The sequence below is a fragment of the Macromonas bipunctata genome (assembly GCF_002837135.1).
Lineage (GTDB): Bacteria > Pseudomonadota > Gammaproteobacteria > Burkholderiales > Burkholderiaceae_C > Macromonas_A > Macromonas_A bipunctata.
The window spans coordinates 1-55,130 of sequence record NZ_NWBQ01000058.1 but is presented as its reverse complement, the minus strand read 5'-3'; the positions used below and the strand labels follow the sequence as shown (position 1 = coordinate 55,130).

Here is a 55,130-nt window from a genome sequence, read left to right as displayed (position 1 = left end):
CTTGAAGCCTCGGATATCGGCCACCGGGACGTTGGGCACATTCACATTCAACAACCACGGATGGGCGTGGCCCGGGGTGCCAGCACGCACCGCATCGGCCAATGCCAACGCCGCTGGAGCCAACGCCTGTACCAGTTCCAACGCCTTGGTGGCGGCACCGTCCAGATGCGTCCAGCCACGCTCCACCTGCGAAAACGCCAGCGCCGGAATACCAAACAGGTAGCCTTCCATCGCCGCACCCACGGTGCCGGAGTAAATGGTGTCGTCGCCCATGTTGGCGCCGTTGTTGATGCCCGACACCACCAGGTCGGGCCGGTAGTCCAGCAGGCCAGTCAGCGCAATGTGGACGCAATCGGCGGGGGTGCCGTTGACGTAGCGGAAACCGTTGTCGGCAGTATGGACGTACAGCGGCGAATGCAGCGTCAGCGCGTTGGACTTGGCGCTGTTGTTGTGCTCCGGGGCCACCACATCCACTTGGGCCACTTGGCTCAATACGTCGTACAGCGCCCGGATGCCGGGGGCCTGGTAACCATCGTCGTTGGACAAAAGGATTTTGAGCATGGTGCGTGCAAGGTTCACCAACAAAAAAGCCCGGCTCAGAGACCGGGCTTTTTTGTATTTGTCTGGGGTGGCTGATGGGACTCGAACCCACGACAACAGGAATCACAATCCTGGACTCTACCAACTGAGCTACAGCCACCGTTTGAAGTCTCGAATTATAGACCCGTTTCGGGCCATTTCGGCCTCAGGGCTGATTTTGTGCCGGTTTTTTTGCCACCACCTCGGCTTTGAACTGCTGGCGCAGGGCCTGCAGGTAGGCCTGGGACTCGACCTGGGCCCACATCTGGGCCAGTTGCGCGTTTTCCTGCTGCGCCTGCGCGGCCACGGTGGCCGGGCGCGGCACCGAGCGGCGCACCTGCAGCACAAAGTAACCGGCGGGGCCCGCGTCCACACCCGCCCAGGCCGGGCTGGTGGCGGACACGTCGGCGCTCAGGGCGGCCGCCACCACCGGCATCGGCAGGCCTTGCAAGGCGTTGCGCGACACCAGCACCGGAGCGGCCAAGCTGGCTTGTGCCGGGGTGGCTTTCCAGGCGGCCAGTTTGGCCTGGCCTTCGGCCACGGCCTCGGCGGCGGTGCGCTGTTGCAACAGACGCTCACGCACTTGCGCAGCCACCTCAGCCAGCGGGCGGGTGTGGGCGGGGTTGTGCTTCAACACACGCGCCGCCACCAGCTGGTTGGTGCCCGCTTCCACCGCCTCGGTGTTGCGGTACGGGGCGCGCAGGGCGTCAGCGGCAAACACCGCCTCCAGCAGCTTGGGCGTGCGCAGCACAGCGGGCGCATCGGCGGCGGTCGGGCCACTGCGCAGCACGCCGGTGGCGGTGTGTACAGTCAGGCCCAGCTTGTCGGCCACGGGCTGGAGGCTGTCGGCCTGCTCATAGACCAGGTTGCTGAAAGTCTCTGCGGCTTCGGCGTACTGGCGCTGGGCCTGCTGACGCTTGAGATCTTGCTCCAGCGTGGCACGCACCTGCTCGAACGGCTGCGCGGCGGGCTGGCGCACCTCGGTCAGCTGGATGATGTGCAAGCCAAACTCGCTCTCCACCACGTCGGAGATCTGATCCTGCTTCAGGCCGAACACGGCATCCTCGAACGGCTTGACCATCGCACCACGGGCAAAAAAGCCCAGGTCGCCGCCCTGGGTGGCGGAGCCGGGATCCTGCGAATGCTGCTTGGCCAGCTCGGCAAACTTGTTGGGCGACTGGCGCAGCTGGGCCAGCAGCGCGTCGGCCTGCTGCCTGACCTTGGCCTTGTCGGCGGCGGGCGCATCGGCGGCCACGGTCAGCAGGATGTGGCGCGCGCGGCGCTCTTCCTTGCTGGCCTGGCTGGCCTGGTTCTGCTCGTAATAGGCGCGCACATCGGCCTCGTTGAGACGGATGCCGCGTACGATGGCGTCCAGATCCAGCACCACGTATTCCATGTCCACCTGCTCCGGCGCCTGGAACTGGGCCGGGTTGGCGTCGTAGTACTGCTGCACGTCAGCGTCGGTGAGTTGCACGCGGCTGCGGAAATCCTGCGGCGCAAAACGCGCCACCTGGATCTCGCGCTGCTCGAAGAAAGCATTCAGGGCGCCCTGCGCCACCGACGCCGGCACAAACGCCGAGGCACTGATGCCCTGCAGCACCTGCTGGCGCGCCAAGTTGGCACGCACCGACAGCTCGAACGTCTCGGGCGTCAGGCCCTGCGTGCGCAGCAGCTCCTGGTAACGCTGCACGTCCAGCGTGCCGTCGGGCTGGCGCAGCGCGGCAATGTTGGGGTCTTGCACCAGCTCACGCGCCAGACGCTGGTCGCTGGTAATGAAGTGCATCTGATCCGCCGCCAGCGCCAGCACACGCTCGTCCATCATGCGCTCCAGCGTGGCGCGCCGGGCCACGTCGCTGTTGAGCATGGCGCGGTCCAGCTGCGGCCTGCTGGCCAGCAGGCGTTCGGTTTCGTCGCGGTGCGCGGCGTCAAGCTGCTCCTGCGTGATCTTATCGCGCCCGACCACGGCCACCGGCTCGGCGCTGTTGCGGAAATCGGTGTAGCCCTCCACGCCAAACAGCACGAACGACGGGATGATGAGCAGCATCAACAACCCCATGAAGATCTTGATGTGGTTGCGGAAGAAATCGAACATGCGTCCAAGCTTTCAGATGTGGCGTGAAAAAGGCAACAAAAAAGGACTTGGTTTGCACCGAAGTCCTTGAATTTGCTTGTATTTTTTGGTGGGTGCTGACGGGGTCGAACCGCCGACCTACGCCTTGTAAGGGCGTCGCTCTACCAACTGAGCTAAGCACCCCACTTTCAAAATACATTCAACAGTTGCTTGCTGCAGTTGTTGATTGAAGCCGTGATTGTAGCCCAGAAAATGGACGTTTCAGCGCATGCGGGCGCGGATTTCGGGCAGCGCCTTTTGCAGGTAGTACACCATCGACCACACGGTAAGCACCGCCGCCAGCCAGATCAGCACCGTGCCCCAGGCGCGGGTATCGAGCAGGCCCAGCAGCACGCCGTCGTAGAGCAGGAACGGGATCGCCACCATCTGCACCGTGGTTTTGAGCTTGCCGACCATGTGGACGGCCACGCTCTTGGTGGCGCCAATCATGGCCATCCACTCGCGCAGCGCCGAGATGGCGATCTCGCGCCCGATGATGATGAGCGCCACGAACACATCGGCGCGGTCCAGGTGTACCAGCACCAGCACGCAGGCGCAGACCAAGAACTTGTCGGCCACCGGGTCGAGGAAAGCGCCAAAAGCCGAGGTCTGGTTGAGCTTGCGCGCCAGGTAGCCGTCGGCCCAGTCGGTGGCGGCAAACAGCACGAACAGCGCCGTGGCCAGCAGGTTCTGGGTCGCCGTGTCGATGGAGGGCCAATAGAACACGCCCACGATCAGCGGGATGGCCACGATGCGGGCCCAGGTCAACAGGGTGGGCAGATTGAAAAACATGGCCCGATTATGGCCGCTGGCGGCCCGCTGCACCCAAGTTCAGGCGGGGAGCAGTTTGCGCCAGAGGGTTTGGCCTTTGCTGGCCTTGTCCAGGTCGAGCAGCAGCGCCTCGTGCGCCTGCAGTTCGTGCGCGCTGGGGCGCAGCACCGGCAGCTCGATACCGGCCAGGTCGATCCGGGGCCGGGCCTGACCGTTGGCGCTGGAGGTGCTGGTGTTGTCGGTTTCAATCACCAGCGCGTTCTGGCCGCGCGTGAGGTTGATGTAGACATCGGCCAACAACTCCGCGTCCAGCAAGGCACCGTGGAAGGTGCGGCCCGAGTTGTCCACGTCCAGCCGGTCGCACAGCGCGTCCAAACCGTTGCGCTTGCCGGGGTACATCTCCTTGGCCATCACCAAGGTGTCGATGACGCTGTCAATCAGGTCGGTAACAGCCCCCCAGCCCAAACGCGCAAATTCGGCGTTGAGGAAACCGATGTCGAACGGCGCGTTGTGGATGACGAGGTGCGCACCTTGCAAGTAGTCGCGCAGGTCCTCGGCCACTTGGGCGAACACGGGCTTGTCGGCCAGAAATTCCAGCGTGATGCCGTGGACACGCAACGCCTCTTCGTGGATGGCGCGGTCTTCGGGATGCAGGTAGAAATGGCGGTTGTTGCCCGTGAGCTTGCGGTTGACCAGCTCCACGCAACCAATTTCAATGATGCGGTCGCCATCCTGCGCCGACAGGCCGGTGGTCTCGGTGTCCAGCACGATCTGGCGCATGGCTCAATGGTTCTCGCGGGCGTGGTTGATGGTGTAGCGCGGAATTTCGACCGTCAAGTCGGTGTGCGCCAACACAGCCTGGCAGCTCAGGCGCGATTGCGGCTCCAACCCCCACGCCTTGTCCAGCAAGTCCTCTTCCTCTTCGGTCGGCTCGTTGAGCGAGTTGAGGCCCTGACGCACGATGATGTGGCAGGTGGTGCAAGCGCAGCTCATGTCGCAGGCATGCTCGATCTCGATGTCGTGGTCCAGCAGGGCCTCGCACAGCGTGGTGCCGGGCAGAGCTTGGATGTGCGCGCCTTGCGGGCACAGTTGCGGGTGCGGCAGGATGGTGATGGTTGGCATGTCAGAGATTGTCCACGTTTTGGCCGGCCAAGGCTTGGGCGATGCTGCGGTTCATGCGCAAGGCGGCAAAGGCTTCGGTGCCCTTGGCCAAGGCTTCGACCGCCGCTTCAATGGCGGTGGCATCGGTCAGGCTGCGGGCGGCTTCGGTTTGGGCCAACAGGGTGTCGATGGCGGCGCGCGCCGGTGCGTCCAGCAAGGCACCGTCGGCAGCCAGGGCGCTGCGGGTCGCGTCCAGCATGCGTTCGACTTCCACCCGGGCTTCGACCAAGGCACGGGCTTGCATGTCTTGTTGTGCTGTGGCAAAGCTGTCTTGCAGCATGGCGGCAATCTGCTCGTCGCTCAGCCCGTAGGAGGGCTTGACATCGATCTGGGCTTCTACACCGCTGAGTTGTTCTTTGGCGCTGACGGTGAGCAAGCCATCGGCATCGATGGTGAAAGTCACACGGATGCGGGCCGCACCAGCGACCATCGGGGGAATGCCTCGCAGCTCGAAACGGGCCAGGCTGCGGCAATCGGCCACCAAGTCGCGCTCGCCTTGCACCACATGCAGCGCCAGCGCGGTCTGGCCGTCCTTGAAGGTGGTGAAATCTTGTGCCAAAGCGGCCGGGATGGTGGTGTTGCGCGGCACGATGCGCTCCACCAGCCCGCCCATGGTTTCAATGCCCAGCGACAGCGGAATCACGTCCAGCAACAACAAATCGCCGTCGGGGTTGTTGCCCGCCAACTGGTTGGCCTGGATGGCCGCACCCAACGCCACCACTTCGTCGGGGTTGAGGTTGGTCAGCGGCGGCTGGCCGAAATGCGCCGCCACGGCCTGACGCACCACCGGCATCCGGGTGGAGCCACCCACCAACACCACGCCTTTGACGTCGCCGGTGTCGATCTGGGCATCGCGCAGCACGCGCTTGACCGCGCCCATGGTACGCTGGGTCAACGCGGCGGTAGCGGTGGCAAAGTCGGCGTGCGTGACGGCCTGCTGCAGCGCCTGGCCGTGCACGGTGGTGGCAAACGTCACCGCCTGGCCGTCGTCGGCGTGGGCCGACAAGGCTTCTTTGACGCGGCGGGCTTCGGCTTGCAGGTGCGCGCGCTCGCCCGCTGGCAGGTCGGCCACGTGCAGCGACGCACCGGCTTGTTGCAACACCCAGTCGGCCAAGGCGTGGTCGTAGTCGTCACCGCCCAGGGCGGAATCACCGCCGGTGGCCATGACTTCAAACACGCCACGGGTCAGGCGCAGGATGGACACATCGAAGGTGCCGCCGCCCAGGTCGTACACGGCGTACACGCCTTCGGCGCCCTGATCCAGCCCGTAGGCGATGGCGGCGGCGGTGGGTTCGTTGATCAGGCGCAGGACGTTGAGCCCCGCCATCTGGGCCGCGTCCTTGGTGGCTTGGCGCTGTGCGTCGTCAAAATAAGCCGGTACAGTGATGACAGCACCGTACAGCTCATCGTCAAAACTGTCTTCGGCGCGGAAACGCAGCGTGGCCAAAATTTCGGCACTGACTTCGACCGGCGATTTGTTCCCCGCCACCGTGCGCACCGCCACCATGCCGGGCGCCTCGACCACGGTGTAAGGCAGCTGGCCCACCTTGGCCACGTCGGCCAGCTGGCGCCCCATCAGGCGCTTGGCGGAGCTGATGGTGTTGGCGGGGTCGCTCACCTGCGCGGCCAGCGCGTCCCAACCAATTTGCCGCCCCGAGCCACTGCCCTGTGGCAGGTAGCGCACCACGCTGGGCAGGATGACGCGGCCCTGTTCGTCGGGCAGGCATTCGGCCACACTGTGGCGCAACGCCGCCACCAGCGAATGGGTGGTGCCCAAGTCAATACCAACGGCAATGCGCCGCTGGTGCGGATCCGGGGCTTGTCCGGGCTCGGAAATTTGTAACAGTGCCATGGGGGAGCAATCCTATCAGGGGTCGAGGCGTTCCAGCCGTTGGCGCACTTCGTCGGCGAAACGCTCGACGAACATCAGGGCGCGCACTTGCTGGGCTGCGGCGGGCGCGTCCTGGCGTTGGTCGATGGTGTGGGCCAGTTCGTCCAGCAGGGTCTGGCGCGTGGCACGGGTGTCGCGCAACAGGGCGTCAAGCGCGTCCTCGGTGTGGGCTTCGTCCAGCGCCTCGCGCCATTCCATCTGTTGCATCAGGAACGCGGCGGGCATGGCGGTGTTGCTGTGGGCCTGGATGGGCGCGCCGTGCAGCTCGCACCAGTAGGCGGCGCGCTTGAGCGGATCCTTGAGGCGGTTGTAGGCCTCGTTGATGCGCACCGACCATTGCATGGCCACGCGCTGCGCCGCCGTGCCCTGGCTGGCAAAGCGGTCGGGGTGGGCCTCGCGTTGCAGGCGCTTCCACTGCGCGTCCAGCGCGTCGCGGTCCAGCGCAAAGCGGCTGGGCAGCGCCAGCAGCGTGAAGTCGTCGTCTTGCAGGTTCAGCACGGCACAGCGCCCTTACACACGGAAGGATTCACCGCAGCCGCACTTGTCGCGCTCGTTGGGGTTGTGGAACTTGAAGCCCTCGTTCAAGCCCTCGCGCACAAAGTCGAGCTCGGTGCCGTCCAGGTACGCGAGGCTTTTGGGATCGAGCAGCACCTTGACGCCCTTGTCCTCGAACACCACGTCCTCGGGCGCGATCTCGTCGGCGTACTCCAGCTTGTAGGCCAAGCCAGAGCAGCCGGTGGTTTTGACCCCCAGGCGCACGCCCACGCCTTTGCCGCGGCGGCTGAGGTATTTGGTGACGTGCCTGGCAGCGGCTTCAGAGATCGTGACGGACATGGTGGGCGCAGCAGAAAAAAGGGGAAGGAACTCAGGCAGCGGTGTGCTTTTGCTTGTAGTCGTTCACGGCGGCCTTGATGGCGTCTTCGGCCAAGATGGAGCAGTGGATCTTGACCGGCGGCAGCGCCAGCTCTTCGGCAATCTGGCTGTTCTTGATCTGGGCCGCTTCGTCCAGCGTTTTGCCCTTGACCCATTCGGTCACCAGCGAGCTCGACGCGATGGCCGAGCCGCAGCCGTAGGTCTTGAAGCGTGCATCTTCGATCACGCCGGTGGCCGGGTTGACCTTGATTTGCAGCTTCATCACGTCACCACAGGCGGGTGCGCCCACCATACCGGTGCCCACACTGTCGTCGCCTTTGTCAAAAGTGCCCACGTTGCGGGGGTGTTCGTAGTGGTCAACCACTTTGTCTGAGTAAGCCATGTTGTGTGCTCCTGCAAGAATGTTGGAAAAACCGGGCGCTCAGTGCGCCGCCCACTGGATGGTGGACAGGTCGATGCCGTCCTTGTACATGTCCCACAACGGGGAGAGGTCGCGCAATTTGGCCACGTTGGCGCGGATGGTTTCGATGGCATAGTCGATGTCGGCTTCGGTAGTCCAGCGGCCAATGGTGATGCGCAAGCTGCTGTGGGCCAACTCGTCGCTGCGGCCCAAGGCGCGCAGCACGTAGCTGGGCTCCAAGCTGGCCGAGGTACAGGCCGAACCCGACGACACGGCCAAACCTTTGATACCCATGATGAGCGATTCGCCCTCGACGTAGTTGAAGCTGATGTTGAGGTTGTGCGGCACGCGCTGGGTCAGGTGACCGTTGACGAAGACCTCTTCCATGCTGGTCAGGCCCGCCACCAAACGGTCGTGCAAGGCTTGGATGCGCGGCAATTCGCTGTCCATCTCGGCCTTGGCCAAGGCGTAGGCCGCGCCCATGCCCACGCACTGGTGGGTGGGCAAGGTGCCGGAGCGCATGCCGCGCTCGTGGCCACCGCCGTGCATTTGCGCTTCCAAGCGGATGCGCGGCTTGCGGCGCACAAACAGCGCACCAATGCCCTTGGGGCCGTAACTCTTGTGGCCGGTCAGGCTCATCAGGTCGATGGGCAGCTCGGCCAAGTTGATGTGAACGCGGCCCGTGGCCTGGGCGGCATCGACGTGGAAGATCACACCACGCTCGCGGCAGATGCGGCCAATGGCGGCCACGTCCTGGATCACGCCGATTTCGTTGTTGACGAACATGACGCTGGCCAAAATGGTGTCGGGGCGGATGGCGGCCTGGAAGGCTGCCAGATCCAGCAAACCATCGGGCTGCACGTCCATGTAGGTGACTTCAAAACCTTGGCGTTCGAGTTCGCGGCAGGTGTCGAGCACGGCCTTGTGTTCGGTCTTGACCGTGATGATGTGCTTGCCCTTGCCTTTGTAGAAGTGGGCAGCGCCTTTGAGGGCCAGGTTGTTGGACTCGGTCGCACCGCTGGTCCAGACGATCTCGCGTGGGTCGGCCCCGATCAGGTCGGCCACCTGGGCACGGGCCTTCTCGACGGCGGCTTCGGCCTCCCAGCCCCAGGCGTGGCTGCGCGAGGCGGGGTTGCCAAAATGTTCGTACAGCCACGGCACCATTTGATCCACCACGCGCGGGTCGCACGGGTTGGTGGCGCTGTAGTCCATGTAGATCGGGAAATGCGGGGTGGTGCTCATGGCGGGTTGAAAAACAGGGTTGACAACAAAAGGGGCGAAGCTGGGGGCTGCGCGCCTTACTTGGCGAGCGCCGCGCCCAGCGCGAACACGGAATTGGGGGCGTTGACGCGGATGGGCTTGACCACCGGCGCTGACGAGATGGCGCGCTTGATGAGGGGCGCATCGTCCACCACCACGCCCTTGGCCAGCTGGTCGTTGACCAGCTTTTGCAGGCTGATGGAGGCCAGGAAATCGACCATCTTGGCGTTGAGCGCGGCCCACAGCTCGTGGGTCATGCAGCGGCTGCCCTCGCCCAGGCAGTTTTCCTTGCCGCCGCACTGGGTGGCGTCGATGGGCTCGTCCACCGACAGGATGATGTCGGCGATGGTGATGTCGGTGGCCTTGCGCGCCAGGGTGTAGCCGCCGCCGGGACCACGGGTCGATTCGACCAGCGTGTGGCGGCGCAGCTTGCCAAACAGCTGCTCCAGGTACGACAGCGAGATGTGCTGGCGTTGGCTGATGGCGGCCAGCGTCACCGGGCCGCTGCTCTGACGCAGCGCCAGGTCGATCATGGCGGTGACGGCAAACCGGCCTTTGGTGGTGAGTCGCATTGGACGTTCCTTGCGGTGAAGTGGCGGGGTGGAAACCAGCAAAATCTTATTCCGACTGGTTTTGTCAAGTATAACCGAAAACCGACTGTTTTACTGGGGATTAGCCCAGGTCGGCGGGGGGAATGTGGTCGCCACCGTGGGCGCCCAGCACGCGGTCTTTGAGCAGCGCGAGCTGGTCGCGCACGCGGGCGGCCTGTTCGAATTCAAGGTTGCGGGCGTGCTCCAGCATCTGCTTTTCCAGCCGCTGCAGCGTCTTGGCCAAATCCTTTTCAGCGATGGCGGCCACATCGGCCTGGTGCTGCTGCGCCTGGGTCTGCTTCCTGGCCTGCTCGCCGGCTTTTTCGCTGTACACGCCGTCGATCAAGTCCTTGATGCGCTTGACCACGCCCTTGGGGGTGATGCCGTGCGCCTGGTTGAAGGCGATTTGCCTGGCACGGCGGCGTTCGGTTTCGTCGATGGCCTTGCGCATGGAGTCGGTCACGCGGTCGGCGTACAGGATGGCCATGCCGTGGAGGTGGCGCGCGGCGCGGCCTATGGTTTGGATCAGGCTGCGTTCGCTGCGCAAAAAGCCTTCCTTGTCGGCATCCAGAATGGCGACGAGCGAGACTTCCGGGATGTCCAGCCCCTCGCGCAACAGGTTGATGCCCACCAGCACATCAAACTGCCCCAGCCGCAGGTCGCGGATGATTTCGACCCGCTCCACGGTGTCGATGTCGCTGTGCAGGTAGCGCACTTTCACGCCGTTTTCGCCCAGGTAGTCGGTGAGCTGTTCGGCCATGCGCTTGGTCAGGGTGGTGATGAGCACGCGCTCGTTGCGCGCCACGCGCAAGCGGATTTCGCCCAGCACGTCGTCCACCTGGTGGGTGGCGGGGCGCACCAGCACCTGCGGGTCGATCAGGCCGGTGGGGCGCACCACCTGCTCCACCACCTGGCCGCTGTGGCTGTGCTCGTAAGCAGCGGGGGTGGCCGAGACAAACACGCACTGGCGCAAGCGGGCCTCGAATTCCTCAAACTTCAGGGGCCGGTTGTCCAGCGCGCTGGGCAAGCGAAAGCCGTAATCGACCAGCGTTTGCTTGCGGGCACGGTCGCCGTTGTACATGCCACCCAGCTGGCCGATCATGACGTGGCTTTCGTCCAAGAACATGACGGCATCGCACGGCAGGTAGTCGATCAAGGTGGCGGGCGGCTCGCCGGGTGCGCTGCCGCTGAGGTGGCGGCTGTAGTTCTCGATGCCTTTGCAGTGCCCAACCTCGGTCAGCATTTCCAGGTCGAACCGGGTGCGCTGTTCCAGCCGCTGCGCTTCCACCAGCTTGCCAGCACCCACCAAGTCCTTGGCGCGTTGCTCCAGCTCCAGCTTGATGCCCTCCACCGCCGCCAGCACCTGCTCGCGTGGCGTGACGTAGTGGCTGCCGGGGTACACCGTGAAGCGCGCCAGCCGCTGCTGCATCCGGCCCGTCAGCGGGTCAAACAGGTGCAGCGCCTCGATTTCGTCGTCGAACAGTTCGATGCGCAGCGCCAGCTCCGAGTGTTCCGCCGGAAAAACGTCGATGATGTCGCCCCGCACGCGGAACTTGCCGCGCGTGAATTCCAGGTCGTGGCGCTGGTACTGCATCCGCACCAGTTGCGCGATGATGTCGCGCTGGTCCAGCCGGTCGCCCACGCGCAGCAGCAGGATCATCTGGTGGTAGTTCTCGGGCTGGCCTATGCCGTAGATGGCCGACACCGAGGCCACGATGACCACATCGCGCCGCTCCAGCAGGCTTTTGGTGCAGCTCAGGCGCATTTGCTCGATGTGCTCGTTGATGGCGCTGTCCTTCTCAATGAACAGGTCGCGCTGCGGCACGTAGGCTTCGGGCTGGTAGTAGTCGTAGTAGCTGACGAAGTATTCCACCGCGTTGCGCGGGAAAAACTCTCGGAATTCGGCGTACAACTGCGCCGCCAACGTCTTGTTGGGCGCAAACACCAGCGCCGGGCGGCCCAGTTGGGCGATGACGTTGGCCATCGTAAAGGTTTTGCCCGAACCGGTTACGCCCAGCAGGGTCTGGAAGGATTCGCCCTGCCGCAAGCCATCGACCAACTGGGCAATGGCGGTGGGCTGGTCACCCGCTGGCGCAAAGGGTTGGTGCAGCTCAAACGGGGAGCCGGGGAAGGTGACGAACTGACCGGTGGTACTCACAGCGTCTCCAGTTGCTCCAGGGTGCGGGTGGCTTGCTCGCGCAGGGCGTGCTGCTGTTCAGGAGCCATTTTGTCCCAGGTGCGGTACACCATGGCCAAGCGGTGGTTGCCACGCAGGTGGGCGTCGTGGCGGGCAAAGAAGTCCCAGTACAGGGCGTTGAAAGGGCAGGCGCGCTCGCCAATCTTGGCGTTCTTGTCGTAGTGGCAGCCCTTGCAGTGGTCGCCCATGCGGTGCAGGTAGGCGGCGCTGCTGACGTAGGGCTTGGTGGCCAGGCGGCCACCGTCGGCAAACTGGCCCATGCCCAGCGTGTTGGGCGCTTCCACCCACTCGAAAGCGTCGATGTAGATGCCCAAGTACCAGCGGTGCAGCGCGTGGGGTTCCAGTCCGGCCAGCAAGGCAAAGTTTCCAATTACCATCAGGCGCTGGATGTGGTGAGCGTAGGCGTGTTGCAGCGATTGGCCGATCGCTTGGGCCACGCAAGCCATGCGGGTCTGGCCGTGCCAGAACCAGCCGGGCAACGGGCGCGTGTGGCCCAGCGCGTTGGCATGGGTGTAACCCGGCATGTGCGCCCAGTAAAAACCGCGCACGTATTCGCGCCAGCCCAGTATCTGGCGGATGAAGCCTTCCACCGCTGGCAGCGGTGCCTGACCGTTGCGCCAAGCGGCCTCGGCGGCCTGCACCACTTCGCGCGGTTGCAGCAGCTTGACGTTGAGCGCGAACGACAGCAGCGAGTGGAACAAACGCCAGCTGCGGGACGACAGCGCATCCTGGTAGTCACCGAAATGGGGCAAGGCGTGGGCGATGAAGGCATCGAGCTGCGCCAGTGCCTCGGTGCGGTTGACGGGCCAGCGCAAGGCCTGCGCTTGCGGATCGCCGAAATGGTCGGCCCCGCTGGCAGCTATGGTCTGCCACAGCGCACGGTGGTCGTGGCTGGGACGCAGGTCGGGCGGTTCAGGCGGTGTGCCGGGCCAAGGTTTGCGGTTGTCGTGGTCAAAGTTCCACTGCCCGCCTTCGGGCTGGCCGTGTGCGTCCAGCAGCACGGCGTGGTGACGGCGCTGGGTGCGGTAAAAGTGTTCCAGCAGCCACTGCTTGCGGCCCTGAAAGATTTCGGCGGCCTCGGTGCGGGTGGTGTAGAAGTGTTCGGTGTCCACCATCGTCACCGGCACGGGGGCGGTGGCGGCCCAGGCGGCCAGTTGGGCATCGAGCCGCCATTCGTCCGGGGCCTGGTACTGCACCGCGCTGGCGTGGTAGTGGGCAATCAGAGCCTCCAAGTTGGCGGTCAGCCGCTGGCGGTTGGAGGGATCGTCAATGGCCACGTAGCGCACGCGGTGCCCGGCGCTTTTGAGCTGGCGCGCCAGCTCGCGCATGGCGGCAAAAATGGCCAGGATTTTTTGCGCGTGGTGGCGCACGTAGTCGGTTTCTTGGCGCAACTCCATCAGCACGTACACCACGTCGGGGCACACGCGCTGGAACCAACTGTGCTGCGGGTTGAGCTGATCGCCCAAGATCAGGCGCAGGGTCGGGCCGTGCTCGCTCATGGGGCGCTGGCCCACAGGCGGCGGTAGGCACCGTCGGGGTCGTAGTCGTGGGCCTGTTTGTCGGGGTTGAAGCGGCGGCTACCGCGCGGGTCGGTGCCGCGCCCGCTCAGGTAGAGCCAGTTGCCTTGGTTGCTGTACGGGTCGTAGTCCAGCAGTTGCGCCTCGAACCACGCGGCCCCGGCGCGCCAGTCGCAGCGCAAGTCGTGGATGAGGTAGCTGGCCACATTTTGCCGCATCCGGTTGGACAGGTAACCCGTGGCGGCAAGTTCGCGCATGGCCGCGTCGATGAAGGGCTGGCCGGTGCGGCCCGCACACCAGCGCGCAAAGGCGCCGGGCTTGTGCGGTGGCAGGGGTTGGGGCTCCAGCAGGCCGCTGGCGTGGTACAGGCGCGCGCCGTATTTGCGGTGGAGCCAGCGGAAGTGATCGCGCCACAGCAGCTCGAACCAGAGCCAGTAGGTGCTGTCGTTGGCGCCGTGTTCGTCCTCAAAGGTCTGGATGGCGGCCCAGGCCTGCCGCGCCGACAACGCGCCCGTGGCCAGCCAAGGCGACCATTTGCTGGAGTAATCGGCCCCCATCAAACCGTTGCGGGTGGTTTTGTAACTGTGCGGCAGGCGGCGTTCGCAGTAGCGTTGCAGGTGCGCCAGCGCGGCGCGCTCGCCACCGTGAAAGGCGGGTTGCTGGCACGGAAAGGCGGAGCGCACGTCGCTGGGCCAGTGGCCGGTGGGCACGGCGGCATCGGGCCGGTGGCCTGGTACGGCGCTGCGCGCCTGGGCCAGTGCCTCGGCGGGTGGCAGCGGTGGCAGTTGCCGGGGCGCGGGCAGCGGTGCGGGGGCCTGCACGCGGGCACGCTCCAGCTGCTGGCGGAATACGGTGAAGGTGTCGGGCACGTGCTCCGGACTGAACGGCAGGCTCTCGGGCGCCAGCAGGGTGGATTGCCACACGGCCTGCACCTGGACGCCCGCGCGGCGCAGGGCCTGCACGGTGGCCTGCTCTTCGGGCGCGGCGATGTCCTCGCACACCAGCGGCGGCTGGCCCAGGGCGCGCACCAGCGCGGGCAGCACGGTGGCGGGGTCGCCGTGGCATTGCAGCAGGCCACTGCCCAGGGCGCTGAGTTGTGCGGCCAGATCGTCCAGCGCGCTGTGCAGCCAGGCCTGGCGGTGCGGGCTGGTGCGGGCAAAGCCCCAGCGCGTGGGCACGTGCTGGGCGGGGTCGTGCACAAACACCGGCAGCAGCCAGCCGCCCAGCTGCCGGGCCTGCCGGAGGGCGGCTTGCAGCGCCAGCTGGTCGTGCAGGCGCAGGTCGTTGCGCAGCCACAGCACCACGCCCGGCATCACGCGGCCCCCTGGTTGTGGTGGGCTTTGCTGCCACTGCGGCGGCAGCGCTCCGAGCAGTATTTGACGTGCTCCCAGTCGCGCTCCCACTTCTTGCGCCAGGTGAAGGGCAAGCCGCAGCAGACGCAGGTCTTGGTGGGGAGATCGGATTTTTTGCGCATTTTGTCCTGGACAAATATGGTTCTAGCTTGTAATATTAGCGCAGAAAACGCTGGTTTTGTACAAATTTCTTTTCTTTGTCAACGACAAACATCCTTCTGGAAGGCCCCGACATGAACACAATTGCACTGGTGACCGGCGCGGCAGGCGGGCTGGGTCAGGCCGTCACGCACAAGCTCGCGCAGGCGGGCTGGCAGGTGGTGGTGGTCGGGCGCGATGGCGCACGGCTGCAACAGGCGTTTGGCAACGCACACCGCCAGATCGTGGCCGACTGCTCCACCACCGCCGGGGTCAAGGCGCTGTTTGCCACGCTCAAGGCCGAACAGCTGGTACCGACCGCGCTGGCGCATTGCATCGGCAACATCCGGCTGGGCGCGGCCCACCGCATGGCCGAAAAAGACTTCAACGACTGTTTGACGGCCAACCTGGTGAGCGCCTTCCACACGCTGGCAGGCTTTACCGGCCACCTGCGCGATGCGGCCAGCCCCGGCGCGGCGGTGTTCGTGTCGTCGGCGGCGGCGCGCATCGGCACACCCAACCACGAGGCCGTGGCCGCCGCCAAGGCCGGGCTCGAAGGCCTGGTGCGCGGCGCAGCGGCCACCTACGCCAGCGCGGGCATCCGCGTCAACGCGGTGGCGCCGGGCATGATGGAGACCCCGGCCACCGCCGGCATGATCAGCAGCCCCACCACGCGCGAGGCCGCCGCCCGCCAGTACCCCCTGCCCGGCATAGGCGACGCCGCCGAGCTGGCCGAGCTGATGGTGTGGCTGCTGTCGCCGCACGGTGCGCGCGTGACTGGCCAGGTCTGGTCGCTGGACGGCGGCTTCTCCACCATCCGCCCGCTGGTGCGCTAAGCGCTGCGGGCCGGTGGCGATCATGGCCGGGTGGTTCAACCACTTGCCGGGGTTCCAGAAGACCCCTTACGGCGCCGAGCGCGTGCTGCTGCGCCGCCTGCCGCGCATCACGCTGCTGGGCACGGCGCTGCTGCTGCCCTCGGTGCTGGCGCGCGGCGCCATCTGGCTGGACTGGATGCCCGAGAGCACTCGCATGCCCGGCCTGGTGGACATCTACGTCATCAGCCTGGTGGTGCTGCACTGGACGGTGGTGTTCACCGCCGCGATTGGCGCTTTCATCGTGATGGTGATGAAGGGCCCGGCCTACGTGGCCGACCCCTACCCGTTGCCCAAGGCACCGCCCGCCGACGGCACCGGCGACTGAGCCGCGCGCCACTGCGCCAGCGCGCGCACGGCGTCGTCAAAGCTGTGCAGCAGCTGCTGGCCCGGCTCCGACGTGACCAGCCCTGCCACCCCGGCCCCGCCCGCCCACAGCGCCACATGCGGGGGCAGCAACTGGCGCAGCGGCTGCAGCACCGCCCCCAGCTGGCGCCGGGGAAACGCCGCCGAGAACGACAGCGCCACGATATCGACCTGGTGCGCGTGCGCGGCGCGGCCAATCTCGGTCAGCGGCATCTGGGTGCCCAGCGGAATGCAGACCGCGCCTTCCAGCGCCAGCAAGGTCTCCACCATCAGCAGGCCCAGCGCGTGCGGCTCCTCGGGCACGGTGGTCAGCAGCACGCGCGGCCGCCCGGCGCCCGCCGGCAGCGCGGCAATGGCCTGGCGCAGCAGGCGCTGCGTCAGTTCGGTGAACAGGTGTTCCTCGAAGATCTGCAGCCGCCCGTACTCCCACGCCTCGCCCACGAGCCGGGTCAGTGGCGCCACGGTGTCCTGGACAAAACGCTGCAGCCCCTGGCGTGCCAGCCGCTGCTGCATGGCCTGCTGGTAGCCGGTGCCGTCGTGGCGCTGCACCAGCGCCAGCAGCGCGGCCAGCTCGGTGTCGTCGTCGGCGCAACCGCTGTGGGCCGGGCGCGGCTGCGGGCGGCGCGGGGCCAGTTGCGCCAGCTCGGTGTCGGAGGCGGTCATCAGCTTGCCCGGGCGGTGCCCCTGGTCCAGCAGGCGCTTGATCAGGCGCAGCCGCTCCAGCTGGGCCGCAGGGTACAGCCGTTCGCCATGGGCGTCGCGCTGCGGCACCGGAAAGCCGTAGCGGCGCTCCCACATGCGCAGCACATCTTTGGAGAGTCCGGTCTCGCGCTCCACGGCGGCGATGTTGAAACTGAGGGTGCTCATTTTTGTCCAGTACAAACCTTGCGCGAGTCGTTGACAACTCGATTTTTGAGGGCTATATTACGAACAAAGATCCAATTTGTCCAGTACAAAACAACCATCCTTTCCTACCTCCATGCAACCCAGACACCGCATCGCCGTCGTGGGCGCGGGCATCTCCGGCCTGGCCAGCGCCTGGCTGCTGGGCCGCCAGCACGACGTGACCCTGTTCGAGGCCGGCAGCTACCTGGGCGGCCACACCAACACGGTCGATGTGACGCTGGAAGGCCGCACGCACCCGGTCGATACCGGCTTCCTGGTCTTCAACGACAAGACCTACCCCAACCTGATCGCGCTGTTCCAGCACCTGGGCGTGGCCAGCGTCCAGACCGAGATGTCGTTTGCCGTCAGCCTGCAGCAGCCCGACCTGGAATGGGCGGGCAGCACCCTGGGCACGGTGTTTGGCCAGAAGCGCAACCTGCTGCGCCCGGCTTTCTGGCGCATGCTGTCCGACATCCTGCGCTTCAACCGCGAAAGCACCGCCTGGCTGGCCCGCAACCCCGACAGCGAACGCAGCCTGCAGGACTTTCTGGACGCCGGACGCTACAGCCGCGCCTTTGCCGACTGGTACCTGCTGCCCATGGCGGCGGCCATCTGGTCGTGCCCCACCGGCCAGATGCGCGCCATGCCGCTGGCCACCTTCATCCGCTTTTGCCACAACCACGGCCTGCTGCAGGTGTTTGACCGCCCGCTGTGGCGCACCGTGCAAGGCGGCGGGCGCGCCTACGTGCGCCAGATCGCGGCCCAGCTGCGCGACATCCGCCTAGCCTGCCCGGTACGCCAGGTGGAACGCAAGGTGGACGGCCTGTACGTGACGCACGCCCAGGGGCGCGAGCGTTTTGATGAGGTGGTGATGGCCTGCCACAGCGACCAGGCCCTGGCCATCCTGGGCGACAGCGCCAGCTCCGGCCAGCGCCAGGTGCTGGGCGCCATCCGCTACCAGCCCAACCGCGCCGTGCTGCACACCGACCCCGCGCTGCTGCCGCGCCGCCGCGCGCTGTGGTCGGCGTGGAACTACTTTGCCGGGGCGGGCGATGCGGGCCAGCAGCCGGTCGGCGTGTCCTACCTCATCAACAAGCTGCAACCGCTGCCGTTCCAGACCCCGGTGGTCGTCACGCTCAACCCAGCGCGCGAGCCCGACCCAGCCCATGTGCTGGCCGAATTCGATTACGCCCACCCCGTGTTTGACGAAGCGGCCATTGCCGCACAGGCGCAACTGGCCTCGGTGCAAGGCACCCACGGCATCTGGCTGGCCGGAGCGTGGGGCGGTTACGGCTTTCACGAGGACGGCCTCAAGTCGGCGCTGCGCGTGGCCAACGGCCTGGGCGTGCGCGCCCCCTGGCAAGCCCCCGTCTGAGAAGCCCACACGCCATGCACGCCACACCGCAACTGCTGCTGGGCCGGGTCATGCACCGGCGGCTGCGCCCGGTGGTCAATGCGTTTGTGTACCCGGTGTTCTACGTGCAACTGCCACTGCGCCGCCTGGCGGCGTGCCAGAACCGCGTCTTTTCGGTCGACCGCTGGAACCTGCTCAGCCTGCACCAGAAAGACCACGGCGCGCGCGACGGCAGCCCCTTGCTACCGTGGATCGAACACCTCCTGCACACCCACGGCCTGCCCGCCGATGGCGAGATCGTGCTGCAGACCTTTCCGCGCGTGGGCGGCTTCGTGTTCAACCCGGTCAGCTTCTGGTATTGCTATGACCGCAACGGCGCACTGGTCGCCGTGCTGGCCGAAGTCAACAACACCTTTGGCGGCCACCACCACTACTTGTTACACCACAACGGCGCGCCACTGCCCAACGGCGAGGAACTGCGGGCCGACAAGACCTTCCACGTCTCGCCCTTCAACGTGGTGGAAGGGGGCTACCGCTTTCGCTTCCGCCAGCACGGTGATCTGGCCGTGGCCCGCATCGACTACGACGACCACCAAGGCGAACTGCTGCTGACCGCCATCTCGGGCCGGGCACAAGCCTGGACTCCCCGTGCGCTGCTGGGCGCGCTGCTGCGCATGCCGCTGCTCACGGCGGGCGTGTTCTGGCGCATCCACTGGCAAGCCCTCAAGCTCTGGGCCAAGGGCGTGCCCTTTCACGGCACAGACCCCACTCCATCCCATCCGCCTCCCACGCCATGAACTCCACCCTGACCCTGCGTACCAGCACCGCACCCACTCGGCGCGACACCCGGCTGGTGTTTGACCTGCTTGCCGCACTGACGGGAGGTCGGCTCGAAATTCGCCTGCCCGATGGCTCCAACACCGTGTTGGGCGACGGTGAACACGGTGTGAGCCTGCATGTCCACGACGAAGCCATGTTCGGCATGGTGCTGGCGCGCGGCGACATCGGTCTGGCCGAGTCTTACCTGGACGGTCACTGGGACTGCACCGACATCACCGGCCTGCTCACACTGCTGGCGCGCAACCACGCCGCGCTCAAGCCGCTGGTGTACGGTGCTTGGCACCGGCTGCTGCTGGCGCGGGTACGGCATTGGCTGCACCGCAACAGCAAAACGGGCAGCAAACGCAACATCATGGCCCACTACGATTTGGGCAACGACTTCTACCGCCTCTGGCTCGACCCCAGCATGAGCTATTCGGCGGCCCTGTATGGCGACCACGATCCGGCCACCACACCGCTGGAGTGTGCGCAGCACGCCAAATACCGCCGCATCCTGCAACGCCTGCAAGCGCAGCCGGGCCAGCGCGTGCTGGAAATCGGCTGCGGCTGGGGCGGTTTTGCCGAACTGGCGGTGGCCGACGGCCTGCACGTCACCGGCCTGACACTGTCGCCCGCGCAACTGGCTTGGGCCCAGCAGCGCGTGCCGCAGGCCAACCTGCGCCTGCAAGACTACCGCGACAACCAAGAACGATTCGACCACGTGGTCTCCATCGAAATGTTCGAGGCCGTGGGCGAACGCTTCTGGCCCACCTACTTTCAGAGCGTGGCGGCTGCGTTGCGGTCGGGCGGCAAGGCCGTGGTGCAAAGCATCACCATCCGCGACGACCTGTTTGACAGCTACCGGCGCGGCACCGATTTCATCCAGCAATACATCTTCCCCGGCGGTATGTTGCCTTCGAGGCCAGCCTTCCGGGCCGCAGCGGCACGCCAAGGCCTGCGCGTGCAAGATGAATTCGCCTTTGGCACCGACTACGCCCACACCCTGGCCCAATGGCGGCACAACTTCGAAGCCCAATGGCCCGCCATCCACGCTTTGGGGTTTGACGACACCTTCCGCCGCCTGTGGCGGCTGTACCTGGGCTACTGCGAAGCGGGCTTTCTGGCGGGCACCATCGACGTGGTGCAATTCCAACTGGAGCACCACCGTGCGTAACCCCAAACAACTGCTGGCCGCTGCCGCCGTGGCGTTGGGCCTGAGCGCATGCAGCTCCACCGGCGTGGAACAATACCGCGCGGCCCAACCCGAACTGCAACTCCAGAGCTACCTCAACGGCACCTTGGATGCCTGGGGCATGTTCCAAGGTCGCACCGGCGACGTGCAAAAACGCTTCCGTGTCGTCATCCACGCCCACTGGACGGGCGACACCGGCGTGCTGGACGAACACTTCGAATGGTCGGACGGCACCACGTCGCGCCGGGTCTGGACACTGGTCAAGCAGCCCGACGGTACCTTCCGGGGCACCGCCGACGACGTGGTGGGCGAGGCCCTGGGCGAAGTGGCGGGCAACGCGCTGCGCTGGCGCTACGTGCTGGCCTTGCCCGTCAACGGTAAGGTGTACCACGTCGATTTCGACGATTGGATGTTCCTGATGGACAACAAGGTCATGCTCAACCGCTCCTACATGTCCAAATGGGGCATCCGGCTGGGCGAAGTCACCCTCACCTTCTTGACATCCTCCCCGCCATTAATGGCAGGGATTCCCTCTACAGGACGGCCATGCCCGACCGCATCAGCTTGCGCTGACTCATTCAGCAAAGCGCCTACCTCTCGGACTCCCATGCGGGACGGCGAATTACCGGACATTTCTGTGCTCGGTTCCAACTGCCTAATGGCAAAAGAAGAATTTGGAACTGTTGTCGCAACGCAAGGCAGTTTACCACCAAGCANNNNACCTCGGGCTGAACCCCGAGGCTTCCCGCTCAATCTGGGTCAAGCGGGATTGAGGAGCTGCGGCCGTGGCGCTCAACCCCACAATCACCGACTGGCGCGGCAAGCGCCTCTGTTTGGCGGGCGACTACGTGCCCATGCGCGCCGACACCTTCAACCTCGCCACCGCCGAACGCGTGCTGGATGCAAATTTCCACGGTGCGCTGCGGCTGCTGGCCTGCGTGCGGCACGACCTGCCGCCCGGCGGCGGCATCGCCTTCGTGGCCAGCGTAGCAGGTTACCGGGGCCTGCCCAAGGCGCTGTGCTACGGGCCGGGCAAGGCCGCGCTCATCCACCTGGCCGAAGTGCTGCACTTCGACCTCAGCCCGCGTGGCGTGGGCGTGTGGGCCATCAACCCCGGCTTTGTAGCCACACCGCTCACGGCACAGAACGACTTTGCCATGCCCGCGCTGCAAACCCCCGAACAGGCCGCGCGCGCCATTGCCAACGGCTTGGGCTCAGGCCGGTTCGAGATCCACTTTCCCCGCCGCTTCAGCGGCTGGCTCAAGTTCATGGCCCTGCTGCCCTACCGCTGGTACTTTCCCCTTGTCCGCCGCCTCACGGGTGGCTAGCACCATGCCCCACCTCGACGGCCTGATCCAGTTCTACAACAGCTTCGCCCCGGCCAGCGTCGCGCGCTTTGCCGACTTCTACAGCGCCGATGCCTACTTCAAGGACCCCTTCAACGAGGTGCAAGGCCTGGCCGCCATCCAGCGCATCTTCAGCCACATGTTCACGCAGGTCGATCGCCCCGGCTTCCGCGTCACCGAACACGTGGCCGATGCCAACGGCGCCATGCTGGTGTGGGAATTCCACTTCCAGTTCAAAGGCAAACCACAACCCCACGTGTTGCACGGCAGCTCGCACCTCAAGTTCGATGCCGATGGCAAGGTGCGCTACCACCGCGACTACTGGGACACCACCGAGGAGCTGTACATGAAGCTGCCCCTCATCGGCACCGTGGTGCGCGCGCTGTACCGGCGCTTCGCCAGCGCCTGACCCCCTCCTGCCCACCACCCTGGAGCCACCGCCGATGCCAGCCCCCACCCTCACCATCTACTACGACGGCAGCTGCCCGCTGTGCCGACGCGAGATCGCCCTCTACCGCCGCCAAGCCGCAACGGCCCCGCTGGAGTGGGTAGACGTGAGCGCCAGCACCGCCACGCTGGGCGCAGACCTGTCGTGCGAAGCCGCCATGCGCCGCTTCCACGTGCGCGACAACAGCAAAGGCCAACTGCTCAGCGGCGGCGCCGCCTTTGCGCGGCTGTGGCGCGCCCTGCCCGGCTGGCGCGTGCTGGGCTGGTGCTTTGCGTGGCCGCCCCTGTCATGGGCCTTGGAAGCCGCCTACCGCGCCGTCCTGCCGCTGCGCCCCCGGCTGCAACGCTGGGCCAGCCGCTGGTAAACGCCTCACTTTTTCAAAAACTATTCAGCCAAAGAAAAAGGCCGCTAGGAATACGTCCCTAACGGCCTTTGTCAGATGTGCTGGTGGAGCTGGGGGGATTTGAACCCCCGTCCGCAAGCCTTCTTCGCGCAGTTCTACATGTGTAGTCGTCTGGTTTGGATCTTGCCCGGTGCGTCGCGCAGCGACACGCTACGCACCCGGCCAGCAACCTTGAATCTCGTCACCCGGCAAGTTGCCCGCCTGATGACCAGCCCATGTAATTTCCCTTGCAGCCTGGACGGTCTTACGACCGCCCTTGCCCAGCCCATCGGCCAACTGTTGCAAGGCTCACCGGATTAAGCGGCGAGTGCGAAACGTTCGTCGTTTGCAGTTAGTTTTTTTCTGCGGTTTTACGAGGTGACAGAACCTCGACATGCCCTGCTGCGTGCCCGAACCCACGTCGAAACCAATGCAGCCCCTGTAACGGCATAGTTTACGCCAATTCCAGAAAATTCAAGAGCTGCAGCGGATTTTCTATCACCGCATCGGCGTTCCAGTGCGTCACGTCGCTGCTGGCGCCCAGGTAGCCGTAGCGCGCGGCCACGGTGGGCATACCCGCAGCACGCCCGGCCACAATGTCGCGCTCATCGTCGCCCACGTACAGGCACACCTCGGGCGGCAGGCCGATGCGGCGCGCAGCCTCGAACAGCGGCTCAGGGTGCGGCTTGGCGTGCGGGGTCGTGTCGCCACCCACAATGGTGGCGGCGCGCCGGAACAACGGCATCCCCGCCGTCAGCGGCAGGGCAAAGCGTTCCCACTTGTTCGTCACCACGCCCCAGGGCAAGCCACGTTGCTCCAGCGTCTGCAACAAGGCATCCACTTCGTCGAACACGGTGGTGCGCTGGGCCATGCAGGCCGCGTAGTTGTTGAGAAATTCCTCGCGCAAGGCCTCAAATTCGGGGTGATCGGGGCCATGCCCAAACGCCACCTGAATCATGCCTCGGGCACCGGCCCCAGCCATCGAGCGGTAATGCTCTAACGGCAACGATGGCAGGCCACGCGCCACCCGCATCACGTCAGCGGCAAAGCCCAAATCGGGCGCACTGTCGATGAGCGTGCCGTCCAAATCGAACAGCACCGCCTGAATGTGGGCAAAGCGGCTCATGCGGCAGCCTTTCGCGTGGCCAACGCGTAGTTGACGCTGGTATCGTTGCTGAGCCAGTAACGGCGCGTCAATGGGTTGTATTCCATGCCTTTGCTGGCCTGCACATCCAACCCCGCCTGACGGCAGTAGCCCGCCAGCTCGCTGGGTTTGATGAATTTGGCGTACTCGTGCGTGCCCTTGGGCAACAGGTTGAGCACGTACTCGGCCCCCACAATCGCAAACAGGAACGACTTGGGGTTGCGGTTGAGCGTGGAGAAAAACACCCAGCCGTCCGGTTTGACCAGCGTGGCGCACGCCCGCACGATGGAGGCCGGATCGGGCACGTGCTCCAGCATTTCCATACACGTCACCACATCAAACTGGCCCGGCTGCTCGGCGGCCAGAGCCTCGGCGCTGACCTCGCGGTACTGCACATTGGGCGTCTCGGCCTCCAGCGCGTGCAGCTGCGCCACCTTCAGCGACTTGGTGGCCAGGTCGATGCCCAGCACCTGCGCGCCCTGGCGCGCCATGGCGTCGGCCAGAATGCCGCCACCACAGCCTACGTCCAGCACGCGCCGCCCGGCCAGGGGCACTTGCTGCTGGATCCAACCCAGGCGCAGCGGGTTGATCTGGTGCAGCGGGCGGAACTCGCTTTCGGTGTCCCACCAGCGGTGGGCCAGCTCAGAGAATTTGGCCAGTTCGGCCGGATCGACGTTCTGTGGGGTGGTGTGGTCCATAGGTGTGCATTATGGCGGGGGCAACAAAAAACCGCGCCAGGCGCGGTTTTTTTGCGGTCGTCAGATGGAACGATCAGTTGGTGCGGGTGCCCACCACTTCGATTTCCACGCGGCGGTTCTTGGCACGGCCAGCGGCGGACTTGTTGTCGGCCACCGGCTGGGCTTCGCCCTTGCCCTCGGTGTAGACGCGGTTGGCTTCGATGCCGTTGGACACCAGGTAAGCCTTCACGGCTTCAGCGCGCTTGACCGACAGCTTCTGGTTGTAGGCGTCCTTGCCTACGGAGTCGGTGTGACCCACGGCCACGATGACTTCCAGGTTGATGCCCTTGACCTTGGCGATCACGTCGTCGAGCTTGGCTTTGCCTTCGGCCTTGAGCACGGCCTTGTCGAAGTCAAAGAAGGCGTCGGCAGCGTAGGTCACCTTGGAAGCGGCGACCACCGGAGCGGCCACAGGAGCCGGTGCCGGAGCGGGTGCAGCGGCCGGAGCCGGGGCCACGGCTACAGCCGGAGCTTGCGGAGCTTGGGCCACGATGGCACCGTCACAGCCTTGCACGGCGGTGGCGGGGGTCCAGTTGGCGTCGCGCCAGCACAGGTTGTCGGCGCCGGCCTTCCACACCAGCTCGCCGGTGCCATTGCGCCAGTTGTCCACGGTTTGCGCGCCAGCGGCGGTGGCCAGGGCGACGGTTGCAAACAGCATTGCAATTTTGTTCAGTTTTTTCATTGGTTTCCTCTTGGTAAAGGCGCAGCACCTGCTGCATAAAAAGAGTACGCCTGAAATGATCCACCACCTCAAGCGGTATGGCTATTCTGCCATAAGGGCATCGCAACCCCCGTCACAGGCCCGGCACAGGATACCGATTTGACCCGCCAGCCGCAAATAAGCGTTGTACCCCCACCACACATGCCCACGCGCCAGCGAATCCCCGACCCGTGGCCCGACCACGCCACGGCGGACTTAAAATGTGCGGTTATTTGTTTTGTCCAGTGTGCCCATGACCTCCTTCGCCAAAGAAACCCTGCCCATCAGCCTCGAAGAGGAAATGCGCCGCAGCTACCTGGACTACGCGATGAGCGTGATTGTGGGCCGGGCGCTGCCCGACGCGCGCGACGGCTTGAAGCCCGTACACCGGCGCGTGCTGTACGCCATGCACGAGCTCAACAACGACTGGAACCGCCCGTACAAGAAATCGGCCCGTATCGTCGGTGACGTGATCGGTAAGTACCACCCGCACGGCGATTCGGCGGTGTACGACACCATCGTGCGCATGGCGCAGGACTTCTCGCTGCGCCACATGCTGGTGGACGGCCAGGGCAACTTCGGTTCGGTCGATGGCGACAGCGCCGCCGCCATGCGTTACACCGAGATCCGGCTGAGCAAGATTGCGCACGAGACGCTGGCCGACATCGACAAGGAAACGGTGGACTTCGGCCCCAACTACGACGGCTCCGAATCCGAGCCGCTGGTACTGCCCACGCGGCTGCCCAATCTGCTGGTCAACGGCTCGGCGGGCATTGCGGTGGGCATGGCCACCAACATTCCGCCGCACAACCTCAACGAGGTGGTCAACGCCTGCCTGCACCTGCTGCACAACCCCGAAGCCTCCATCGACGAGCTGATGGAGATCATCCCGGCGCCCGACTTCCCGACCGCCGGCATCATCTACGGCATCAATGGCGTGCGCGACGGCTACCGCACGGGCCGGGGCCGCGTGGTGATGCGCGCCAAATGCCATTTCGAGGACATCGACCGGGGCCAGCGCCAAGCCATCATCGTCGATGAGATTCCCTACCAGGTCAACAAGAAGACGCTGCTGGAGCGCATTGCCGAACTGGTGCAGGAAAAGAAGATCGAGGGCATCAGCCACATCCAGGACGAGTCCGACAAGGACGGCATGCGGGTGGTGATCGAGCTCAAGCGCGGCGAAGTGCCCGAGGTGGTGCTGAACAACCTGTACAAGCAGACGCAGCTGCAAGACACCTTCGGCATCAACATGGTGGCGCTGATCGACGGCCAGCCGCGCCTGTGCAACCTGAAGGACCTGATTGACGTCTTTTTGCAGCACCGCCGCGAGGTGGTGACGCGGCGCACCGTGTTCAACCTGCGCAAGGCGCGCGACCGCGGCCATGTGCTCGAAGGCCTGGCGGTGGCGCTGGCCAATGTGGACGACTTCATCCGCATCATCCGCGAAAGCCCGACCCCGCCGGTGGCCAAGACCGAGCTGATGGCGCGCCGCTGGGACAGCACGCTGGTGCGCCAGATGCTGACCCGCACCCGCGCCGATGGCGGCGTGGTCAACGCCGACGACTACCGCCCCGAGGCGCTGGAGCGCGACTTTGGCATGCACGCCGACGGCCTGTACCGCCTGAGTGAAACCCAGGCGCAGGAAATTTTGCAGATGCGCCTGCAACGCCTGACTGGGCTGGAGCAGGACAAGATCATTGCCGAATACAAGGGTGTGGTGGCCGAGATCGACGACCTGCTCGACATTTTGGCCAAGCCACAGCGCGTGTCGGCCATCATTGGCGATGAGTTGACCGCCATTCAAACCGAATTTGGCCACACCAAGGCCGGCGCGCGCCGCAGCCTGATCGAGCACAGCGCGCAAGACCTGAGCACCGAAGACCTGATCACGCCCACCGACATGGTGGTCACGCTGAGCCACAGCGGCTACATCAAGAGCCAGCCCTTGAGCGAGTACCGGGCGCAAAAGCGCGGCGGGCGCGGCAAGCTGGCCACTGCCACCAAGGAAGACGACTGGATCGACCAGCTCTTCATTGCCAACACGCACGACTACATCCTGTGCTTCAGCAACCGGGGCCGCCTGTACTGGCTCAAGGTGTGGGAGGTGCCGTCGGGCTCGCGCGGTTCGCGGGGCCGCCCGATCGTCAACATGTTCCCGCTGCAAGAAGGCGAGAAGATCAACGTGGTGCTGGCCCTGACCGGCGAGATGCGCAGCTTCCCCGGCGACCGCTACGTGTTCATGGCCACCAGCATGGGCACGGTCAAGAAGACGGCACTGGACGAGTTCAGCAACCCGCGCAAGGCGGGCATCATTGCGGTGGACCTGGACGAAGGCGACTACCTGATTGGCGCGGCCCTGACCGACGGCCAGCACGACGTGATGCTGTTCAGCGACGGCGGCAAGGCGGTGCGCTTTGACGAGAACGACGTGCGCCCGATGGGCCGCAGTGCGCGTGGCGTGCGCGGCATGAACCTGGAAGAGGGCCAGAGCGTGATTGCGATGCTGGTGGCCGAGGACGAGACCCAGAGCGTGCTGACCGCGACCGAAAACGGTTACGGCAAGCGCACCCCCATTGGCGAGCACACCCGACACGGCCGGGGCACCAAGGGCATGATCGCCATCCAGCAATCCGAACGCAACGGCAAGGTGGTGGCCGCCACGCTGGTGCGCGCCGACGACGAGATCATGCTCATCACCGACACCGGCGTGCTGGTGCGCACCCGCGTGAGCGAGATCCGCGAGCTGGGCCGCGCCACCCAGGGCGTGACGCTGATCGCGCTGGACGCAGGTGCCCAACTCAGCGGCCTGCAACGCATCGTCGAGAACGACGCCGCTGGCGCCGACGCCATCGACAGCGCCGACGACACCCCGACCTCGGACGCAACAGCCAGCACCGCCGACGCTGCCTGACCGCACCCTCCACCCCCACAAGCCTGAGACCATGAACCGCCCCTACAACTTTTCCGCTGGCCCGGCCATCATGCCCGAGGCCGTGCTGCAACAGGCCGCCGCCGAGATGCTGGACTGGCACGGCAGCGGCATGAGCGTGATGGAGATGAGCCACCGCGGCAAGGAATTCATTGCCATTTACGAACAAGCCGAAGCTGACCTGCGCGAGCTGCTGGCGGTGCCGTCGCACTTCAAGATCCTGTTTATGCAGGGCGGTGCGCTGGCCGAGAACGCCATCATCCCCTTGAACCTGCTGGGGCGTGGCCCGCAGCAGCCCATGGATTTCGTCGTCACCGGCGGCTGGAGCCAGAAATCGGCCAAGGAAGCGCAGCGTTACGGCACCGCCCACGTGGCCGCCAGCGCCCAGGCCACGGGCTTCACCACCCTGCCCGCCCCGGCCAGCTGGCAACTGAGCGCCAATGCCAGCTACGTCCACATCTGCAGCAACGAGACCATCCACGGCGTGGAATTTCACGAGCTGCCCGATCTCAAAGCCCTGGGCTGTGACGCACCGCTGGTGGTGGATTTCTCGTCCAACGTGCTGTCGCGCCCGCTGGACTGGAGCCGCATTGGGCTGGCCTTTGGCGGCGCACAGAAGAACATTGGCCCGGCGGGTGTGACACTGGTGATCGTGCGCGAAGACCTGATCGGCCACGCACTGCCGATTTGCCCCAGCGCGTTCGACTACAAACTGGTCCACAACAACCAGTCGATGTACAACACACCGCCCACCTACGCGATCTACATCGCGGGCCTGATTTTCCAGTGGCTCAAGCAACAGCGTGAAGGCGATTTGACTGGCGTGGCCGCCATGGAAGCGCGCAACATCGCCAAGGCGCAACTGCTGTACGACTACATCGACCAGTCCCAGCTGTACGAAAACCGCGTGGCCGTGGATTGCCGCTCGCGCATGAACATTCCGTTCCTGTTGCGCGACGACAGCCGCAACGATGCTTTCTTGGCCGGGGCCAAGGCGCGCGGGCTGCTGCAGCTCAAGGGCCACAAGTCGGTGGGTGGCATGCGCGCCAGCCTGTACAACGCCATGCCGCTGCAAGGCGTGCAAGCCCTCATTGCCTATATGCGCGACTTTGAGCAACAAGCATGAAAACCCTCGCCGAACTCCGCCAACTCATCGACGCCACCGACCAAGAGTTGCTGGCCCTGCTCAACCGCCGCGCCAGCTACGCCAACGAGGTGGGTGAGGTCAAGCGCGTGGAGGGCTCGACCGTGTTCCGCCCCGAACGCGAAGCGCAGGTGATTGCCACACTGCAACAGGCCAACCCCGGCCCGCTCAAGCCCAACAGCATCGCCCACATCTGGCGCGAAGTGATGTCGGCCTGCCGCGCGCTGGAGGCCCCCCAACGCATCGCCTACCTTGGCCCTGCGGGCACCTTCAGCGAAGAAGCGGCGCTGGGCTATTTTGGCTCTAGCATCACGCCGGTACTGTGCGCCAACATCGATGAAGTGTTCCACGCCACCGCCGCTGGCAGCGCCGATTTTGGCGTGGTACCGGTCGAAAACTCCACCGAAGGTGTGGTGACGCGCTCGTTGGACTTGCTGCTGCATTCGCCCCTGCACATCATTGGCGAAACCAGCCTGCTGGTGCGCCACCACCTGCTGCGCCAGACCAACAGCCTGGAGCACATCGACTGTGTGGTGGCGCACCCGCAGGCGCTGTCGCAATGCCAGGGCTGGCTCAACACCCACCTGCCGGGCGTGGAGCGGCACGCGGTCGCCAGCAACGCCGAAGGCGCACGCCTGGCCACCGAGCACCCCCACTGGGCCGCCATTGCCAGCAGCCGCGCGGGCAGCCAGTACGGCTTGCACACGGTGGCCCACGCCATTCAGGACGAAGCCTTCAACCGCACGCGCTTTGCCGTGGTGTGCCTGCCCAGCACGCTGGGCGCGCCACCGGCCTCGGGGCGCGATTGCGTCAGCCTAGTGGTGTCGGTGCCGAACCGCCCCGGCGCGGTACACGACCTGCTGGTGCCCCTGAAGCACAACGGCGTGTCGATGACGCGGCTGGAGTCGCGCCCGGCCAAGTCTGGCCAGTGGGAATACTTCTTCTACATCGACATTGCGGGCCACCCGTCGCAACCACCGGTAGCGGCGGCGCTGCAGGAGCTGCAAAGCCTGTGCGCGTTCTACAAAGTGCTGGGCACCTACCCAGTGTGCGACTGAACAGGCCCACCGATGCAGATGTTTGAACAACTCGGGCTGATCGGCTGCGGCCTGATGGGCGGCTCGTTTGCGCTGGCGCTCAAACAAGCCGGTCTGGTGCGCCGTGTGGTGGGCTACAGCCCGTCGCCACGCACGCTGCAACGGGCGCTGGAACTGGGCGTGATCGATGCCGAAGCGCCGTCGGCACCGCTGGCGGCATCGGGCGCCGACCTGGTGCTGCTGGCCGTGCCCGTGGCCGCCACCGAAGCCACGCTGCGGGCCATCCAGCCTCAACTTGGCCCCCAGGCGCTGGTGATGGACGTGGGCTCCACCAAGAGCGACGTGGTGGCCGCCGCGCGCCGCGCCCTGGCCACCCCCGCGCAACTGGCCGGTTTTGTGCCCGCCCACCCGATTGCGGGCAAGGAACGGGCGGGCGTGGACCACGCCGAAGCCAGCCTGTACCGCGACCGGCAAGTCATTCTGACCCCGCTGCCCGAAACCGCCCCGTCCCAAGTGGAACGTGCCACCGAGTTATGGCAAGCCCTGGGCAGTCGGGTGCGGCACATGACCCCGGCAGCGCACGACGCAGCCTACGCCACCGTCAGCCACTTGCCGCACCTGCTGGCGTTTGCGGCCATGAACGCTGTCCAAGCCCAACCGCAAGCGGCGGAGTTTTTGGCCTTGGCCGGGCCGGGTTTCCGCGATTTCACCCGCATTGCTGCCAGCGACCCCAGCATCTGGCGCGACATTTTGCTGGCCAACAAAACCGAAGTGCTGGCACAAGCCCAGCACTTCCGCACGGCGCTGGACGCGCTGGAACACACGCTGCGCGCCAACGACGGCGGCGCGCTGCAACAACTCATCACGCAGGCCAGCACCGCGCGGGCGCAGTGGCAACTGTGCGGCGGCAACGGCAGCAACACACCCGGCGCACCCGCTGTCCCCTCCTCCACCTGAATCTGGATGCGGTGTGCCGCCCGCACCGTGTCCGCCCCACCCTCTTTGCCCAAACGCCCGACCATGTACGCCATTCCGTTCCTTGATCTCCCACCGCTGCGCAGTGCGGGTGGCACCGTGACCCTGCCCGGCTCCAAGAGCATCTCCAACCGCGTGCTGCTGCTGGCGGCCCTGAGCGCAGGCGAAACCACAGTACACGACCTGCTCGATTCCGACGACACCCGCGTCATGCTCACCGGGCTGGCGCAACTGGGCTGCGGCATCGAACACCTGGGCGCACACACCGTGCAGGTGCGCGGCCTGGGCGGTGCGCTGCCCGTGCGCTCGGCGGCGCTGTTCCTGGGCAACGCGGGCACCGCCATGCGCCCCCTGACCGCCGCGCTGGCCCTGCTGGCCACGCAACTGGGCGGTCAGTTTGAACTCAGCGGCATTGCCCGCATGCACGAGCGCCCGATTGGGGATCTGGTGGACGCACTGCGCCAGCTTGGCTGCCCGGTGGACTACCTAGGCCAGGACGGCTACCCGCCGCTGCGCGTGGGCCACGGCCAGCCCGCCGCACTGGCGCTGGACACCCCCATCCGCGTGCGCGGTGACGTGTCCAGCCAGTTCCTGACCGCGTTGCTGCTGGCCTTGCCGCTGGTGGCCACGCGCGACATCACGCTGGAAGTGGTGGGCGAGCTGATCTCCAAACCCTACATCGACATCACGCTCAAGCTGCTGGCCCAGTTTGGCGTGCAGGTGCAGCGTGACGGCTGGCAACGCTTCACCATCCCGCAAGGCAGCCGCTACACCTCACCAGGCAGCATCCACATCGAAGGCGATGCCTCCTCGGCCAGCTACTTCATCGCACTGGGAGCATTGGCACCGGCCAGTGCGGGCACCGATGGCATCACCATCCAAGGGGTGGGGCTAGACTCCATCCAGGGCGACATCCGTTTTGTGGAAGCGGCACAAGCCATGGGCGCCGACATCAGCGGCTCCGCCAACGCGCTGCACATCCGCCGGGGTGCGTGGCCACTCCAAGCCATCGACCTCGATTGCAACCACATCCCCGACGCGGCCATGACGCTGGCCGTGATGGCGCTGTACGCCCAAGGCACCACCACGCTGCGCAACATCGCCAGCTGGCGCGTGAAGGAGACCGACCGCATCGCCGCCATGGCCTGCGAACTGCGCAAACTTGGAGCCACCGTGGAAGAAGGCCACGACTTCATCCGCGTCACGCCACCTACCACCGACGGCTGGCGCGCCGCCAGCATCCACACCTACGACGACCACCGCGTGGCGATGTGCTTCTCGCTGGCTGCGTTCAACCCGGCGCGGGTGCCGCTGCGCATTGAAGACCCCAAGTGCGTGGCCAAAACCTTCCCCGACTACTTTGAAGCCCTGTTTGGCGTGGTGCAGGCCAACGCAGCCGACATTCCGGTGTTGTGCATTGATGGCCCCACCGCCTCGGGCAAGGGCACGCTGGCGCACCGCGTGGCGGAACAACTGGGCTACGCCGTGCTGGATTCGGGCGCGCTGTACCGCCTGGTGGGGCTGGCCGCCGAACGCGCTGGCATCACCACCGACGCCGCCAGCCTGCAAGACCCCGCCGTGGCCACACGCCTGGGCGAACTGGCCGCTGGCCTGCCGGTACGCTTTGCAGCGGGCCGCATCTGGCTGGCCGACGAGGACGTGACCACCGCCGTGCGCAGCGAAGCCGCAGGCATGGCCGCCTCGCGCGTGTCGGTCCTGCCCGAAGTGCGCCAGGCGCTGCTGCAACTGCAGCACAGCTTCCGACGCCTGCCCGGGCTGGTGGCCGATGGCCGCGACATGGGCACCGTCATCTTCCCCGACGCGCCGCTGAAAATCTTTTTGACCGCCAGTGCCGAAAAACGCGCGCAACGGCGCTATGAACAATTGATTTCGCAGGGTGGCACTGCTACACTCATAGACCTTTTGGCCGACCTGCAGGCCCGTGACGCGCGCGATACCTCGCGCCAGCACGCGCCGCTGCAAGCCGCCCAAGACGCCCTCCAGCTCGACAACTCCGACCTCGGCATCGAAGCCTCGGTACAACAGGTGTTGGCGCACTGGCAGGCACAACGCCCTTTTGCCGGGGCGTAACCCCACAGGCCCCTGTGGCTGCGCCGGACGCACCGCCGTCCGCCGGTCACCGGGTTCTTTGAACCTCAACCCGTTTGGTCGCCAGACCAAGCACTTTTGCACACGCTGCGTGCCCATCCCGGTTCCGTCGGGTACGTGGTCTAGGAAACTACATGTCTGAATCTTTTGCCGCCCTGTTCGAAGAATCGCTGCAACGCGCTGAAATGCGCCCGGGCGAAGTCATCACCGCTGAAGTCGTGCGCGTCGAGCACAACCACGTGGTGGTCAACGCCGGTCTGAAATCCGAAGCCTACGTGCCGATCAGCGAATTCAAGAACGACCAGGGCGAACTCGAAGTCCAAGTGGGCGACTTCGTGTCCGTGGCCGTGGAAGCGGTGGAAAACGGCTACGGCGACACCATCCTGTCGCGCGACAAGGCCAAGCGTCTGGCCTCGTGGATGAGCCTGGAAAAAGCCCTGGAATCCGGCGAATTCGTCACCGGTACCACCGGCGCCAAGGTCAAGGGCGGCCTCAAGGTCATGGTCAACGGCATCAGCGCCTTCCTGCCGGGCTCGCTGGTGGACAGCCGTCCGACCAAGGACCTGACTCCGTACGAAAACAAGACCATGGAGTTCAAGGTCATCAAGCTCGACCGCAAGCGCAACAACGTCGTGCTGAGCCGCCGCGCTGTGGTCGAAGCCTCGATGGGCGAAGAGCGCGCCAAGCTGATGGAAACCCTGCGCGAAGGCGCCATCGTTTCCGGCGTGGTCAAAAACATCACCGAATACGGTGCGTTCGTGGACCTGGGCGGCATCGACGGCCTGCTGCACATCACCGACATGGCATGGCGCCGCGTGCGTCACCCGTCCGAAGTCGTGGCGGCTGGCCAGGAAATCACCGCCAAGGTGCTCAAGTTTGACACCGAGAAGCAACGCGTCTCGCTGGGCCTCAAGCAAATGGGCGACGATCCGTGGATGGGCGTGAGCCGCCGCTACCCGTCGAGCACCCGCATGTTCGGCAAGGTCACCAACATCGCCGACTACGGCGCGTTTGTTGAGCTGGAACCCGGCATCGAAGGTCTGGTGCACGTGTCCGAAATGGACTGGACCAACAAGAACGTGGCCCCGAACAAGCTCGTCTCGCTGGGCGACGAAGTCGAAGTCATGGTGCTGGAGATCGACGAAGACAAGCGCCGCATCAGCCTGGGCATGAAGCAGTGCAAGGCCAACCCGTGGCAAGAGTTCGCGCAGAACACCAAGCGCGGCGACCGTGTCAAGGGCCCGATCAAGTCCATCACCGACTTCGGTGTGTTCGTGGGTCTGGCCGCCGGCATCGACGGCCTGGTGCACCTGTCCGACCTGTCGTGGAACGAAACCGGCGAAGCCGCCGTGCGCAACTACAAAAAGGGCCAGGAAGTCGAAGCCCTGGTGCTGGCCGTGGACGTGGAACGCGAACGCATCAGCCTGGGCATCAAGCAGCTCGACAGCGACCCGTTCACCACCTTCGTGTCGATCAACGACAAGGGCCAGACCGTCACCGGCAAGGTCAAGACCGTGGATGCCAAGGGCGCTGAAATCGACCTGGGCGAGGACATCGTGGGCTACCTGCGCGCCTCCGAAATCAGCCGCGACCGCGTGGAAGACGCGCGCAACGTGCTGAAAGAAGGCGACGAAGTGACCGCCGTGGTGGTCAACATCGACCGCAAGACCCGCAACATCCAGCTGTCGATCAAGGCCAAGGACATGGCCGAACAGCAAGAAGCCATGGCCAGCCTGAGCCAGAACGCTGGCAACGCCGGCACCACCAGCCTGGGCGCCCTGCTGCGCGCCAAGCTCGACAGCGGCAATAACTGATCCGTCGGTTGACCGTTGAGGCCTGAACAGGCCGCCAAGCCCGGTGCGCCAGCATCGGGCTTTTTTGTTGCAAAATTGTCCCTTTGTAGCCCCTACCCTTTTCCACCCATGACACGCAGCGACCTGATGGCCGCCTTGGCCCTGCGCCTGGCACACCTGCAGCTGGATCCGGACGACACCGAACAGGCGGTGCGGCTGCTGCTCGACCACCTGGCGCAGAGCCTGACCGAGGGGCGCCGGATCGAGATCCGGGGCTTTGGCAGCTTCTCGGTGCATAAGCGCCCGCCGCGCCAGGGCCGCAACCCGCGCCTGGGCACCCAGGTGGCGGTGCCCGCCAAGTGGGTGCCGCACTTCAAGCCCGGCAAGATCCTGCGGGCGGTGGTGGACGCCACTTGAGCGCCACGGCGCAGTGGCCCGCTACAATGGCCGCCATGATTGAGGCACCAACATGAAATACCTCACCTGGCTGCTCAAGGCAGCCGTTTTTTTTACCCTGTTCGCCTTTGCCCTGAACAACCAGGGTTCGGTGCAGGTCAAGCTGTTCTTTGGCGCCCACTGGCAGGCGCCGCTGGTGCTGGTGCTGCTGGCCACGCTGGCGCTGGGCGCGGCACTGGGCATGCTGGTGATGGTACCGGTGTGGCTGTGTGCCAAACGCCCGCCTGCAGCGGTGGCAACCAGCGGCCACGCCGCAGCCGACCTGCCCGCTATCGACCCTTCCGTCACGACTGGCGTGCCCGCCACGTCCACCGCCCATGGACTTTGATTTCACCTGGCTGCTGTGGGGCCTGCCGCTGAGCTTTGCACTGGGCTGGCTGGCGTCGCGCTTTGACCTGCGCCAGTGGCGGCTGGAAAACCGCCAGACCCCGCGCGCCTACTTCCGGGGCCTGAACCACCTGCTCAACGAGCGCCAGGACGAGGCCATTGACGCCTTCATCGAGGCGGTGCAGAACGATCCCGACACCTCGGAGCTGCACTTCGCGCTGGGCAACCTGTTCCGGCGCCGGGGTGACTACGACCGCGCGGTGCGCGTGCACGAGCACCTGCTGCAGCGCGGCGACCTCAGCGACACCGAACGCGAACGGGCCCAGCACGCGCTGGCACGCGACTTCCTGAAAGCCGGGCTGCTGGACCGCGCCGAGGCCGCGCTGCGCCAGCTGGAAGGCACCAGCTTCGAGGCCGAAGCGCGCCTGGCGCTGCTGGGCATCTACGAACGCTCGCGCGACTGGGAACAGGCCGCCGAAGTGGCCAGCCTGCTGGAATACAGCGGCAACGGCTCCTTTGCGCTGCGGCTGGCGCACTACCGCTGCGAACAGGCCGAACAGCTGCGCAAGCAAGGCCAGACCACGCAGGCATTGGCGCTGCTGGAAACCGTGACCCAGCAGACCCCCGGCTCGGCGCGCGGCTGGATTGCGCTGGCCGACCTGCGCCAGTCGCTGCACCACACCGAGGGCGGCCTGCAGGCGCTGCAGCAGCTGGCCACGCACGCCCCGCTGCACCTGCCGCTGGTGGCGCACAGCCTGGGGCAATGGGCGCGCATGTGCCAGCAGACCGAGGCGGCGGTGCAATGCCTGCAACACTACCAGCAACAGCACGGCCACGCGCTGGACGTGACGCGTGCGCTGGCCAGCCTGCAGGACGACCCTGACGTCGGCCGCCAGCTCTACCTGCAACACCTGGAGCGCGAACCGTCGCTGGTGATGGCGGCGCTGTGGCTCAACGGCGCCCACTTTGGCACCCTCGAAGAAGAACAGCGCATCAAGGCCGCGCTGGAACGCTCGGCAGAACCGCTCAAGCGCTACCGCTGCGCCGCCTGCGGCTTCGAGGCGCGCCAGTACTTCTGGCACTGCCCGGGTTGCCAGAGCTGGGACAGCTACCCTCCGAAGCGCGTGGAAGAACTCTGATCCTGATCCCTCGCAACAGCGGCCACCAACAACAAAAAAGCCACGCAATCTGCACCGCGTGGCTTCTTTATGGAACAGGCCGCAAGCGGCCCGTGCGGGCGGATTACGCGCCCAGCTTTTCCTTGATGCGTGCCGACTTGCCGCTGCGCTCGCGCAGGTAGTACAGCTTGGCGCGGCGCACGGCACCACGGCGCTTGACTTCGATCTTGGCGATCAGCGGGCTGTACAGCGGGAACGTACGTTCCACGCCTTCACCGTTGGAGATCTTGCGCACGATGAAGCCGGAGTTCAGGCCACGGTTGCGGCGTGCAATCACGACGCCTTCGTAAGCCTGCACGCGCTTGCGGGTGCCTTCGATCACGTTCACGCTGACGATCACGGTATCGCCGGGCGCAAAAGCGGGGATTTCTTTGTTCAGGCGAGCAATTTCTTCTTGCTCAAGGATTTGGATCAGGTTCATGGTTTTCCTTCATTTCCGATCATGAACGCGCTGCACTAAAGGCCCGTCACTCAAAAGAGGCAGCTGACGGGCGGCCGACAGAGGATCGAAAAACCCAAGATTATAGCGGGGTTCAGGCGCCAGCGGCGCGCAAGGCCGCCTCGTCCTGCCGGGTCAGGCCACCGGCGGCGCGCACCTGCTGCAGCACGTCGGGCCGCCACTGGGCGGTGGTGTGCAGGCGCTGCTGGCGGCGGTAGGCCTCGATGCGGGCGTGGTTGCCCGACAGCAGCACCTCGGGCACCGCCACCTCGCCCTGCGGGCCGTGCCAGACTTCGGGCCGGGTGTAGTGCGGGCAATCCAGCAGGCCATCGAGCGCGGGGTTGAAGCTGTCCTGCTGGTGGCTGCCGGCGTCGTTGAGCACACCGGGTTGCAGGCGCGCCACGGCGTCGAGCAAGGCCATGGCCGGGATCTCGCCGCCGGAGAGCACAAAGTCGCCCAGGCTGAGCTGCGCGTCCACGCAGGCGTCGATGAAACGCTGGTCGATGCCCTCGTAGCGGCCGCAGACCAGAATGGCGCCCTGACCGGAGGCAAACCCCGTCACCACCGGATGCGCCAGGCGCTGCCCCAGCGGCGAGAACAGCACGGTGGGCGCTGGTTCGGCCTCGTTGCGCTCGGCGCGGATGGCCTGCCAGCAGCGGTACAGCGGGTCGGCCAGCATCACCATGCCGGGGCCGCCGCCAAAGGGGCGGTCGTCCACGCGGCGGTAGTTGCCTTCGGCAAAGTCGCGCAGTTGCCACAGGCGCACATCCACCAGGCCGGATTCGAAGGCGCGGCGGTTGATGCCGTGGCTCAGGAACGGCGCAAACAGCTCGGGGAACAGGGTGATGACGTCAAAGCGCATGGGCGGGAGCCGCCGCAACGGCGTTGAGTCGCAGAAAATCAGTAGTCGGGTTGCCAGTCCACGGTGATGCAGCGCGCGGCCAGATCGACCTTGTCCACGTACACCGAAACGAACGGGATCATGCGTTCGTGGGTCTTGCCGTCGGCGTCGTACTCGAGACACAGCACGGAATTGGGGCCGGTGGCCAGCAAATCGCGCACCACGCCCAGCGCCACGCCTTCGCGGTTGACGACGCTCAGGCCCAGCAGATCGACCCAGTAGAACTCGTCGTCGCTGCTGGAGGACGGCGGAAAATCGGCGCGCGAGACCGAGATGACGGCGCTCTTGAGCGCCTCGGCGGCGTTGCGGTCGGCCACGGGCTCGAACTTGGCCACCAGGCCGTCGGCGTGTACCTTGACTTCGGCCACCTGCACCACCACGGTGCCGGTGAAGGCGTCAAAGCCACGGGCGTAGCGACCCTGTGGCACGGAGAGGTACCAGCGCTTGCTGTGGAGCAGCACCAGGGGATCGGCGCTGTGCGAGTGCAGGCGCACCCAGCCCTTGATCCCCCAGGCTTCCTGCACCCGGCCCAGCTCGACCGCGTCGGGCGGCAGAGCGGCTGGCTCGAGACCGGGTACGGCGGCCATGCGATTAAGCGGCAACAGCGGTGGCGGCAGCGGCCTTGGTGGCCTGCTTGATCAGGCGCTCGACAGCGTCGGAAGCCTGTGCGCCCACGCCTTGCCAGTAGGTCAGGCGGTCCAGCGCCAGACGCAGCGGCTCTTCGCCACCACGGGCCAGCGGGTTGTAGAAGCCGATGCGTTCGATGAAACGGCCATCGCGGCGGTTTTGCTGGTGGGCGACCACGATGTTGTAGAACGGACGTGCCTTGGAGCCGCCGCGGGAGAGTCGGATTACGACCATGATGTTTCCTTCAGGTTGGGGATGGAGGGATGCACCGCACACACGCGTGTGCACCGCAATTTTCCGCAACGCTTGAGACACACGACTGACCACACCCGGCCAGCGAAACGCTGCAAAACCGCAGATTATAACGTGGGCGCTCAGTCGCGCACCCATTGGGCAAACACTTGGCGCAACTTGGCCACCTTGGGCGCGGCCACCGCCAAGCAGTAGCCCTGCGTGGGGTTGCGGTCAAAGAAGTCCTGGTGGTAGTCCTCGGCGGGCCAGTAGTTGTGCAGCGGCTGCACCTCGGTCACGATGGGGGCGTCAAACACCTCCTCGGCTTGCAGTTCGGCGATGACGTGGCGCGCCACGCCCTCTTGTTCCGGCGTGGTGCAGTAGATGCCGCTGCGGTACTGCGTCCCCACATCGTGGCCCTGGCGGTTGGGCGTGGTGGGGTCGTGGATGGCAAAGAAGATGTGCAGCAACTGGCGCAGGCCGATGACGGTGGGGTCGAACGTCAGCTTGACGACTTCGGCGTGGCCGGTCTGGCCACTGCACACCGCTTCGTAGCTGGGCTGGGGCACGTGGCCGTTGCTGTAGCCGGACTCGACGTCGAGCACGCCCTTGACGCGCACGAACACCGCCTCGGTGCACCAGAAGCAGCCGCCAGCCAGCACGATGGTTTCAGATGGGCTCATTTTTCACATCCAGATTCAAAAAAGCGGGGACAGACACCGGACAATCGGCACCGCTGCAAGCATACACGCGCCAGCGGCCCTGGCCGGTAAAATAACTGAGCATCCGCCCATATACCCATCGGAGTATTCATTCAATGAGCACCGTCACCGCCCCTTTCGATTTTGAACAAGCCCGCTTCAACATGATTGAGCAGCAGATCCGCCCCTGGGAGGTGCTGGACGCCCAGGTGCTGGCGCTGCTGGGCGAGATCAAGCGCGAGGAGTTTGTGCCCGAGGATTACAAGGCGCTGGCGTTGATGGACATGGAAATTCCGCTGACGCCGCAGGGCGCCGACGGCCAGTGCATGCTGGCCCCGCGCGTGGAGGCACGCACGCTGCAGGAGCTGGCGCTGCAGCCCACCGACAAGGTGCTGGAGATTGGCACCGGCTCGGGCTACATGGCCGCGCTGATGGCCAGCCAGGCCGCCCACGTCACCACGCTGGAGATCGACCCGACGCTGGCGCGCCGCGCCCGTGCCCGGCTGGAGCGCCTGGGCATCACCAACGTGGAGGTGAAGGAAGCCGACGCCGCCAAGCAGTTCTTTGCCGCGTGCTCGGCCGGTGCGCCGTACGACGCCATCGTGCTCAGCGGCTCGGTGGCCGAAGTGCCCGAGGTGCTGCTGGACATGCTCAAGACCGGCGGGCGCCTGTTTGCCGTGGTGGGCGATGAGCCCATCATGCGCGCCACCATCATCCGCTGCGTGGGCCCGGCGCGCTTCCACACCGAACAGCCGTGGGACACGGTGGTGCCGCGCCTGCTGAACTTCCCGCGCCCGTCCACCTTCCGTTTCTGAGGCGGGACAGACCATGCTGCCTGCCATCCGCCCCGCCCAGCTGGCCACCTGGCTGGCCGAACACACCCCCGCCGACGGCACGCTGCCCGTGGTGCTGGATGTGCGCGAACCCTGGGAGCTGCAGACCGCCAGCGTCAAGCCTGCGGGTTTCGAGCTGCTGCACATGCCCATGCACACCATTCCGGCGCGTCTGCAGGACTTGCCGCGCGAGCGGCCCATCGCCTGCCTGTGCCACCACGGCGCGCGCAGCGCCCAGGTGACGCACTTCTTGCAGCAGCACGGCTTTGACGAGGTGGTGAACCTGAGTGGCGGTATCGACGCCTGGTCGCACGAGGTGGACGCCACGGTGCCGCGGTATTGAAGCGGCCCGCCACACACACGTCACTGCCTTCCTGCTTTACCAACGCCCTGCCCCCATGACCACCCCACCACGCCTGCACCCCACCCTGTCCGACGTCCCGGCACCTGGCACGCGCCGCGCCCATTGGAAGCGGGGTGCCCTGCTGGGTGGGCTGGCGCTGGCGTGCTGGGGCGGCGTCCAGGCCCAGAGCCTGCAGACGCTGTACGAGGCGGCGCAGGGTTACGACGCCACCTTCCTGGCGGCCCGCGCGCAGTACGAGGCCAGCGTGGCCCAGGCGGCACAGGCGCAGGCCGGACTGCTGCCCAACGTGGCGCTGGCCGCTGACGCCACCGCCAGCCGGCGCGACAGCAATGTGCCAACGCAGGACGACAGCTTCAACAGCCAGAACGTGCAGCTCACCGGGCGCCAGCCGCTGTACCGCCCCGCCAACCGCCTGACCTACGACCAGGCCCAGCAGGCACTGCAAGTGGCGCAGGCGCGGCTGCAGGCGGCACAACAAGATGTGCTGGTGCGCACCGCGCAGGCCTACTTTGACGTGCTGGCGGCGCAGGACAACCTGACCTTTGTGCAGGCACAAAAGACCGCCGTGGCACAGCAGCTGGCCGCCGCGCGGCGCCAGTTCGAGGTCGGCACCGCCACCATCACCGACACCCACGAGGCGCAAGCGCAATTCGACCTGGTGACGGCGCAGGAAATTGCCGCCGACAACGACCTGCGCGTCAAGCGGCTGGCGCTGGACCAACTGGTGGGCCAGACCAACACCGCACCGTGGCGCCTGCGCCCCGACGCGGCCCTGCCCGCTGTGGCCCCCGACGACCTGCAGCACTGGGTAGCGCGCGCCGAAGCCGAACACCCGAACGTGCGACAGGCCAGCCTGGGCCTGACCATCGCGCAGCTGGAGACGCGCAAGGCGCAAACCGGCCACCAGCCCACGCTGGACGCGGTGGCACAGTACCAGCTGGCGCGTGCGCCCTCCAACACAGCTGGCAGCGCCAGCTACGTGCGCAACCACACCGCCAGCGTGGGCGTGCAGTTCAACCTGCCGGTGTTCAGCGGCTACGCGGTGCAAAACCGCGTCAAGGAAACGCTGGCGCTGGAGGACAAGGCCCGCAACGACCTGGAAGCGGCCAGGCGCGGCGCGGTGCAGGCCACGCGCGCCAGCTACTTTGGCGTGGTATCGGGGCTGGGCCAGGTCAAGGCACTGCAGGCCGCCGAGACCTCCAGCCAGAGCGCGCTGGAGGCCAACCAGCTGGGCTACCAGGTGGGCGTGCGCATCAACATAGACGTACTCAACGCCCAGAGCCAGCTCTACCAGACCAAGGCGCAACTCGCGCAAGCGCGCTACAACGTGCTGGTGGGTGGCCTCAAGCTGAAGCAGGCCAGTGGCGTGCTGCAGGACGCCGACCTGCAAGCCATCAACGCGGTACTCGCCCCATGAAGATAGCCGTCGCAGGCATGGGCTATGTGGGCCTGTCCATTTCCGTATTGCTGGCCCAGCGCCACCAGGTGGTGGTGCTCGACATCAACCCAGCCCGGGTAGCGGCGCTGAACCAGCGCACCAGCCCGATCGAGGACGCCGACATCACGTGCTACCTGCAGCAGGCCACGCTGCACCTGCACGCCACCAGCAACCCCGCCGAGGCCTACGCCGACGCCGACTTTGTGGTGGTGGCCACCCCCACCGACTACGACGCCGACACCAACGGCTTTGATACCCGCTCGGTCGAGGCCGTGGTGCAGGACGTGCTGCGGCACCGGCCCCAGGCCTGTATCGTCGTCAAGTCCACGGTGCCGGTGGGCTTTACGGCACAGCTGCAGCAACGCTGCGGCAGCACCGAGGTGATCTTCTCGCCTGAATTCTTGCGCGAAGGCCGGGCGCTGCACGACAACCTGCACCCCAGCCGCATCGTGGTGGGCAGCCAGTCGGCGCGCGCGCGCCAGTTTGCCGAATTGCTGCGCACCAGCGCACTGGCGCCCGACGTGCCCGTGCTGCTGACCGACAGCACCGAGGCCGAAGCCATCAAGCTGTTTGCCAACACCTACCTGGCGATGCGGGTGGCCTACTTCAACGAGCTTGACACCTACGCCGCCACGCACGGCCTGGACACGCGCCAGATCATCGACGGTGTGTGCCTGGATCCACGCATCGGCGCGCACTACAACAACCCCAGTTTTGGCTATGGCGGCTACTGCCTGCCCAAGGACACCAAGCAACTGCTGGCCAACTACCGCAACGTGCCACAGACGCTGATCCGCGCCATTGTGGACGCCAACAGCACGCGCAAAGACTTCATTGCCAGCGACATCCTGCAACGCCGCCCGCAGGTGGTGGGCATCCACCGCCTGGTGATGAAAGCGGGCAGCGACAACCTGCGCGCCAGCAGCATCCAGGGCGTGATGAAGCGCCTCAAGGCCAAGGGCGTGGAGGTGGTGGTGTACGAACCCATGCTGACAGAGGACCGCTTCTACAACTCGCGCGTGCTGCAGGATCTGGCCGAATTCAAGCGTGTGTCGGACGTGATCGTGGCCAACCGCCGCACGCCTGAACTGGACGATGTGGCCGACAAGGTCTACACGCGGGACTTGTTTGGCGGCGATGCCTGAACCGGGCCAGGCACTTACCTTCGCGCACACACCTTCACCTTTCACCACCGCGCACCGCTGCTCCATGGCAACTGCCTCACCGTCGGCCACTGTGGCCCTGTATTTTGTCGCGTCACCGCTGCAGTACCTGGCGGCGCGGCGCATTGCGCAGACGCACGAGCGCGGTGCGCGCCAGGTGCTGGTCTGGTACAAGCCCGGTGTGGCACCGATTGTGCAGGCGCAGGAATGGGACGCCAGCGGCTACATGCCGTGGCCGCGCTGGGAGCCGCTGCCGGGCCGCCTCGGGCGCCTGCGCCGCCAGCAGGCCAACCTGCAGCTGGTGGCCGACTGGGTGGGGCCGTGCCAGCAACTGCACATCCACAGCGCGGTGTTCGACACCGAGGCCATCAACTACTTTTTGCGTGCCTTGCCCAGGTTGTGCGGCGCTGGCACCATGCACGCGCGCATATTGCCCGATGGCATCATCAGCACGCGGCGCTACCCGCTGTCGTGGCCCAAGCGCCTGGGGCAGCGCCTGCGCCGCCTGCGCCGGCTGGTGGCGCCAGAGCTGGACTACTGGTGTTTTGCGGGCGACCGCATTGGCTCGGACGCGCCGTTCTGCGACCGCATCTACGTACTGCCCGGTTTGCCGCACGAATATCCCGCCCACAAGACGGTGACGCTCCCCCCCCTCGTCACCCCGACCCACACCACGCCAGATACATCTCCCTCGACGCGACGCGCCTTGGTGATTGGCCAGCCATTAGCAGGCGCAGGACTGATGAGTGCCACCGACAGCCTGATCACGGGCGAGGCCATCCACCACTGGCTGCGACAACAAGATTTTGACGAAATTTATTACAAGGGGCACCCCAAGGATGTGCAACAGGAAATGAACCAGCCTAACTATCGGTTACTGACGCTAAACGAAACCCTGGAAGAACATTTGGCACATACACCTTACGATGCTGTGGTGGGTGTGCGCTCCACCGCGCTGCTGTTTGCACGCCAGGTGGGCGCGGCCTCAACTCAAGTGGTGGCCTTTGGCTGGGACAAGGTGCGTTTCAAGTCCGACGCGGAGCGTCAATCCATGGCCAGGACGTTCGAGCTGGGTGGCATCAGACTGCTACCGGATGTGGCCGCATGAGCGCGAATACACACTGGACGGAGCGGGCGACGCCGTGGTTGTTTGCGGCGTTGTTCTTTTTTTTGCCGATCCACATTGCACCGGTGTACCAGCTCACGCTGGTGCTGCTGCTGGTAACGCTGCTGGGTGGCAACTGGACCCGGCTGTGGCAACGTGTACGCGGCGAGCCGCTGTTCTGGATCTTCCAGGCCTTCTTCTGGGTGTTTGTGCTGTCGCTGCTGTGGACGCAGGACATGGCGGAAGGCTGGCGCGCGGTGCGCCGTTATGGCCTGTTCTTGCTGTCGGGCCTGTATTTGGCGGTGGCGCAGCGGGAGTGGCTGCCGCGCTGCATGGCCTTCTTTCTGGCGGGTTGTGCGTTTTGCGAGGTGCTGGCCTACTACAACTGGGTGCAGATGCACTGGCTTACGGAATGGCCAGTCGGCATCCGGCTGGACAACAAGCCCGAGGACACCGCACCCTTCGTGGACCGCATCCTGTACGCGCCAGCGCTGGCGTGGGCGGGCTACCTGACGTGGTACCGGGCCTGGGCGGCGCAGGGCTGGCAACGCGGGCTGTGGGCGGTGCTGGGGCTGGCCACCACGGTCAACCTGGTGTTCTCGGGCGGGCGCGCGGGGCAGGTCACGTTTCTGGTGCTGGCGGCGCTGCTGGTGCTGCAACGGCTGCGCCACCAACCCTGGAAGGCCGTCGCGGGCGCGCTGGTGGTGGTCACGGGCCTGGCGGGCATCAGCTACAGCGCCAGCCCCTACCTGCGCGAGCGGGTGGACTTGGCGCTGCACGAGGCCACCCACCGCGAGGCCGCCGTCAACACCTCAGTCGGGCTGCGGCTCAACTTCTACGCCAATTCGCTGCGCCTGTGGGCCCAAGAGCCGCTGCTGGGCGTGGGCGCGGGCGACTTCACGCGGGAATACGCGCGCGTCAACGCCCAACACAGCCCGGCCTGGCTGACCACGGTCAACCCGCACAACCAATACCTGTTTGTGCTGGCCTGCACCGGCGTGCTGGGTGCGCTGGTGCTGGGCCTGGTGCTGTTTCCACCGGCGCTGTGGCAAGGCTGGGGCGATGCGCTGTCGGACTGGCGCGTGGGCCTGGTCACCTTCATGGCGGTGGTGTGCCTGTTCGAGAGCTACCTGTGGCGCTCCAACACGGCGGCGTTGTTCGTGCTGTTCAGCGCGTTGTTGATGCGATCGCCCCACCCCGGCACCCCACGCGACGACTGACCATGCGCATTCTGCAAATTCTGCACAACCACAAGTACGGCGGCGCCGAGCAACACCTGCTGCAGTTGTGCGCGGGCTTGCGGGCGGCGGGGCACACGGTGGAAGTCGCCGCACCACGGCAGGCGTGGATCGGGCAGCGCCTGGCCGAAGGCGGCTTTGTGGTACACGATTTTGACTTCCGGGGCCACTACGACGCGGTGGCGCTGTACCGGCTGGTGCGCCTGTTGCGCCGCCAGCGCTACGACCTGGTCCACACCCACCTGGTGCGCGCCGCGTGGTACGGGCAATGGGCCGCGCGCTGGACAGGGCAGCGGCTGGTGAGCACGGTACACGACCTCACCACGTGGAAACGCTACCCCCGCCACCAACCGCTGATTGCGGTGTCGCAGGCGGTCAAGGATCATCTGGTAATGCGCGGTTTTGCGCCGGAGCGGATCGAGGTGGTGTTTCCCGGCGCCCGCGACTGCCAAGCGGTATGCACGCCCGATGCACGGCAGGCCACGCGCCAGGCGCTGGGGCTGGCCGAGCACGACACCGCCGTGCTGCTGGTGGGCCGGGTGGCCGAGGTCAAGGGGCACGACGTTGCGCTGTCGGCGGCACGGCTGTTGCAGCAGCAGGCAGGCATTGGCACTGTCCAATGGCTGTTTGCCGGCCAGGAAACGGCCTGGGGCCAGCAGCAGCACGCGCACGACACCGACGGCCTGGCCATGTGGCTGGGGCGGCGCGACGACATCCCTGAGCTGCTGGCCGCCGCTGACGTGGTGGTGCAACCTTCGCGCTCGGAAGGGCTGGGCCTGGCACTGATGGAAGCCTGCGCTGCGGGCAAGCCCATCGTGGCCAGCCGCGTGGGCGGCATCCCGGAAGTGGTGGCCGATGGGGTGAACGGCCTGCTGGTGCCGCCCGAAGACCCGGCGGCGCTGGCGCAGGCCATCCAGCACCTGATGCAGCATCCGGCCACGGCGCAACAGTTCGGCCTGCAGGCGCGCCAGCGTTTCGAGCAGGCGTTTTCCATCGACACCATGCTGGCGCACACGCTGCGCGTGTACCAGCGCGCGCTGGCCGCCTGAGCGGTTTTCCGCCCGGCGTCAACCGCCCTGCTGCAGCCGCACCATGCCGGCGTAGGTGCCGTTGAGCGCCATCAGTTCATCGTGGGTGCCTTGCTCGGCGATGCGGCCTTCGGACAGCACGCAGATGGTGTCGGCGTTGCGCACGGTGCTCAGGCGGTGCGCCACTAGGATCAGGGTCTTGGTGCGGCGCAGCTCCTCGATCGAACGCTGCACCACCTGCTCCGATTCGGAGTCCAGCGCGGAGGTGGCTTCGTCAAAGATCCACACCGCCGCGTCGCGGTACAGGGCGCGGGCAATGGCGAGGCGCTGGCGCTGCCCGCCCGACAGCAGGCTGCCGTTGGCACCGATGGGGGCGTCCAGGCCCAGGGGCTGCTGCTCCACGAACGGCCACAGGTTGGCCGCGCGCAGGCAACGCTCCACACGCGCCCGATCCACGCCGGTGGGGCTGGCGTAGGCCACGTTTTGCGCCAGGCTGCCATCGAACAGCACGATCTCCTGCGACACCACCGCAAAGTGGCGGCGCAGGCTGGCCAGGGCCAGTGACTCGATGGGCTGGCCGTCCAGCAGCACCTCGCCCTGGGTGGCGTGTGCAAAGCGCAGCAGGGCGTTGATGATCGTGGTCTTGCCCGCGCCCGAGGCCCCCACCAGTGCCACGGTGTGGCCCGCCGGAATGTGCAAGTCCAGCCCCGCCAGCGCGGGTTGTGGCGCGCCCTCGTAATGCACGGTGACGTGGCAGAAGTCGATCTGGCCCCGGCACTCTGGCAGCACGGCGCGGCCGTGGTCTTGCTCGGGCGCGATGTTGAGCAGCTCGAACGAGCCCCGGGCCGAGATCAGTGCGTTGTTGATGGGCTGGAACACGTCGGCGAGGTGGCGCATGGGCGAGATCGTCATCAGCAGTGCGGTGATGAAGGAGACGAACTCGCCCACCGTGGCCGCGCCCTGGCTGGCTTGCCACAGCGCCAGCGTGATGATGGTGGACACGCCAATGGCCGCCACCACCTGCGTCATGGGCGTGACCAGCGCGCCGGTGGCCACCTGCTTGAGCAACCAGCGGCGGTGGCGCACGGCTTCGGCATCGAAGCGTTGCAGTTCGAAGTCGGCGGCGTCAAAGGTGCGCACCACGCGCCAAGCTCTGGCGTTGTCGTCCACAATGCCCACCAGCGCCTGCTGCGAACGGTACTGCTCCTGCCCCACGCGGCGCAGGCGCTTGCGCACCAGCTGGATGGTGACGCCCAGCAGCGGCATCGAGACAAACGAGATCAGCGTCAGCTCCCAGTTCAGGTAGAACAGGTAGGCCACCAGGAACAGCAGCGTGGTCGAGTCCTTGATCAGCGTCACCATCGAGTTGCCGATGGTCTGGGAGGCGTGCTGGGGGTCGTTGATGATCTTGGTCACCGCCACGCCGGGGTTGAGGGTGGTGAACAGGCGGGCGTCGGCGCGCAGCAGGGCGCGCATCAGGTCGCGGCGCAGGCCCAGCACCATCGACGAAGTGGCCGAGTTCATGGCGTAGGCGCCCACAAAGCCCAGCGCGCCACGCGCCAGGAACAGGCCAATCACCACCAGCGGCACCAGCCACAACGGAAAGGTCAGGCCGTCCTGGAAGCCGGAATCGATCAGCTGCTTGAACAGGGCCGGGATGATGGGCTCGACCGCCGAACTGAGCGTGAAAAACAGCAGCGCGGTGGCAAACATGCGCCACTGCGGCCGGACGTAGGCCAGCAACTGCTGGCCCGTGGGGTTGAGTTCCATAGTGCAGACCGGCGCGCCAGCAGGGGCCGCCCGTGTGAAGCCAAAAATATCGCAGACAATAACAGATGCACATCCCCCCACCGACACACCCATGACCGACCTCTTCCTGCGCAACCTCAACGAGCACCGCGCACTGTTTGACACGCTGGACGCCCTGGCGGCGCCGGTGGCGCAGGCGGGCGCCTTGGCAGCACAGGCGCTGCAGCAGGGCCACAAGCTGCTGTTCTGCGGCAACGGCGGCTCCGCCGCCGACAGCCAGCACCTGGCCGCCGAACTGACGGGCCGCTTTGTGCGCGACCGCCGGCCACTGGCGGCGCTGGCGCTGTCCACCGACAGCTCGGCGCTGACCTGCATTGCCAACGATTACACCTTTGACGAGGTGTTTGCGCGCCAAGTGGTGGCGCTGGGGCGGGGTGGCGACGTGCTGGTGGCGATCTCGACCTCGGGGCAATCGCGCAACGTGGTGCGGGCGGTGCAGGAAGCGCGGGCGCTGGGCATTGGCGTGGTCGGCCTGCTGGGGCGCGACGGCGGCGTGCTGCGCGAGCTGTGCGATGTGGCCATCGTGGTGCCCAGCCCGGTGACGGCGCGCATCCAGGAGGCGCACATCCTGATCGGGCACACCCTGTGCGGCCTGATTGAAGAAACGCTGGGGTTGGCATGAACGGCCAGCGCCATCTGCCTGAGCCTAGCGGCTGCCCCGGTGCGACCACCCTGGCCGCCAGCAGCGTGCTGGTGGTGGGCGACGTGATGCTGGACCGCTACTGGTTTGGTGAGGTCAACCGCATTTCGCCGGAAGCACCGGTGCCGGTACTGCACGTGCAACGGCAGGAAGACCGGCTGGGCGGTGCGGCCAACGTGGCGCTCAACATCCAAACATTGGGCGGGCAAGCCACGCTGTTGAGCATGGTGGGCCAGGACGAGCCCGCACAGCGCCTGCGCGCCCTGTTGACCGAACGCGGCGTGCAGGCCGTGTTGGGCGAAGACCCGCAGCTGCAAACCATCGTCAAGATGCGCATGATCGGGCGCGCGCAGCAGATGCTGCGGGTGGATTTTGAGCGCGAACCCGACCACGAAATCCTGCTGGGTATGCTGGAGGCGTTTGCCACGGCGCTGCCGCAACACGATGTGGTGCTGTTCTCGGACTACGGCAAGGGCGGTCTGGCCCACATTCCGCGCATGATTGAACTGGCACGCCAAGCGGGCAAGCCGGTGCTGATCGACCCCAAGGGCGTGGACTACGACCGCTACGCTGGCGCCAGCGTCATCACCCCCAACCGGGGCGAGCTGGCGCAGGTGGTGGGCCACTGGCGCAGCGAGGCCGAGCTGGAACAGAAGGCGCAACAGTTGCGCCAGCGGCTGGGCTTGCAGGCGCTGCTGCTGACGCGCTCCGAGGAAGGCATGTCGCTGTTCGAGGCCAGAGGCGTGACGCACATCCAGGCCCAGGCGCGCGAGGTGGCCGACGTGACCGGCGCAGGCGACACCGTGATTGCCACGCTGGCGCTGATGCTGGCCTGCGGGCTGCCGCTGGCCCAGGCCATGCAGCACGCCAACCGCGCCGGCGGGCTGGTGGTGGCCAAGTTCGGCACCGCCACGCTGAGTTACGAGGAACTGTTCACGTGAACGAACTGACCGACAAAATCTGCCCGCGCACTGCGCTGCCTGCACGCTTGGCCACCTTGCCGCGCCCGCTGGTGTTCACCAATGGCGTGTTCGATGTGTTGCACCGGGGCCATGTGGACTATCTGCACCGGGCACGGACGCTGGGTGGCACGCTGGTCGTGGCCATCAATTCCGATGTGTCCGCCAAAATGCTGGGCAAAGGCCCCGACCGTCCATTGAACCGGGCCGAAGATCGGGCTGCGGTGCTAGCCGGTCTGGCCTCGGTGTCCCTGGTCACGTTTTTTGACGAACGTACGCCGGTGGAGCTGCTGCAAGAGGTGCGCCCCGACCTGTACGTCAAAGGCGGCGACTACGACATGGAAACGCTGGCCGAAACCCGGCTGGTGCGCAGCTGGGGCGGTGATGCGGTGGCCATCCCGTTTGTGGATGGGTATTCGACCACCGCACTGGTGCAGCGCATCCGCGCCGGGGAATCGGCCACCGCCGGCACCACCCCGCGCAAAGCGGTGTTTCTGGACCGCGACGGTGTGATCAACCGCGACCATGCCTACGTCCACCGCTGGGAAGATTTTGAATTCATCCCCGGTGCCATTGGCGCGATGCGCCAACTCAAGCAAGCGGGCTACGCCTTGGTGGTGGTAACGAACCAGTCCGGCATTGCACGCGGCTATTACACCGAAACACAGTACCAGGCCCTCACCACCCAGATGCAACAGGCGCTGGCCGAAGCCGGTGCGGCAGTAGACGCGGTGTACCACTGCCCGCACCACCCGCAAGGAGCGGTCGCCGAACTGGCCACCAATTGCGACTGCCGCAAGCCCGCCCCCGGGATGATCCTACAGGCCGCGCGCGAGCTCAACCTGTCGCTGGCCGACTCCCTCCTGATCGGCGACAAGCCCTCCGACATTGAGGCCGCACGCGCCGCTGGCGTCGGCCGGGCGTACCGGGTGCGCTCCAGCAACGCCGAATCCAGCGACACCAGCGGCCCCGAAGCCGATGGCGTCTACGCCGACCTGCAGGCGTGCGTGGCGGCACTGCTGGCGGCTTAAAGCGCAAGATGCCACACCGTTTTCTCATCGTGCGCACCTCCGCCATTGGCGACGTGGTGATGACGTCCGCCCTGCCCGCAGTGCTGCGGCGCCAGTACCCCGACGCCCACATCGCCTGGCTGGTGGAGCCCGGCATCCACGAGCTGCTGACGCCTGACCCGAACATCGACGAGGTCATCCTCTGGCCCAAGCAGGCCTGGCGCACGCTGTGGCGCGAGGGCCGCAAGCTGGAACTGCTGCGCCAGGTGTGGCAATTCAGACGCCAGTTACGAGCGCGCCGGTTTGACACCGCGCTCGACCTGCAAGGCCTGATGAAAAGCGGTTTTCTGGCGTGGCTCTCGGGTGCCCCCCGGCGCGTGGGGCTGGGCTCCAAGGAAGGCAGCCAGTGGCTGATGACGGAGGTGGTGGCGCGCGACCACGAGCCGCGCGAGCTGATGTCGTCGGAATACCAGCACTTTGCGCAGGCCATCGGGCTGGAGGCCACGACCTTTCACCCCAGCCTCACGGTGTCGCCCGCTGCCGGGCAGGCGGCACTGGCCCAGCTGGGCCAGCACCAGCTGGTGCCGGGCGGTTACGCCGTGGTGGCGCCCTTCACCACGCGGCCACAGAAGCACTGGTTCGAAGAGCACTGGCAACACTTGCTGCCCCAGCTGGCCGACAGCACCGGGCTGCGGCCCGTCATCCTGGGCGGGCCGGGCGATGCCGCCGCGGCGCAGCGCCTGGCCGCCGCCGATCCGCGTACCGTGAACCTGGCGGGCCAGACCGGTCTGGCAGAGGCGGTGGCGCTGGTGGCCCACTCGGCCTTGCTGGTGGGAGTGGACACCGGCCTGACCCACATGGGCACAGCCCTGGACCGGCCCACCGTGGCCATTTTTGGCTCCACCTGCCCCTACCAGCGCACCGGGCGGCCCAATGGCCGGGTGATCTGGCTGGGCCTGGCGTGCTCGCCGTGCCGACGCCGCCCCAGCTGCGGCGGCGAATTTGGCTGCCTGCGCGACATCACGCCCGAACACGTGCTGCGCGAAGTGCATGCCGTGCTGGCCACCGCCCCTCAACCCCCACAGGCCGAGACATGATACGTTCGCTCTACTCGCTGCTGCTGACCCTGCTGCTGCCGCTGGCCTTTGTGCGCCTGTGGTTCAAAGGGCGCACCAACCCCGACTACATGCAACGCTGGGGCGAACGTCTGGGCTACATGCCTGACCTGCCCAAACGCCCGCGCCTGTGGGTGCATGCCGTGTCGGTGGGCGAAACCGTGGCCGCCGCACCACTGATCCGGCAATGGCAAGCCACACACCCAGACTGGGCGGTATTGGTCACCACCACCACCCCCACCGGCGCAGCACAAGTCCGGCGGCTGTTTGGCGACACCGTGGAACATTGCTACCTGCCGTTTGACCTGCCCGGCACCATAGGCCGTTTTATCGACCGTGCCCGCCCCACGCTGGGCATCGTGATCGAAACCGAAATATGGCCCAACTTGTACGCAAATTGCCACAAAGCCGGTATTCCGCTGCTGCTGGCCAATGCCCGTTTGTCTGAACGCTCGTACCGCGCCTACCGGCGGCTACGCTGGCTCATTGGGCCCACGCTGCGCCAAACAACGCTGATCGCCGCACGTAGCGCAGAGGACGTGCAACGCTTTGTTGCACTGGGGGCCGAAGCTCCCTACGTCCACGCCTGGGGCAACCTCAAATTTGACTTGACCGTGCCCGCATCGGCCCATGAGCAAGCCGAGCAATGGCGGCGCTGGTGGGGCGAGCAACGTCCGGTGTGGATCGCCGCCAGCACACACCCAGAAGAAGAAACGCAAGTGCTCACGGCCCACCGGCACGTGCTGGCCGAACAACCCGATGCGCTGCTGGTGCTGGCGCCACGCCACCCGGAGCGCCTGCCCGCGGTGCTGGCCGATGTCGAGCAAGCGGGTTTCTCGGCCCTGTGCCGCAGCGCCTTGGCCCCCGTGCCGCAGGCGCCCTCACCCGACACACCCGCCCCGGCGGCGGGCCAGGTGCTGGTGGTGGACACCCTGGGCGAGCTGATGACGTTCTACGCCGCCAGCGATGTGGCCTTCGTCGGCGGCAGCCTGGTGCCCGTGGGCGGGCACAACCCGCTGGAACCATTGGCGCTGGGCAAACCAACCGTGACCGGCCCCTGCGTGTTCAATTTTGATGCGGTGTACGCCGAGCTGACCGCACTGCAAGGCACCACCACCGTCGTGTCGGCGCGCGGTCTGGGCCAGCATGTGGCCGAACTGCTGGCACAACAGCCGGAGCAGCGCACACTGCCCGCGCCCGTGGCGGCGTGGCTGCAAGCCAACCAGGGCAGCACCGCGCGCCTGCTGGCCTACGCCGACCAGCTCGTGCGGCGCCTGGAGGCCGCCAAGGCCGCGCTTCAGCAGCCGTAGTAGTCGCGGAACCAGCGCACAAAGCGCGCTACGCCTTCGGCCACCGGGGTGGCGGGGGCAAAGTCCACCCAGTCGGCCAGGCGCTGCGCGTCGGCAAAGGTGGCCTGCATGTCGCCGGGTTGCACGGGCAGGTAGCGTTTCTGCGCGGTGGTGCCCAGCGCGGCTTCGATGGCGGCGATGTAGTCCATCAGCACCGTGGGCGCATGGTTGCCGATGTTGAACACCCGGTACGGGGCGCTGCCGGTGGCCGGGTCGGGCAGCAGCGGGTTGTAGGCCACGTCGGGCGTGGCGGGCCGGTCCAGCACGCGCAGCACCCCTTCCACAATGTCGTCCACGTAGGTGAAGTCGCGCACCATCTGGCCGTGGCCGTACACGTCGATGGTTTCACCGGCCAGGATGGCGCGGGTGAACTTGAACAGCGCCATGTCGGGCCGCCCCCACGGGCCGTACACGGTGAAGAAACGCAGCCCGGTGGTGGGCAAGTCGAACAGGTGGCTGTAGGTGTGCGCCATCAGCTCGTTGGCGCGCTTGGTGGCGGCGTACAGGCTGATGGGGTGGTCGATGGGGTCGGACTCGGCCAGCGGCATCTTGGCGTTGCCGCCGTACACGCTGGAGCTGCTGGCGTACACCAGGTGCGGCACCCGCTGCGCGCGGCAGCCTTCCAGCACATTCACGAATCCGACCAGGTTGGAGTCGGCGTAGGCGTGCGGGTTGTCGATGGAGTAGCGCACCCCGGCCTGCGCCGCCAAGTGCAGCACCACGCGCGGGCGCAACTGCTCGAACAGTTCGGCCATGCCAGTGCGGTCGGCCACGTCCAACGCCACAAAGCGGAAGTTGGGGTACGCCGCCAGCCGCTGCAGGCGCGCGCGCTTGAGCGAGACCTCGTAGTAGGCGTTGAGGTTGTCGATGCCGACCACGGTTTCGCCGCGTGCCAGCAGGCGCTCGCAGGCGTGCATGCCAATGAAACCGGCGGCGCCGGTGACGAGAATGGTGGAAGCGGTGGTCATGGTTGCAATGGGGCCGAAGGCCAAACGAACTGGTAACGCACCGGCAGCGCCGATGCGGAAGCGTGGGTGTAGGGCAGGTACAGCGTCTGCACCGCAGCGCCGCGCGGCAGTGGCCCCAGCGCCCGCCACCAAGCGGCAACGGGGTCGGCCTGGCGCGCCACCAGCAGCACGCTGCGC

Annotated in this window: 55 protein-coding genes, 2 tRNA genes, 1 other RNA gene and 3 pseudogenes (1 of these 61 running past the window's edge); 31 read left to right on the top strand and 30 right to left on the bottom strand. The window is 66.3% G+C overall.

Annotated elements, in window-relative coordinates; genetic code table 11:
* The 17 genes from surE to CON76_RS09240 all read right to left on the bottom strand — a co-directional run.
* A protein-coding gene (gene surE / locus CON76_RS09320) for a 5'/3'-nucleotidase SurE (RefSeq protein ID WP_101103081.1) crosses the window boundary here: on the bottom strand, positions 1-561 show its 5' portion. Its footprint begins 231 nt before the window's first position; the window shows 561 of its 792 coding nt (coding positions 1-561); the start codon lies at positions 559-561; its stop codon lies off the left edge, out of view.
* Between the two features lie 63 nt (positions 562-624).
* Positions 625-700, bottom strand: a tRNA-His gene (locus tag CON76_RS09315).
* Between the two features lie 45 nt (positions 701-745).
* A complete protein-coding gene (locus CON76_RS09310) occupies positions 746-2,671 on the bottom strand; it encodes a SurA N-terminal domain-containing protein (protein WP_101103080.1) in 1,926 nt (641 codons plus the stop codon).
* 86 nt (positions 2,672-2,757) lie between these two features.
* Positions 2,758-2,833, bottom strand: a tRNA-Val gene (locus CON76_RS09305).
* Positions 2,834-2,911: 78 nt separating this feature from the next.
* Positions 2,912-3,481, bottom strand: a complete 570-nt coding sequence (gene pgsA / locus CON76_RS09300) for a CDP-diacylglycerol--glycerol-3-phosphate 3-phosphatidyltransferase (RefSeq protein WP_101103079.1) — start codon at positions 3,479-3,481, stop codon at positions 2,912-2,914.
* Between the two features lie 39 nt (positions 3,482-3,520).
* Positions 3,521-4,240, bottom strand: coding sequence for a DNA polymerase III subunit epsilon (gene dnaQ, locus CON76_RS09295; protein ID WP_101103078.1), 720 nt, complete (start codon positions 4,238-4,240; stop codon positions 3,521-3,523).
* Positions 4,241-4,243: 3 nt separating this feature from the next.
* Positions 4,244-4,582, bottom strand: coding sequence for an ISC system 2Fe-2S type ferredoxin (gene fdx / locus CON76_RS09290; RefSeq protein ID WP_101103077.1), 339 nt, complete (start codon positions 4,580-4,582; stop codon positions 4,244-4,246).
* A 1-nt stretch (position 4,583) separates the two neighbouring features.
* On the bottom strand, positions 4,584-6,473 hold the full coding sequence (hscA, locus tag CON76_RS09285) for a Fe-S protein assembly chaperone HscA (protein WP_101103076.1): 1,890 nt from the start codon (positions 6,471-6,473) through the stop codon (positions 4,584-4,586).
* A gap of 15 nt (positions 6,474-6,488) precedes the next feature.
* Positions 6,489-7,007, bottom strand: coding sequence for a Fe-S protein assembly co-chaperone HscB (gene hscB, locus CON76_RS09280; protein ID WP_101103129.1), 519 nt, complete (start codon positions 7,005-7,007; stop codon positions 6,489-6,491).
* A gap of 15 nt (positions 7,008-7,022) precedes the next feature.
* A complete protein-coding gene (iscA, locus tag CON76_RS09275) occupies positions 7,023-7,346 on the bottom strand; it encodes an iron-sulfur cluster assembly protein IscA (RefSeq protein ID WP_101103075.1) in 324 nt (107 codons plus the stop codon).
* 31 nt (positions 7,347-7,377) lie between these two features.
* Complete coding sequence (iscU, locus tag CON76_RS09270) at positions 7,378-7,767, bottom strand: Fe-S cluster assembly scaffold IscU (protein WP_101103074.1); 390 nt, start codon at positions 7,765-7,767, stop codon at positions 7,378-7,380.
* A gap of 39 nt (positions 7,768-7,806) precedes the next feature.
* Positions 7,807-9,027, bottom strand: a complete 1,221-nt coding sequence (locus CON76_RS09265; RefSeq protein WP_101103073.1) for an IscS subfamily cysteine desulfurase — start codon at positions 9,025-9,027, stop codon at positions 7,807-7,809.
* A 56-nt stretch (positions 9,028-9,083) separates the two neighbouring features.
* A complete protein-coding gene (gene iscR, locus CON76_RS09260; protein WP_101103072.1) occupies positions 9,084-9,617 on the bottom strand; it encodes a Fe-S cluster assembly transcriptional regulator IscR in 534 nt (177 codons plus the stop codon).
* A gap of 100 nt (positions 9,618-9,717) precedes the next feature.
* Positions 9,718-11,793, bottom strand: a complete 2,076-nt coding sequence (gene uvrB / locus CON76_RS09255) for an excinuclease ABC subunit UvrB (protein WP_101103071.1) — start codon at positions 11,791-11,793, stop codon at positions 9,718-9,720.
* Positions 11,790-13,331, bottom strand: a complete 1,542-nt coding sequence (locus tag CON76_RS09250; RefSeq protein WP_101103070.1) for a cryptochrome/photolyase family protein — start codon at positions 13,329-13,331, stop codon at positions 11,790-11,792. The genes uvrB and CON76_RS09250 overlap by 4 nt, the downstream gene beginning before the upstream one ends.
* Positions 13,328-14,662 carry a DASH family cryptochrome gene (locus tag CON76_RS09245; protein ID WP_101103069.1) on the bottom strand — a complete coding sequence of 445 codons (1,335 nt, stop codon included), beginning with the start codon at positions 14,660-14,662 and terminating at the stop codon, positions 13,328-13,330. Before CON76_RS09245 ends, CON76_RS09250 begins: the two co-directional genes overlap by 4 nt.
* Positions 14,662-14,823 carry a DUF2256 domain-containing protein gene (locus CON76_RS09240; RefSeq protein ID WP_101103068.1) on the bottom strand — a complete coding sequence of 54 codons (162 nt, stop codon included), beginning with the start codon at positions 14,821-14,823 and terminating at the stop codon, positions 14,662-14,664. The genes CON76_RS09245 and CON76_RS09240 overlap by 1 nt, the downstream gene beginning before the upstream one ends.
* A 111-nt stretch (positions 14,824-14,934) precedes the next feature.
* Here CON76_RS09240 and CON76_RS09235 point away from each other — a divergent pair, with 111 nt between their 5' ends.
* Together CON76_RS09235 and CON76_RS09230 are read left to right on the top strand one after the other, a co-directional pair.
* Positions 14,935-15,675 carry an SDR family NAD(P)-dependent oxidoreductase gene (locus CON76_RS09235; RefSeq protein ID WP_101103067.1) on the top strand — a complete coding sequence of 247 codons (741 nt, stop codon included), beginning with the start codon at positions 14,935-14,937 and terminating at the stop codon, positions 15,673-15,675.
* A 22-nt stretch (positions 15,676-15,697) separates the two neighbouring features.
* Positions 15,698-16,039, top strand: coding sequence for a hypothetical protein (locus tag CON76_RS09230; protein ID WP_101103066.1), 342 nt, complete (start codon positions 15,698-15,700; stop codon positions 16,037-16,039).
* Here CON76_RS09230 and CON76_RS09225 read toward each other — a convergent pair.
* A complete protein-coding gene (locus CON76_RS09225; RefSeq protein ID WP_101103065.1) occupies positions 15,994-16,944 on the bottom strand; it encodes a MerR family transcriptional regulator in 951 nt (316 codons plus the stop codon). The two genes, CON76_RS09230 and CON76_RS09225, sit on opposite strands and share 46 nt — an antisense overlap.
* Before the next feature lie 112 nt (positions 16,945-17,056).
* On the opposite strand from CON76_RS09225, the gene CON76_RS09220 reads away from it, so the two are divergent.
* The 7 genes and pseudogenes from CON76_RS09220 (at position 17,057) to CON76_RS09190 (ending at position 22,485) form a co-directional block, all read left to right on the top strand.
* Entirely contained in the window at positions 17,057-18,337 is a 1,281-nt protein-coding gene (locus CON76_RS09220) for an NAD(P)/FAD-dependent oxidoreductase (protein ID WP_101103064.1), read from the top strand.
* A gap of 14 nt (positions 18,338-18,351) precedes the next feature.
* On the top strand, positions 18,352-19,113 hold the full coding sequence (locus CON76_RS09215) for a DUF1365 domain-containing protein (protein ID WP_101103063.1): 762 nt from the start codon (positions 18,352-18,354) through the stop codon (positions 19,111-19,113).
* Positions 19,110-20,309, top strand: coding sequence for an SAM-dependent methyltransferase (locus CON76_RS09210; RefSeq protein WP_101103062.1), 1,200 nt, complete (start codon positions 19,110-19,112; stop codon positions 20,307-20,309). The genes CON76_RS09215 and CON76_RS09210 overlap by 4 nt, the downstream gene beginning before the upstream one ends.
* Positions 20,302-20,811, top strand: a pseudogene (locus tag CON76_RS09205) (DUF3833 domain-containing protein); the annotation flags it as partial. The gene CON76_RS09210 and the pseudogene CON76_RS09205, both read left to right, overlap by 8 nt.
* Positions 20,812-21,112: 301 nt before the next feature.
* Positions 21,113-21,655 carry an SDR family NAD(P)-dependent oxidoreductase gene (locus CON76_RS09200; protein WP_240592821.1) on the top strand — a complete coding sequence of 181 codons (543 nt, stop codon included), beginning with the start codon at positions 21,113-21,115 and terminating at the stop codon, positions 21,653-21,655.
* Between the two features lie 4 nt (positions 21,656-21,659).
* Positions 21,660-22,082, top strand: a complete 423-nt coding sequence (locus CON76_RS09195) for a nuclear transport factor 2 family protein (protein ID WP_101103061.1) — start codon at positions 21,660-21,662, stop codon at positions 22,080-22,082.
* A gap of 34 nt (positions 22,083-22,116) precedes the next feature.
* On the top strand, positions 22,117-22,485 hold the full coding sequence (locus CON76_RS09190; protein ID WP_101103060.1) for a thiol-disulfide oxidoreductase DCC family protein: 369 nt from the start codon (positions 22,117-22,119) through the stop codon (positions 22,483-22,485).
* Positions 22,486-22,566: 81 nt separating this feature from the next.
* On the opposite strand, the gene ssrA is transcribed toward CON76_RS09190, so the two are convergent.
* From ssrA to ompA, 4 genes are all read right to left on the bottom strand, one after another.
* Positions 22,567-22,943, bottom strand: a transfer-messenger RNA (tmRNA) gene (gene ssrA, locus CON76_RS09185).
* Positions 22,944-22,957: 14 nt separating this feature from the next.
* Positions 22,958-23,629 carry a phosphoglycolate phosphatase gene (gene gph, locus CON76_RS09180; protein ID WP_101103059.1) on the bottom strand — a complete coding sequence of 224 codons (672 nt, stop codon included), beginning with the start codon at positions 23,627-23,629 and terminating at the stop codon, positions 22,958-22,960.
* Positions 23,626-24,345 carry a bifunctional 2-polyprenyl-6-hydroxyphenol methylase/3-demethylubiquinol 3-O-methyltransferase UbiG gene (gene ubiG, locus CON76_RS09175; protein WP_101103058.1) on the bottom strand — a complete coding sequence of 240 codons (720 nt, stop codon included), beginning with the start codon at positions 24,343-24,345 and terminating at the stop codon, positions 23,626-23,628. Before ubiG ends, gph begins: the two co-directional genes overlap by 4 nt.
* A 73-nt stretch (positions 24,346-24,418) precedes the next feature.
* On the bottom strand, positions 24,419-25,066 hold the full coding sequence (gene ompA, locus CON76_RS09170) for an outer membrane protein OmpA (protein ID WP_101103057.1): 648 nt from the start codon (positions 25,064-25,066) through the stop codon (positions 24,419-24,421).
* Between the two features lie 271 nt (positions 25,067-25,337).
* Here ompA and gyrA point away from each other — a divergent pair, with 271 nt between their 5' ends.
* The 9 genes from gyrA (at position 25,338) to lapB (ending at position 36,996) form a co-directional block, all read left to right on the top strand.
* Complete coding sequence (gyrA, locus tag CON76_RS09165; RefSeq protein WP_101103056.1) at positions 25,338-27,998, top strand: DNA gyrase subunit A; 2,661 nt, start codon at positions 25,338-25,340, stop codon at positions 27,996-27,998.
* A 31-nt stretch (positions 27,999-28,029) separates the two neighbouring features.
* A complete protein-coding gene (gene serC, locus CON76_RS09160; RefSeq protein WP_101103055.1) occupies positions 28,030-29,142 on the top strand; it encodes a 3-phosphoserine/phosphohydroxythreonine transaminase in 1,113 nt (370 codons plus the stop codon).
* On the top strand, positions 29,139-30,218 hold the full coding sequence (gene pheA / locus CON76_RS09155) for a prephenate dehydratase (RefSeq protein ID WP_101103054.1): 1,080 nt from the start codon (positions 29,139-29,141) through the stop codon (positions 30,216-30,218). The genes serC and pheA overlap by 4 nt, the downstream gene beginning before the upstream one ends.
* Before the next feature lie 18 nt (positions 30,219-30,236).
* Positions 30,237-31,154, top strand: a complete 918-nt coding sequence (locus tag CON76_RS09150; protein WP_101103127.1) for a prephenate dehydrogenase — start codon at positions 30,237-30,239, stop codon at positions 31,152-31,154.
* Between the two features lie 63 nt (positions 31,155-31,217).
* A complete protein-coding gene (locus CON76_RS09145) occupies positions 31,218-33,263 on the top strand; it encodes a bifunctional 3-phosphoshikimate 1-carboxyvinyltransferase/cytidylate kinase (RefSeq protein ID WP_101103053.1) in 2,046 nt (681 codons plus the stop codon).
* Between the two features lie 152 nt (positions 33,264-33,415).
* On the top strand, positions 33,416-35,095 hold the full coding sequence (gene rpsA / locus CON76_RS09140; RefSeq protein WP_101103052.1) for a 30S ribosomal protein S1: 1,680 nt from the start codon (positions 33,416-33,418) through the stop codon (positions 35,093-35,095).
* Positions 35,096-35,203: 108 nt separating this feature from the next.
* Positions 35,204-35,491, top strand: a complete 288-nt coding sequence (locus tag CON76_RS09135; RefSeq protein ID WP_101103051.1) for an integration host factor subunit beta — start codon at positions 35,204-35,206, stop codon at positions 35,489-35,491.
* A gap of 52 nt (positions 35,492-35,543) precedes the next feature.
* Positions 35,544-35,858: a lipopolysaccharide assembly protein LapA domain-containing protein gene (locus CON76_RS09130; RefSeq protein ID WP_101103050.1), complete on the top strand. Its 315-nt coding sequence runs from the start codon at positions 35,544-35,546 to the stop codon at positions 35,856-35,858.
* Complete coding sequence (gene lapB, locus CON76_RS09125) at positions 35,848-36,996, top strand: lipopolysaccharide assembly protein LapB (RefSeq protein WP_101103049.1); 1,149 nt, start codon at positions 35,848-35,850, stop codon at positions 36,994-36,996. The genes CON76_RS09130 and lapB overlap by 11 nt, the downstream gene beginning before the upstream one ends.
* Before the next feature lie 103 nt (positions 36,997-37,099).
* Here the strand turns inward: lapB and rplS are convergent, their stop codons facing one another.
* The 5 genes from rplS to msrA form a co-directional block, all read right to left on the bottom strand.
* A complete protein-coding gene (gene rplS / locus CON76_RS09120; RefSeq protein WP_101103048.1) occupies positions 37,100-37,456 on the bottom strand; it encodes a 50S ribosomal protein L19 in 357 nt (118 codons plus the stop codon).
* Positions 37,457-37,568: 112 nt separating this feature from the next.
* Positions 37,569-38,336 carry a tRNA (guanosine(37)-N1)-methyltransferase TrmD gene (gene trmD, locus CON76_RS09115; RefSeq protein ID WP_101103047.1) on the bottom strand — a complete coding sequence of 256 codons (768 nt, stop codon included), beginning with the start codon at positions 38,334-38,336 and terminating at the stop codon, positions 37,569-37,571.
* A gap of 38 nt (positions 38,337-38,374) precedes the next feature.
* A complete protein-coding gene (rimM, locus tag CON76_RS09110) occupies positions 38,375-38,962 on the bottom strand; it encodes a ribosome maturation factor RimM (protein ID WP_101103046.1) in 588 nt (195 codons plus the stop codon).
* 4 nt (positions 38,963-38,966) lie between these two features.
* Positions 38,967-39,236 (bottom strand): 30S ribosomal protein S16, encoded by a 270-nt coding sequence (gene rpsP, locus CON76_RS09105; RefSeq protein ID WP_101103045.1) that lies wholly within the window; start codon positions 39,234-39,236, stop codon positions 38,967-38,969.
* 140 nt (positions 39,237-39,376) lie between these two features.
* Positions 39,377-39,916 (bottom strand): peptide-methionine (S)-S-oxide reductase MsrA, encoded by a 540-nt coding sequence (gene msrA, locus CON76_RS09100; protein WP_101103044.1) that lies wholly within the window; start codon positions 39,914-39,916, stop codon positions 39,377-39,379.
* Positions 39,917-40,050: 134 nt separating this feature from the next.
* Here msrA and CON76_RS09095 point away from each other — a divergent pair, with 134 nt between their 5' ends.
* The 7 genes from CON76_RS09095 to CON76_RS09065 all read left to right on the top strand — a co-directional run bounded on the left by CON76_RS09095 (position 40,051) and on the right by CON76_RS09065 (position 47,124).
* On the top strand, positions 40,051-40,749 hold the full coding sequence (locus CON76_RS09095) for a protein-L-isoaspartate O-methyltransferase family protein (protein ID WP_101103043.1): 699 nt from the start codon (positions 40,051-40,053) through the stop codon (positions 40,747-40,749).
* 13 nt (positions 40,750-40,762) lie between these two features.
* Positions 40,763-41,110: a rhodanese-like domain-containing protein gene (locus tag CON76_RS09090; RefSeq protein WP_101103042.1), complete on the top strand. Its 348-nt coding sequence runs from the start codon at positions 40,763-40,765 to the stop codon at positions 41,108-41,110.
* Positions 41,111-41,165: 55 nt separating this feature from the next.
* A complete protein-coding gene (locus tag CON76_RS09085; RefSeq protein WP_101103041.1) occupies positions 41,166-42,548 on the top strand; it encodes a TolC family outer membrane protein in 1,383 nt (460 codons plus the stop codon).
* On the top strand, positions 42,545-43,714 hold the full coding sequence (locus tag CON76_RS09080) for a nucleotide sugar dehydrogenase (RefSeq protein WP_101103040.1): 1,170 nt from the start codon (positions 42,545-42,547) through the stop codon (positions 43,712-43,714). Before CON76_RS09085 ends, CON76_RS09080 begins: the two co-directional genes overlap by 4 nt.
* 64 nt (positions 43,715-43,778) lie before the next feature.
* Positions 43,779-44,840, top strand: coding sequence for a polysialyltransferase family glycosyltransferase (locus CON76_RS09075; protein ID WP_101103039.1), 1,062 nt, complete (start codon positions 43,779-43,781; stop codon positions 44,838-44,840).
* Positions 44,837-46,057: an O-antigen ligase family protein gene (locus tag CON76_RS09070; RefSeq protein WP_101103038.1), complete on the top strand. Its 1,221-nt coding sequence runs from the start codon at positions 44,837-44,839 to the stop codon at positions 46,055-46,057. Before CON76_RS09075 ends, CON76_RS09070 begins: the two co-directional genes overlap by 4 nt.
* Before the next feature lie 2 nt (positions 46,058-46,059).
* Positions 46,060-47,124, top strand: a complete 1,065-nt coding sequence (locus CON76_RS09065) for a glycosyltransferase family 4 protein (RefSeq protein WP_101103037.1) — start codon at positions 46,060-46,062, stop codon at positions 47,122-47,124.
* Positions 47,125-47,142: 18 nt separating this feature from the next.
* Here the strand turns inward: CON76_RS09065 and msbA are convergent, their stop codons facing one another.
* Positions 47,143-48,873, bottom strand: a complete 1,731-nt coding sequence (gene msbA / locus CON76_RS09060; RefSeq protein WP_101103036.1) for a lipid A export permease/ATP-binding protein MsbA — start codon at positions 48,871-48,873, stop codon at positions 47,143-47,145.
* Between the two features lie 91 nt (positions 48,874-48,964).
* Here msbA and CON76_RS09055 point away from each other — a divergent pair, with 91 nt between their 5' ends.
* From CON76_RS09055 to waaA, 6 genes and pseudogenes are all read left to right on the top strand, one after another.
* Entirely contained in the window at positions 48,965-49,534 is a 570-nt protein-coding gene (locus tag CON76_RS09055; protein ID WP_101103035.1) for a D-sedoheptulose-7-phosphate isomerase, read from the top strand.
* Positions 49,531-50,493: a D-glycero-beta-D-manno-heptose-7-phosphate kinase gene (gene rfaE1, locus CON76_RS09050; protein WP_101103034.1), complete on the top strand. Its 963-nt coding sequence runs from the start codon at positions 49,531-49,533 to the stop codon at positions 50,491-50,493. Before CON76_RS09055 ends, rfaE1 begins: the two co-directional genes overlap by 4 nt.
* Positions 50,490-50,960 (top strand): annotated as a pseudogene (gene rfaE2 / locus CON76_RS13300) (D-glycero-beta-D-manno-heptose 1-phosphate adenylyltransferase); the annotation flags it as partial. The gene rfaE1 and the pseudogene rfaE2, both read left to right, overlap by 4 nt.
* A complete protein-coding gene (gene gmhB / locus CON76_RS09045; protein WP_240592827.1) occupies positions 50,943-51,542 on the top strand; it encodes a D-glycero-beta-D-manno-heptose 1,7-bisphosphate 7-phosphatase in 600 nt (199 codons plus the stop codon). The pseudogene rfaE2 and the gene gmhB, both read left to right, overlap by 18 nt.
* An 8-nt stretch (positions 51,543-51,550) precedes the next feature.
* A complete protein-coding gene (gene waaF, locus CON76_RS09040) occupies positions 51,551-52,618 on the top strand; it encodes a lipopolysaccharide heptosyltransferase II (protein WP_101103033.1) in 1,068 nt (355 codons plus the stop codon).
* Positions 52,615-53,946 (top strand): lipid IV(A) 3-deoxy-D-manno-octulosonic acid transferase, encoded by a 1,332-nt coding sequence (gene waaA, locus CON76_RS09035; RefSeq protein ID WP_101103032.1) that lies wholly within the window; start codon positions 52,615-52,617, stop codon positions 53,944-53,946. Before waaF ends, waaA begins: the two co-directional genes overlap by 4 nt.
* Here the strand turns inward: waaA and CON76_RS09030 are convergent.
* Positions 53,934-54,953, bottom strand: a complete 1,020-nt coding sequence (locus tag CON76_RS09030; RefSeq protein WP_101103031.1) for an NAD-dependent epimerase — start codon at positions 54,951-54,953, stop codon at positions 53,934-53,936. The genes waaA and CON76_RS09030 overlap by 13 nt on opposite strands.
* Positions 54,950-55,130: pseudogene (locus CON76_RS13130) on the bottom strand (hypothetical protein); the annotation flags it as partial. The gene CON76_RS09030 and the pseudogene CON76_RS13130, both read right to left, overlap by 4 nt.

Excerpts from the sequence above, each read along its gene's own strand:
- CON76_RS09245 (WP_101103069.1), bottom strand. The coding sequence starts at position 14,662 with ATGCCGGGCGTGGTGCTGTGGCTGCGCAACGACCTGCGCCTGCACGAC.
- CON76_RS09310 (WP_101103080.1), bottom strand. The coding sequence starts at position 2,671 with ATGTTCGATTTCTTCCGCAACCACATCAAGATCTTCATGGGGTTGTTG.
- iscR (WP_101103072.1), bottom strand. The coding sequence starts at position 9,617 with ATGCGACTCACCACCAAAGGCCGGTTTGCCGTCACCGCCATGATCGAC.
- CON76_RS09215 (WP_101103063.1), top strand. The coding sequence starts at position 18,352 with ATGCACGCCACACCGCAACTGCTGCTGGGCCGGGTCATGCACCGGCGG.
- gyrA (WP_101103056.1), top strand. The coding sequence starts at position 25,338 with ATGACCTCCTTCGCCAAAGAAACCCTGCCCATCAGCCTCGAAGAGGAA.
- rimM (WP_101103046.1), bottom strand. The coding sequence starts at position 38,962 with ATGGCCGCCGTACCCGGTCTCGAGCCAGCCGCTCTGCCGCCCGACGCG.
- msrA (WP_101103044.1), bottom strand. The coding sequence starts at position 39,916 with ATGAGCCCATCTGAAACCATCGTGCTGGCTGGCGGCTGCTTCTGGTGC.
- dnaQ (WP_101103078.1), bottom strand. The coding sequence starts at position 4,240 with ATGCGCCAGATCGTGCTGGACACCGAGACCACCGGCCTGTCGGCGCAG.
- CON76_RS09145 (WP_101103053.1), top strand. The coding sequence starts at position 31,218 with ATGTACGCCATTCCGTTCCTTGATCTCCCACCGCTGCGCAGTGCGGGT.
- CON76_RS09095 (WP_101103043.1), top strand. The coding sequence starts at position 40,051 with ATGAGCACCGTCACCGCCCCTTTCGATTTTGAACAAGCCCGCTTCAAC.
- CON76_RS09240 (WP_101103068.1), bottom strand. The coding sequence starts at position 14,823 with ATGCGCAAAAAATCCGATCTCCCCACCAAGACCTGCGTCTGCTGCGGC.
- CON76_RS09190 (WP_101103060.1), top strand. The coding sequence starts at position 22,117 with ATGCCAGCCCCCACCCTCACCATCTACTACGACGGCAGCTGCCCGCTG.
- CON76_RS09055 (WP_101103035.1), top strand. The coding sequence starts at position 48,965 with ATGACCGACCTCTTCCTGCGCAACCTCAACGAGCACCGCGCACTGTTT.
- CON76_RS09150 (WP_101103127.1), top strand. The coding sequence starts at position 30,237 with ATGTTTGAACAACTCGGGCTGATCGGCTGCGGCCTGATGGGCGGCTCG.
- trmD (WP_101103047.1), bottom strand. The coding sequence starts at position 38,336 with ATGCGCTTTGACGTCATCACCCTGTTCCCCGAGCTGTTTGCGCCGTTC.
- CON76_RS09075 (WP_101103039.1), top strand. The coding sequence starts at position 43,779 with ATGGCAACTGCCTCACCGTCGGCCACTGTGGCCCTGTATTTTGTCGCG.
- CON76_RS09135 (WP_101103051.1), top strand. The coding sequence starts at position 35,204 with ATGACACGCAGCGACCTGATGGCCGCCTTGGCCCTGCGCCTGGCACAC.
- waaF (WP_101103033.1), top strand. The coding sequence starts at position 51,551 with ATGCCACACCGTTTTCTCATCGTGCGCACCTCCGCCATTGGCGACGTG.
- fdx (WP_101103077.1), bottom strand. The coding sequence starts at position 4,582 with ATGCCAACCATCACCATCCTGCCGCACCCGCAACTGTGCCCGCAAGGC.
- pheA (WP_101103054.1), top strand. The coding sequence starts at position 29,139 with ATGAAAACCCTCGCCGAACTCCGCCAACTCATCGACGCCACCGACCAA.
- CON76_RS09210 (WP_101103062.1), top strand. The coding sequence starts at position 19,110 with ATGAACTCCACCCTGACCCTGCGTACCAGCACCGCACCCACTCGGCGC.
- msbA (WP_101103036.1), bottom strand. The coding sequence starts at position 48,873 with ATGGAACTCAACCCCACGGGCCAGCAGTTGCTGGCCTACGTCCGGCCG.
- CON76_RS09070 (WP_101103038.1), top strand. The coding sequence starts at position 44,837 with ATGAGCGCGAATACACACTGGACGGAGCGGGCGACGCCGTGGTTGTTT.
- CON76_RS09235 (WP_101103067.1), top strand. The coding sequence starts at position 14,935 with ATGAACACAATTGCACTGGTGACCGGCGCGGCAGGCGGGCTGGGTCAG.
- pgsA (WP_101103079.1), bottom strand. The coding sequence starts at position 3,481 with ATGTTTTTCAATCTGCCCACCCTGTTGACCTGGGCCCGCATCGTGGCC.
- CON76_RS09225 (WP_101103065.1), bottom strand. The coding sequence starts at position 16,944 with ATGAGCACCCTCAGTTTCAACATCGCCGCCGTGGAGCGCGAGACCGGA.
- lapB (WP_101103049.1), top strand. The coding sequence starts at position 35,848 with ATGGACTTTGATTTCACCTGGCTGCTGTGGGGCCTGCCGCTGAGCTTT.
- gph (WP_101103059.1), bottom strand. The coding sequence starts at position 23,629 with ATGAGCCGCTTTGCCCACATTCAGGCGGTGCTGTTCGATTTGGACGGC.
- CON76_RS09230 (WP_101103066.1), top strand. The coding sequence starts at position 15,698 with ATGGCCGGGTGGTTCAACCACTTGCCGGGGTTCCAGAAGACCCCTTAC.
- rplS (WP_101103048.1), bottom strand. The coding sequence starts at position 37,456 with ATGAACCTGATCCAAATCCTTGAGCAAGAAGAAATTGCTCGCCTGAAC.
- CON76_RS09220 (WP_101103064.1), top strand. The coding sequence starts at position 17,057 with ATGCAACCCAGACACCGCATCGCCGTCGTGGGCGCGGGCATCTCCGGC.
- rpsP (WP_101103045.1), bottom strand. The coding sequence starts at position 39,236 with ATGGTCGTAATCCGACTCTCCCGCGGCGGCTCCAAGGCACGTCCGTTC.
- CON76_RS09130 (WP_101103050.1), top strand. The coding sequence starts at position 35,544 with ATGAAATACCTCACCTGGCTGCTCAAGGCAGCCGTTTTTTTTACCCTG.
- iscU (WP_101103074.1), bottom strand. The coding sequence starts at position 7,767 with ATGGCTTACTCAGACAAAGTGGTTGACCACTACGAACACCCCCGCAAC.
- CON76_RS09265 (WP_101103073.1), bottom strand. The coding sequence starts at position 9,027 with ATGAGCACCACCCCGCATTTCCCGATCTACATGGACTACAGCGCCACC.
- rfaE1 (WP_101103034.1), top strand. The coding sequence starts at position 49,531 with ATGAACGGCCAGCGCCATCTGCCTGAGCCTAGCGGCTGCCCCGGTGCG.
- CON76_RS09085 (WP_101103041.1), top strand. The coding sequence starts at position 41,166 with ATGACCACCCCACCACGCCTGCACCCCACCCTGTCCGACGTCCCGGCA.
- ubiG (WP_101103058.1), bottom strand. The coding sequence starts at position 24,345 with ATGGACCACACCACCCCACAGAACGTCGATCCGGCCGAACTGGCCAAA.
- ompA (WP_101103057.1), bottom strand. The coding sequence starts at position 25,066 with ATGAAAAAACTGAACAAAATTGCAATGCTGTTTGCAACCGTCGCCCTG.
- CON76_RS09080 (WP_101103040.1), top strand. The coding sequence starts at position 42,545 with ATGAAGATAGCCGTCGCAGGCATGGGCTATGTGGGCCTGTCCATTTCC.
- CON76_RS09030 (WP_101103031.1), bottom strand. The coding sequence starts at position 54,953 with ATGACCACCGCTTCCACCATTCTCGTCACCGGCGCCGCCGGTTTCATT.
- CON76_RS09250 (WP_101103070.1), bottom strand. The coding sequence starts at position 13,331 with ATGAGCGAGCACGGCCCGACCCTGCGCCTGATCTTGGGCGATCAGCTC.
- rpsA (WP_101103052.1), top strand. The coding sequence starts at position 33,416 with ATGTCTGAATCTTTTGCCGCCCTGTTCGAAGAATCGCTGCAACGCGCT.
- iscA (WP_101103075.1), bottom strand. The coding sequence starts at position 7,346 with ATGTCCGTCACGATCTCTGAAGCCGCTGCCAGGCACGTCACCAAATAC.
- hscA (WP_101103076.1), bottom strand. The coding sequence starts at position 6,473 with ATGGCACTGTTACAAATTTCCGAGCCCGGACAAGCCCCGGATCCGCAC.
- CON76_RS09065 (WP_101103037.1), top strand. The coding sequence starts at position 46,060 with ATGCGCATTCTGCAAATTCTGCACAACCACAAGTACGGCGGCGCCGAG.
- CON76_RS09090 (WP_101103042.1), top strand. The coding sequence starts at position 40,763 with ATGCTGCCTGCCATCCGCCCCGCCCAGCTGGCCACCTGGCTGGCCGAA.
- CON76_RS09195 (WP_101103061.1), top strand. The coding sequence starts at position 21,660 with ATGCCCCACCTCGACGGCCTGATCCAGTTCTACAACAGCTTCGCCCCG.
- waaA (WP_101103032.1), top strand. The coding sequence starts at position 52,615 with ATGATACGTTCGCTCTACTCGCTGCTGCTGACCCTGCTGCTGCCGCTG.
- serC (WP_101103055.1), top strand. The coding sequence starts at position 28,030 with ATGAACCGCCCCTACAACTTTTCCGCTGGCCCGGCCATCATGCCCGAG.